The organism is Oleidesulfovibrio alaskensis DSM 16109, from assembly GCF_000482745.1.
Taxonomy (GTDB): Bacteria; Desulfobacterota; Desulfovibrionia; order Desulfovibrionales; family Desulfovibrionaceae; genus Oleidesulfovibrio; species Oleidesulfovibrio alaskensis.
In genome coordinates, this window is the sequence record NZ_AXWQ01000004.1 from 1 (window position 1) to 57,671 (window position 57,671).

The 57,671-nt window shown below is 54.3% G+C and carries 54 protein-coding genes and 1 pseudogene (1 of these 55 running past the window's edge); 29 read left to right on the forward strand and 26 right to left on the reverse strand.

Features of this window, described 5'->3' with window-relative positions; all coding sequences use genetic code 11:
- Positions 1-187: 187 nt before the first annotated feature.
- The gene (locus H586_RS0100010) at positions 188-406 is read right to left on the reverse strand and encodes a helix-turn-helix domain-containing protein (protein ID WP_027181071.1); all 219 of its coding nucleotides are present in this window, start codon (positions 404-406) and stop codon (positions 188-190) included.
- 28 nt (positions 407-434) lie between these two features.
- On the opposite strand from H586_RS0100010, the gene H586_RS19785 reads away from it, so the two are divergent.
- The 7 genes from H586_RS19785 (at position 435) to H586_RS0100060 (ending at position 6,336) form a co-directional block, all read left to right on the forward strand.
- The gene (locus tag H586_RS19785; protein WP_051363792.1) at positions 435-1,232 is read left to right on the forward strand and encodes a S24 family peptidase; all 798 of its coding nucleotides are present in this window, start codon (positions 435-437) and stop codon (positions 1,230-1,232) included.
- 31 nt (positions 1,233-1,263) lie between these two features.
- The gene (locus tag H586_RS0100020; protein WP_162147930.1) at positions 1,264-3,285 is read left to right on the forward strand and encodes an ATP-binding protein; all 2,022 of its coding nucleotides are present in this window, start codon (positions 1,264-1,266) and stop codon (positions 3,283-3,285) included.
- A gap of 569 nt (positions 3,286-3,854) precedes the next feature.
- Complete coding sequence (locus H586_RS17660) at positions 3,855-4,250, forward strand: hypothetical protein (RefSeq protein WP_051363793.1); 396 nt, start codon at positions 3,855-3,857, stop codon at positions 4,248-4,250.
- Between the two features lie 15 nt (positions 4,251-4,265).
- Positions 4,266-5,042, forward strand: coding sequence for a hypothetical protein (locus tag H586_RS17665; RefSeq protein ID WP_051363794.1), 777 nt, complete (start codon positions 4,266-4,268; stop codon positions 5,040-5,042).
- A gap of 263 nt (positions 5,043-5,305) precedes the next feature.
- Positions 5,306-5,503 carry a hypothetical protein gene (locus tag H586_RS0100045; RefSeq protein ID WP_027181074.1) on the forward strand — a complete coding sequence of 66 codons (198 nt, stop codon included), beginning with the start codon at positions 5,306-5,308 and terminating at the stop codon, positions 5,501-5,503.
- 126 nt (positions 5,504-5,629) lie between these two features.
- On the forward strand, positions 5,630-6,070 hold the full coding sequence (locus tag H586_RS0100055; protein ID WP_027181075.1) for an ASCH domain-containing protein: 441 nt from the start codon (positions 5,630-5,632) through the stop codon (positions 6,068-6,070).
- Between the two features lie 11 nt (positions 6,071-6,081).
- Positions 6,082-6,336, forward strand: coding sequence for a helix-turn-helix transcriptional regulator (locus H586_RS0100060; RefSeq protein WP_155891325.1), 255 nt, complete (start codon positions 6,082-6,084; stop codon positions 6,334-6,336).
- 52 nt (positions 6,337-6,388) lie between these two features.
- Here H586_RS0100060 and H586_RS0100065 read toward each other — a convergent pair whose 3' ends face one another.
- Positions 6,389-7,498 carry a tyrosine-type recombinase/integrase gene (locus tag H586_RS0100065; RefSeq protein ID WP_027181077.1) on the reverse strand — a complete coding sequence of 370 codons (1,110 nt, stop codon included), beginning with the start codon at positions 7,496-7,498 and terminating at the stop codon, positions 6,389-6,391.
- Positions 7,499-7,866: 368 nt separating this feature from the next.
- Here H586_RS0100065 and tnpA point away from each other — a divergent pair.
- Positions 7,867-8,166 (forward strand): annotated as a pseudogene (gene tnpA, locus H586_RS17670) (IS200/IS605 family transposase); the annotation flags it as partial.
- A 336-nt stretch (positions 8,167-8,502) separates the two neighbouring features.
- Complete coding sequence (locus H586_RS0100075) at positions 8,503-8,889, forward strand: hypothetical protein (protein WP_011367911.1); 387 nt, start codon at positions 8,503-8,505, stop codon at positions 8,887-8,889.
- A 47-nt stretch (positions 8,890-8,936) separates the two neighbouring features.
- On the opposite strand, the gene H586_RS17675 is transcribed toward H586_RS0100075, so the two are convergent.
- The 4 genes from H586_RS17675 to H586_RS0100095 form a co-directional block, all read right to left on the reverse strand.
- The gene (locus H586_RS17675; protein ID WP_027181078.1) at positions 8,937-9,281 is read right to left on the reverse strand and encodes a hypothetical protein; all 345 of its coding nucleotides are present in this window, start codon (positions 9,279-9,281) and stop codon (positions 8,937-8,939) included.
- 313 nt (positions 9,282-9,594) lie between these two features.
- Positions 9,595-12,084: a Lon protease family protein gene (locus H586_RS0100085; protein WP_027181079.1), complete on the reverse strand. Its 2,490-nt coding sequence runs from the start codon at positions 12,082-12,084 to the stop codon at positions 9,595-9,597.
- A gap of 11 nt (positions 12,085-12,095) precedes the next feature.
- Entirely contained in the window at positions 12,096-12,527 is a 432-nt protein-coding gene (locus H586_RS0100090; protein WP_011367914.1) for an Hsp20/alpha crystallin family protein, read from the reverse strand.
- 161 nt (positions 12,528-12,688) lie between these two features.
- Positions 12,689-12,970, reverse strand: a complete 282-nt coding sequence (locus tag H586_RS0100095; protein ID WP_011367915.1) for a peptidylprolyl isomerase — start codon at positions 12,968-12,970, stop codon at positions 12,689-12,691.
- A gap of 157 nt (positions 12,971-13,127) precedes the next feature.
- On the opposite strand from H586_RS0100095, the gene H586_RS0100100 reads away from it, so the two are divergent.
- Positions 13,128-14,576, forward strand: a complete 1,449-nt coding sequence (locus tag H586_RS0100100; protein WP_027181080.1) for a 30S ribosomal protein S1 — start codon at positions 13,128-13,130, stop codon at positions 14,574-14,576.
- A 50-nt stretch (positions 14,577-14,626) separates the two neighbouring features.
- Here H586_RS0100100 and H586_RS17680 read toward each other — a convergent pair whose 3' ends face one another.
- Entirely contained in the window at positions 14,627-15,604 is a 978-nt protein-coding gene (locus H586_RS17680) for an alpha/beta hydrolase (protein WP_051363795.1), read from the reverse strand.
- Positions 15,605-15,749: 145 nt separating this feature from the next.
- On the opposite strand from H586_RS17680, the gene H586_RS0100110 reads away from it, so the two are divergent.
- The 3 genes from H586_RS0100110 (at position 15,750) to argB (ending at position 19,654) form a co-directional block, all read left to right on the forward strand.
- Positions 15,750-17,192, forward strand: a complete 1,443-nt coding sequence (locus tag H586_RS0100110) for a DegQ family serine endoprotease (protein ID WP_011367918.1) — start codon at positions 15,750-15,752, stop codon at positions 17,190-17,192.
- A gap of 204 nt (positions 17,193-17,396) precedes the next feature.
- Complete coding sequence (gene hslU, locus H586_RS0100115) at positions 17,397-18,746, forward strand: ATP-dependent protease ATPase subunit HslU (protein WP_011367919.1); 1,350 nt, start codon at positions 17,397-17,399, stop codon at positions 18,744-18,746.
- Between the two features lie 20 nt (positions 18,747-18,766).
- Positions 18,767-19,654: an acetylglutamate kinase gene (argB, locus tag H586_RS0100120; RefSeq protein ID WP_027181081.1), complete on the forward strand. Its 888-nt coding sequence runs from the start codon at positions 18,767-18,769 to the stop codon at positions 19,652-19,654.
- A gap of 67 nt (positions 19,655-19,721) precedes the next feature.
- Here the strand turns inward: argB and pyrR are convergent, their stop codons facing one another.
- Positions 19,722-20,255, reverse strand: coding sequence for a bifunctional pyr operon transcriptional regulator/uracil phosphoribosyltransferase PyrR (pyrR, locus tag H586_RS0100125; protein ID WP_011367921.1), 534 nt, complete (start codon positions 20,253-20,255; stop codon positions 19,722-19,724).
- A 196-nt stretch (positions 20,256-20,451) separates the two neighbouring features.
- On the opposite strand from pyrR, the gene H586_RS0100130 reads away from it, so the two are divergent.
- Together H586_RS0100130 and H586_RS20985 are read left to right on the forward strand one after the other, a co-directional pair.
- Positions 20,452-20,772 (forward strand): IscA/HesB family protein, encoded by a 321-nt coding sequence (locus H586_RS0100130; protein WP_011367922.1) that lies wholly within the window; start codon positions 20,452-20,454, stop codon positions 20,770-20,772.
- Between the two features lie 186 nt (positions 20,773-20,958).
- The gene (locus tag H586_RS20985; protein ID WP_011367923.1) at positions 20,959-21,270 is read left to right on the forward strand and encodes an IscA/HesB family protein; all 312 of its coding nucleotides are present in this window, start codon (positions 20,959-20,961) and stop codon (positions 21,268-21,270) included.
- A gap of 95 nt (positions 21,271-21,365) precedes the next feature.
- Here H586_RS20985 and H586_RS0100145 read toward each other — a convergent pair whose 3' ends face one another.
- Complete coding sequence (locus H586_RS0100145) at positions 21,366-22,670, reverse strand: CgeB family protein (RefSeq protein WP_034618386.1); 1,305 nt, start codon at positions 22,668-22,670, stop codon at positions 21,366-21,368.
- A 17-nt stretch (positions 22,671-22,687) separates the two neighbouring features.
- Positions 22,688-23,986 (reverse strand): glycosyltransferase family 9 protein, encoded by a 1,299-nt coding sequence (locus H586_RS0100150; protein WP_027181085.1) that lies wholly within the window; start codon positions 23,984-23,986, stop codon positions 22,688-22,690.
- A gap of 131 nt (positions 23,987-24,117) precedes the next feature.
- On the opposite strand from H586_RS0100150, the gene H586_RS0100155 reads away from it, so the two are divergent.
- The 6 genes from H586_RS0100155 to H586_RS0100180 all read left to right on the forward strand — a co-directional run bounded on the left by H586_RS0100155 (position 24,118) and on the right by H586_RS0100180 (position 29,157).
- Positions 24,118-24,780, forward strand: coding sequence for a precorrin-2 dehydrogenase/sirohydrochlorin ferrochelatase family protein (locus H586_RS0100155; RefSeq protein WP_234702919.1), 663 nt, complete (start codon positions 24,118-24,120; stop codon positions 24,778-24,780).
- A complete protein-coding gene (locus H586_RS0100160) occupies positions 24,767-25,591 on the forward strand; it encodes a cytochrome C assembly family protein (protein ID WP_011367927.1) in 825 nt (274 codons plus the stop codon). The genes H586_RS0100155 and H586_RS0100160 overlap by 14 nt, the downstream gene beginning before the upstream one ends.
- A 3-nt stretch (positions 25,592-25,594) precedes the next feature.
- The gene (gene hemA / locus H586_RS0100165) at positions 25,595-26,947 is read left to right on the forward strand and encodes a glutamyl-tRNA reductase (protein ID WP_011367928.1); all 1,353 of its coding nucleotides are present in this window, start codon (positions 25,595-25,597) and stop codon (positions 26,945-26,947) included.
- Positions 26,944-27,279, forward strand: a complete 336-nt coding sequence (locus H586_RS0100170; protein ID WP_027181087.1) for a hypothetical protein — start codon at positions 26,944-26,946, stop codon at positions 27,277-27,279. The genes hemA and H586_RS0100170 overlap by 4 nt, the downstream gene beginning before the upstream one ends.
- Before the next feature lie 57 nt (positions 27,280-27,336).
- Positions 27,337-28,410 (forward strand): tRNA lysidine(34) synthetase TilS, encoded by a 1,074-nt coding sequence (gene tilS / locus H586_RS0100175; protein WP_034618388.1) that lies wholly within the window; start codon positions 27,337-27,339, stop codon positions 28,408-28,410.
- Positions 28,411-28,485: 75 nt separating this feature from the next.
- Positions 28,486-29,157, forward strand: coding sequence for an adenylate kinase (locus H586_RS0100180; protein ID WP_011367931.1), 672 nt, complete (start codon positions 28,486-28,488; stop codon positions 29,155-29,157).
- A 136-nt stretch (positions 29,158-29,293) separates the two neighbouring features.
- Here the strand turns inward: H586_RS0100180 and H586_RS0100185 are convergent, their stop codons facing one another.
- From H586_RS0100185 to H586_RS0100235, 11 genes are all read right to left on the reverse strand, one after another.
- The gene (locus tag H586_RS0100185) at positions 29,294-30,739 is read right to left on the reverse strand and encodes a TrkH family potassium uptake protein (protein WP_011367932.1); all 1,446 of its coding nucleotides are present in this window, start codon (positions 30,737-30,739) and stop codon (positions 29,294-29,296) included.
- A 10-nt stretch (positions 30,740-30,749) separates the two neighbouring features.
- Entirely contained in the window at positions 30,750-32,147 is a 1,398-nt protein-coding gene (trkA, locus tag H586_RS0100190; RefSeq protein ID WP_011367933.1) for a Trk system potassium transporter TrkA, read from the reverse strand.
- 206 nt (positions 32,148-32,353) lie between these two features.
- The gene (gene rpsT / locus H586_RS0100195; protein ID WP_011367934.1) at positions 32,354-32,617 is read right to left on the reverse strand and encodes a 30S ribosomal protein S20; all 264 of its coding nucleotides are present in this window, start codon (positions 32,615-32,617) and stop codon (positions 32,354-32,356) included.
- Positions 32,618-32,773: 156 nt separating this feature from the next.
- Positions 32,774-34,864, reverse strand: coding sequence for a glycine--tRNA ligase subunit beta (gene glyS, locus H586_RS0100200; protein ID WP_027181090.1), 2,091 nt, complete (start codon positions 34,862-34,864; stop codon positions 32,774-32,776).
- Positions 34,865-34,875: 11 nt separating this feature from the next.
- Complete coding sequence (gene glyQ, locus H586_RS0100205; protein WP_011367936.1) at positions 34,876-35,760, reverse strand: glycine--tRNA ligase subunit alpha; 885 nt, start codon at positions 35,758-35,760, stop codon at positions 34,876-34,878.
- Between the two features lie 56 nt (positions 35,761-35,816).
- Positions 35,817-36,563, reverse strand: a complete 747-nt coding sequence (gene recO / locus H586_RS0100210) for a DNA repair protein RecO (RefSeq protein WP_011367937.1) — start codon at positions 36,561-36,563, stop codon at positions 35,817-35,819.
- A gap of 20 nt (positions 36,564-36,583) precedes the next feature.
- Complete coding sequence (locus tag H586_RS0100215) at positions 36,584-37,570, reverse strand: helix-turn-helix domain-containing protein (protein WP_027181091.1); 987 nt, start codon at positions 37,568-37,570, stop codon at positions 36,584-36,586.
- A 14-nt stretch (positions 37,571-37,584) separates the two neighbouring features.
- Positions 37,585-38,526 carry a peptidyl-prolyl cis-trans isomerase gene (locus tag H586_RS0100220; RefSeq protein WP_011367939.1) on the reverse strand — a complete coding sequence of 314 codons (942 nt, stop codon included), beginning with the start codon at positions 38,524-38,526 and terminating at the stop codon, positions 37,585-37,587.
- 124 nt (positions 38,527-38,650) lie between these two features.
- Entirely contained in the window at positions 38,651-39,658 is a 1,008-nt protein-coding gene (locus H586_RS0100225) for a SurA N-terminal domain-containing protein (protein WP_027181093.1), read from the reverse strand.
- A 21-nt stretch (positions 39,659-39,679) separates the two neighbouring features.
- Positions 39,680-43,138, reverse strand: coding sequence for a transcription-repair coupling factor (mfd, locus tag H586_RS0100230; RefSeq protein WP_051363796.1), 3,459 nt, complete (start codon positions 43,136-43,138; stop codon positions 39,680-39,682).
- Between the two features lie 91 nt (positions 43,139-43,229).
- Positions 43,230-43,706: a chemotaxis protein CheW gene (locus H586_RS0100235; RefSeq protein WP_011367942.1), complete on the reverse strand. Its 477-nt coding sequence runs from the start codon at positions 43,704-43,706 to the stop codon at positions 43,230-43,232.
- Positions 43,707-43,947: 241 nt separating this feature from the next.
- Between H586_RS0100235 and H586_RS0100240 the strand changes: the two genes are divergently transcribed.
- On the forward strand, positions 43,948-44,175 hold the full coding sequence (locus H586_RS0100240) for a hypothetical protein (protein WP_011367943.1): 228 nt from the start codon (positions 43,948-43,950) through the stop codon (positions 44,173-44,175).
- A gap of 103 nt (positions 44,176-44,278) precedes the next feature.
- On the opposite strand, the gene H586_RS0100245 is transcribed toward H586_RS0100240, so the two are convergent.
- Complete coding sequence (locus H586_RS0100245; protein WP_011367944.1) at positions 44,279-45,616, reverse strand: UDP-glucose dehydrogenase family protein; 1,338 nt, start codon at positions 45,614-45,616, stop codon at positions 44,279-44,281.
- A 175-nt stretch (positions 45,617-45,791) separates the two neighbouring features.
- On the opposite strand from H586_RS0100245, the gene H586_RS0100250 reads away from it, so the two are divergent.
- Genes H586_RS0100250 through cimA form a run of 7 tightly spaced genes read left to right on the forward strand, consistent with a single transcriptional unit; the run spans position 45,792 to position 52,453 of the window.
- Positions 45,792-46,517, forward strand: a complete 726-nt coding sequence (locus H586_RS0100250; RefSeq protein ID WP_011367945.1) for a pyridoxine 5'-phosphate synthase — start codon at positions 45,792-45,794, stop codon at positions 46,515-46,517.
- Between the two features lie 21 nt (positions 46,518-46,538).
- Entirely contained in the window at positions 46,539-46,910 is a 372-nt protein-coding gene (locus tag H586_RS0100255) for a holo-[acyl-carrier-protein] synthase (protein WP_011367946.1), read from the forward strand.
- A gap of 38 nt (positions 46,911-46,948) precedes the next feature.
- Positions 46,949-48,595 (forward strand): bifunctional ADP-dependent NAD(P)H-hydrate dehydratase/NAD(P)H-hydrate epimerase, encoded by a 1,647-nt coding sequence (locus tag H586_RS0100260; protein WP_027181095.1) that lies wholly within the window; start codon positions 46,949-46,951, stop codon positions 48,593-48,595.
- Complete coding sequence (locus H586_RS0100265) at positions 48,588-49,040, forward strand: CBS domain-containing protein (protein WP_011367948.1); 453 nt, start codon at positions 48,588-48,590, stop codon at positions 49,038-49,040. The genes H586_RS0100260 and H586_RS0100265 overlap by 8 nt, the downstream gene beginning before the upstream one ends.
- Before the next feature lie 14 nt (positions 49,041-49,054).
- Positions 49,055-49,546 carry a tRNA (adenosine(37)-N6)-threonylcarbamoyltransferase complex ATPase subunit type 1 TsaE gene (gene tsaE / locus H586_RS0100270; protein ID WP_011367949.1) on the forward strand — a complete coding sequence of 164 codons (492 nt, stop codon included), beginning with the start codon at positions 49,055-49,057 and terminating at the stop codon, positions 49,544-49,546.
- A 49-nt stretch (positions 49,547-49,595) separates the two neighbouring features.
- A complete protein-coding gene (locus H586_RS0100275) occupies positions 49,596-50,825 on the forward strand; it encodes an aspartate kinase (RefSeq protein ID WP_027181096.1) in 1,230 nt (409 codons plus the stop codon).
- An 11-nt stretch (positions 50,826-50,836) separates the two neighbouring features.
- Positions 50,837-52,453, forward strand: coding sequence for a citramalate synthase (gene cimA, locus H586_RS0100280; protein ID WP_011367951.1), 1,617 nt, complete (start codon positions 50,837-50,839; stop codon positions 52,451-52,453).
- An 84-nt stretch (positions 52,454-52,537) separates the two neighbouring features.
- Here the strand turns inward: cimA and H586_RS0100285 are convergent, their stop codons facing one another.
- The 4 genes in view from H586_RS0100285 to dnaG are tightly spaced (at most 42 nt apart) and all read right to left on the reverse strand, a layout consistent with a single transcriptional unit that may run on beyond the window.
- Positions 52,538-53,650, reverse strand: coding sequence for a GGDEF domain-containing protein (locus H586_RS0100285; RefSeq protein ID WP_027181097.1), 1,113 nt, complete (start codon positions 53,648-53,650; stop codon positions 52,538-52,540).
- Positions 53,651-53,689: 39 nt separating this feature from the next.
- Positions 53,690-54,376 carry a thermonuclease family protein gene (locus H586_RS0100290; RefSeq protein ID WP_051363797.1) on the reverse strand — a complete coding sequence of 229 codons (687 nt, stop codon included), beginning with the start codon at positions 54,374-54,376 and terminating at the stop codon, positions 53,690-53,692.
- 42 nt (positions 54,377-54,418) lie between these two features.
- Positions 54,419-56,188: an RNA polymerase sigma factor RpoD gene (rpoD, locus tag H586_RS0100295; RefSeq protein WP_011367954.1), complete on the reverse strand. Its 1,770-nt coding sequence runs from the start codon at positions 56,186-56,188 to the stop codon at positions 54,419-54,421.
- Positions 56,175-57,671: the 3' portion of a DNA primase gene (dnaG, locus tag H586_RS0100300; protein WP_011367955.1), read on the reverse strand. The gene runs 234 nt beyond the window's last position; 1,497 of the gene's 1,731 nt are visible here — the last part of the coding sequence; the start codon falls outside the window, past its right edge; the stop codon is at positions 56,175-56,177. Before dnaG ends, rpoD begins: the two co-directional genes overlap by 14 nt.

Consider the following 57,671-nt stretch of genomic DNA (forward strand, 5'->3'; position numbering starts at 1 on the left):
AACGAGGGTTGCGGCAAAACTGATAAATCCGACTGTGGCCGACTTTAAAAATCAGTTCCAAGCCGGTTATGCCGATTAGCTTCTTCGCCGTGTTCATCAATTCCCACGGCTCAAGCGCATGGAATTTCGTACTCATTTTACTCTCGCTCGTGGCGCACTGGTGGCGCATACTAACTACAGGTCAAAATCAGGCCGCTTTGTCGGAATCCGCCGCAAACAAGTCAGGACGCAGGTCTTTCAAAGGAATGCCAAGGCGCAGGTGGTAGCGAAGGGCCGCTTCGCCGGAAATGGCAAGCTCTCCCCGGCAATGCTTGAGGACCGTTGCGCGATTAAACCCCACTCTTCGTCCAATCTCAGCATAAGTGACCTTCATTTCGCGCCTGCATTGTTCAAGTATGTTTTTCATGCATCAATGTTGTCACAAGAAAACAAAAATGACAAGCGCCACGACGCACCGCGACAACGACGCACAAGATAAGGGCAATGCCATGGATACCTTCAAGATCAACGATAAAGCTTGGACTTTGGTCATTACCAAAGTCAATGAACTGCGCAAACAAGGCGAAACCCTTGAATCTATAGGCAACCTTTTGCGAGTCAACCGCTCAACGATCAAGGTGTGGTTAGACAACAGCAAGGGAGGTGAAAGAACTTCTTTCCGTGACATGTTGCGCTACATTGATAAGCTGGGCATCCAACTTAATGAAGTATTTGGGGAGAGCTTAACCACTTCTGCCAGCATCAAAAAAGAACCTGCAGCCCAAATCCGCAACTTACGGCCACTGGCCCAAGCTGAGCCTGCTTTTGTGCTGCCTGAATCCGCTCTCCCCGCCAGCATTGGAGTCATCGTCCCTGTATACGCAGCAGCAGGAGCAGGTGCAGCCCTAGAACGAATTGAAGACGAGCCACTAGCACAAATCTCAATTCCAATGAAATATGCTCGAGCGGCTCTTTTTGTAGTTCTCGTGGAAGGAGACTCCATGGAGCCTACAATCCGCAAAGGAGCTTATGTAGGCTTGGACCGCGAATCTCAGAAAATTGTTCAGGGAGAAGTTTACGGCGTAAACCTCCCATACGAGGGAGTAGTGTTAAAGCGCGTCTACCTTGACCACAGCAATAATGCATTGATCCTAAAATCCGACAACCCTAGCCACGATCCGATAACCCTTCCTATCGATGGACGAGAGGGGCTTATAGTCGGACGGGCCGTGTGGGTTATGCAGGATGTTTGACGCAACCTAATAACGTATGAAGCGGGGAGCCATGTCAGAACAACACGTTGAGGTCACATCAGATGGAATTAAGCGGGTCTTAAAGAAATTCTCGGTAGAGCAAGCTATTGCGGAATACATTTGGAATGGTTTTGACGCCAATGCAACTCAAGTCAAAATTGATTTCCAAATCACTGAGCTTGGCGGGATTTCAAAAATTACTATTTTAGATAACGGTGATGGAATCCCATATGCAGAACTAGGTAGTAAATTCGTTCCTTTTTTGCACTCGCAAAAAGCAATCATTCCGCGAGCAGGGGACGACTCACAACTGACCAAAGGAAAAAACGGCGTTGGTCGACTAACATTTTTCCACTTTGCTGAAATTGCAATATGGGAAACAACCTATACAAAAAAGAATTCTAAAAGCCACTACTCAATAAAAATTGCAAGTGATGTTCTGGAAAAATACGTCTCAACAATCGAAAAAAAAACCACACAATCAAAAGGCACAAAAGTAAGCTTTGAAAGGGTAACAAGCCTCACTCAAGAGCATATAATTGGAATTAAAGAATATATCACCAAAGAGTTTTCTTGGTTCCTTAAGTTAAATGAAGACAAACACTATGAAATAACAATAAATGACACACCAATAAACTATAGAAAACATATCCACAGCAGCAAATCTATAGTTCACAACATAGATAAACATAACTTTGAAATTGAACTAATCATTTGGGATTCAAAGCTCAATAAAGAATCTTCTAAAGCCTACTATTTTACTCCAGAAAAAAAACTGACAAAAAAAGAAACAACTTCGTTCAATAACAAGTCAGATGGATTCTACCATAGCGTCTATGTTGAAAGTCCATTCTTCAGCACAGCACCTTCTCAAAAAAACAACGACAACAACAGACTATTTGACGAAGAAAACGAAGCTACAACAGTATATCGAAAACTGAAAACTAAAATTGATGATATCCTTATAGATGCTAGAAGAGATTTTATTAACCAAAAAACAGAAGCTATTTTGAACAGATTTGAAGATGAAGGGGTTTTTCCACATTTTAACGCTGATAATGACTTAGACTCCTTTCGCCACGACAAGTTAAAAAGGATAATTGGAGGCCTCTATCAGGTTGAGCCCAAACTCTTTAACAGCATAAGTACTGTTCATAAAAAGACCCTAGTTCGCCTTATAGATCATGTGTCCGCAGGACAAGGACTAGATACCTTGTTTACTATCCTTGAAGAAGTTCTTAATCTCAACGAAGAACAACGACGAGATCTTGTGGAGCTGCTAAAGGTGACAAGTCTATCCTCAATTATCAAGACAATAAAAATGGTTAAGGATCGATTCGCGGCATTAGAACATCTTGATACGCTACTGTTCACGGACGAACCTAATGCAAATGAAGTTCAACACATTCAGAGTTTTGTAGAAAATCACTATTGGATTTTTGGCGAACAATACATGCTTGTCACTGCCGCAGAACCAAGCTTTGAAGAAGGCTTGAGGCGCCATCTATATCTATTACGAGGGGAAAAAAAGAAAAAAGGTCATGTCAGAATAGATCATGAAAGCAGAAAACGCGCTCCTGATATTTTCATGATGCGCAATCAGTTTCATCAAGGCAAAAGAAAGTGCATCATTGTAGAGTTGAAGCATAGGAAAATCAAGCTTGGAAATAAGGAACTACGGCAAGTTCTTGATTACATGGACGTAATATGCAGTGAGCCCAGATATAATGGAGATGATATCATTTGGGAATTTCACCTTGTTGGAAATCAAATGCACCCAAACCAAAGAGACATTATCGATGGTCAAAAGTCTTGTGAGTTGAGCGGCGAAAAATTCCTTACAAGGGTGAGCGCTCAATTTAATTACAAAGTGTATGCCTATGAGTGGAGTAACCTACGCGTAGCCCTGGAAGAAAAGCTCAAGTTTTTACAAGATCAACTAGAACTCCAACGCAAGCTACTTGCCCCTTGTCCCTCAGCATCGGCCGATGAAATCGTAGCCAGCGCCCAAAATAGCGCGAAGTGCCCGCCTCAAGTCTCTATTCCTTCCTAGTTTTCTAATACAAATTGTCCAAAGACAATTTGTATTGACTTCTGCGTTGTCCTGAAACAACATAAAGCCCAACACGAACGACAAACCAGCCGAACACGGCCCACGGGCCAGAGTAAGCAGAAGGGGTGGCGTTTAGTGTGCCTCGCACCAAGTACCGAGCACGGAAAGCCAGCCCCGGAGGCGGCGTACGACGGCAGGGAATGCGAAGGGAATCTTGGTATGGCCCAACCACTTTGTTGAGCTCAACAGAATGGTTACGACAACATCCCGCCATGCGGGGCGGCAGCGAGTTGTAGGGCGCTGTCGCTGGCAACCCACGGCAAAGGCGGCTGCGGATCAGCACCGGACACCCCGCAAACCCGGGTTTTCTGATGATTAAAGTGCCTCACAAGGGACTGTCCGGATACCGCAGGGCGGGATGCAACAGCAGGAGTCAGGCAATGCGACACTATTTTTACAAAGGATTGGCGGCAATCTGCATAGTCGCGCTGTATACCCTCGCCGTCAGCATAGGGCTGTACCTGACCACACCCATGCCGTGATCTATCACCTTAACCGGAGAAACAGCAGTGAATTACACCACACTGGAAAACCTGAAAGGCGGTGCGGCTATTGAAATGGTCAACAATGCACTGCTTGAGGTCTGGAACAACACGCTGGACCCCAATACTGACCCCGAAGCCAAGCGCTCGGTCATATTAAAGCTTGAGTTCAAGCCCTCAAAAGACCGCACGTCATCGCCTGTCACCATCAAGGTTGAAAAGAAGCTGGCCCCGCAGTCAGCAGTAGCCGCACACGTCAACATCGGCACAGATGAACACGGCATTGCCGCAGCATCCGAATACGGCAATCCCAATCAGGTTGAATTGCCGATGGGACATACGGAGCAGGAAGCCCCCAAGGCCAAGCTTGGCGATACCGGCAACACCAGTAACGTAACGCCCTTCCGGGCCGCAAACGGATAAGAAGGAAGAACCGTCATGTCCTCAACCAACATTGAAAAGTCTATCGAAATCCTGTTGCAGGCGGGCAAAGACATTGCGGCAGCAGATGTGGAACGCAAAACTGCGTTCATCAGCCATACGCACGAAGGCCGTCCCTACTACAAAGGCGACTGGAAAGCGCTGATGGAGCCGGAAGCAAAGCCCTTGTTTGTAAACACGCTCAGCGGCATTGCCCGTTACCTGACTGACAACCCCGACGGACTCGACCTGAATGCCCTGCTGGTACATGTGGATGATTACCAAACCGTCACCGTGCGCTCCGTCCCCACCGGACCGCACAAGCAGCGCCCGACATTTATGCAGGCAAAAGCACTCATACCGGAACACCTGTTTTCCGATCCTGTGCGCCCTCGCTACTACCCGCCGCAGGTCTTCATTCCTTACCTGCAGTCCTGCTTTGTAGAAAGCGAAGACCTGAAAGCCGCAATCGACGTGTGCAGCAACATGGATGTGGAGGGCGGCGTTTCACAGGCTGATGACGGCCTTTCGCAAAAAGTCGCCGTCAGAAAGGGTGTAGTCACCAGAAGCGAGGTCAAAGTACCCAACCCTGTCGTGCTTTACCCCTTCTCTACCTTCATCGAAATTGACCAGCCGGCACGCAAAATGGTGCTGCGCCTTGCCGGCAACCTCGACGAAGGTTCCGGTTGCGCCCTTATCGAAGCAGACGGCGGCGCATGGAAAATCAGCGCCCTGTCCGCCATTGAAGCATGGCTTAAAAACAACCTGCCCGAAACTGTAAAAGTTATCGCGTAGTCTACATAACCACACAGGGCGGCTAGCCCCCGCCGCCCTGTGCAACACGATAAGGTACATCATGAAGCACCGCACATACACAGTAGAAGTCTGCATACACGCCAGCATCACAGTTCATGCAGCAGACGCCAATGCCGCAGGGGCCATTGCGAAGGCTCGCGCATGGACCGCAGCAGACCACCCTGTCGTTACCGTTCACGGTGTGGAAGTCGGGAATATGGAAGTAGAAGGCCAACAGGCAGCCACAGACGAGGGGTAAAAGCATGACCGAAACACAAAAAGGATTCTATCGCGGCTGGGGCGAACTGGCAGCATACATTGCCGATGTCCACGACAATCACGGTGTCATCGTAGAGGCCGCCGCAGAATTCGGCATTGAACCCGAATATCTGGAAGAATCAGGCTTGAACGAAAATGACGTTGCGGTCCTGAAAGACGTCCTTGGAGACAGCCAGCCATGAAAGCAGTGTTCATCATCACCATAGCCCTTTGCATCACATCACTGCTCAAAGGATCCGGCACAGCAGGCCGCCCGGCATACCCTGTCAAACGTGCCCTGCACGCCGGCAGACAAAGGAAACGCTAAAATGATTTATCCGGTTATCAGCATCAAACAGCCGTGGGCATGGCTCATTCTGCAGAGCCACTTCCCCCATGCCAGAAAGGATTACGAAAACCGGAACTGGCCCCTGCCGGAAAAATTCACCGGCAGGACGGTACTCATCCACGCCAGTGCCAGCCCTGCCGCCAAAGCAAGCGTGATAGGCGAACAGCTTCGCATCAGAGACTTTAACTGCACACCGCCCGTAGGCTTCTCGCGGCAAGGCATCGCGCTAACAGGCCACATCGTCGGCGCGGCTGTGTTCTCCGGCTGCATACCGGCAACCGGCGCCCCGCCCTCTGCATGGTGCGAACCGGATGCAAAATGGTGGTGGAAAATTGAAAAGGCAGTGCCCGTCCAGCCGGTACCGGCAAAGGGATGGATGCAATTCTGGAAGTTTAACTACCCGCACAGGGTAAATGCATAGGTGGTAACAATATGAACAAGTTGCTGGAAGCCGCCCCGCCCCACTCGGTCCATATGCCTATTCAGATTCTGGAATCTGAAAAACTGCTGTTCAACACAAAAGAAGTCGCCGAACTGACTGGGATACCTAAAGCCACCCTTGAAGTCTGGCGGTGCAGAGGCCAAGGGCCAAAATATGTTAAGCTGTCAAATGGTGTGTACTACCGCAAGCATACGCTTTTACAATACTTCGAAGCGCACGAAGTTAAAACAGCTGACCAGCAGTAGCTCCCAAAAAGCAAAAACGCCCCGGTTAAAAATCAATCGGGGCGTTTGCATTTTACTTAAACACCTTCAACACAGCCTGTCGCCGTGTATCAGGAATCAACTTGGCATATTTCTCTGTCATTGCCAGTGACTTATGCCCCATTAGTGATTTGATGGTCAGAATCGGGGTTCCTTCAATCGCCAGCCAAGAGGCAAAGGTATGACGCAGTGTATGAAAAGTTACCCGCTGCCGCCGGTCGGTCTCGCCGTCATTAAAGCCTAGCCGGGCAACCACACGTTTAAACGTGGTAGGTATGTCCCTATGCGGCTCACCATGCTGGTTCAAAAATACGTACTGCTGCGCTGGGCGTTCATACTTCGCTAAAGCCGCCTTTACCGCTTCCGTCATGTTTGCAATGCGCGATTCATAGTTTTTCGTGTCTAAGCTGTCGCCGGACGCTGCAACGTGGATTATCTCGTTTGTCATATCCACCATGCCCCAGCGTAGCGCCCTGATCTCTCCGGAGCGCATTCCTGTGTGCAAAGAAAGCAAGGCCATATCATGCAGCTCAATATTAGTGTCATGCAGTGCGCCTAAAAGCTCGCTGGCCTCCTCGCGTGAAAGAAAGCGAATACGCCCGGAGTCAAAGCGCGGTTTCTTCACCTTACTAACTGGATTTTGACCGGTCCACAGCCCCCACTCAGACGCTTTATTAAATATGCGCTGCACCAAGTTCAAAGCATGAGTGACTGTCTGCGGAGAAAGCCCCTTGTTAAGCAAATCGGCCTTCAGCTTCTCCAAATCAAGAGGGCTGATAGCCGCTAATGGCAAATGAGACCACCTTTCACGCAGGTAACATTCATAGCGGCTGATATCGTCCTGCGGGCGCTTCGAGTTGGCTTCAATCCATTCGCGGAACCGCTCCCACGCTTGCGCTAACGTGGTATCTTTCTGATCGACAAAATCCGAATGGCGCTTTTGCTTCAAACGCTCCCCGCGTATCTCCGATGCTAAAGCCGCGCTGTAGCCTTCACTGGCCCAACCTACCTTTTCCCATACTAACTTGCCGAAGGGATCACGGTAGGCTATATCAAAACAACGGTCAGGCTTACCCCGATGCTTTCGTGTTTGCGACTCACGGTAGTAAACTCCTAAAAAATTCTTCACTCTTTTGCGTGCCATGCCTGCACCTTCCGACGTTCATTTTTGCTAACCTATAGCTAACAACAAGCGCAAAAACATGCAATCAGTCGCAAATAGCAAAAGCAGTAACATACTAAATTTTAAACAAATGAAGCATTACACAAAGTAATGAAAACCCTATAAAATGGCCTCCTAAGCCGTAGGCCACAGGTTCGATTCCTGTCGAGCGCACCACGATCAAAAGAAAAGGCTGCCATCTTTGAAAAGAGGCAGCCTTTTTTGTATGCAGCCCCCCCCGCTAGGCGGGGGGTTCCGTAAAGCTTAAAGCTATAGAGATATTAGTAAAACTCCTTTTGATTTGCTAATTAATCCCTGCGGTCTGGCAACTGCAGGTGGCAAATCAAAAGGAGGTCACAAGCTGCTCCGATCATGTACATATGCTTCTTGAAATACCGCCAAAGATGAGTGTTTCAAGTTTTATGGGATACTTGAAAGGAAAAAGCAGTTTAATGTTGTATGATCAATTTGGCGATCTGAAGTTTAAATACCGGAATCGCGAGTTTTGGTGCCGTGGATATTATGTAGATACAGTTGGAAAAAACAAGGCAAAGATACAAGATTACATCAAGCATCAACTTGAGCATGATAAGCTCGGTGATCAATTATCCCTTCCATATTCTGGAAACCCGTTTACGGGTCGCAAGTAACAGAAATGCAGATGCCAGACGAACGTGCGCCTGCTAGGGCGCTGCTAGTAAGAAAGCCTTATAGGCGCATATGAAGAACCCCCAGCTATGCTGGGGGGGGGGGTACCTTTTTTTGTTATAAAAATAAAGTGTTGTTGAAAGCCAGCTAAACGAAATCAGTCGGCCCGTTTATGCACAGCCTCATGTATTTTTAAATATGCCTGCACAGCAATTGCCTGTGTTGTGCACATACGGTATCAACTCATTTCTGCCCCGGCACAGGTGCGGATAGCGGCAGGCTTTGACAGCCGGGCATCCGCCTTTACAGCACGAAACACTCAGAATCCGGACTTCACAATGAGTTACAACGAATTATTTCATCTTTTTGATGGTTTTTTTCTTCTGCTGGGCATCACCGTCATGCTGCTGCACATTTTCATTCTGCGCTTCCGCCGCAACAGAGACTTGCTCGCTGTAACCGGCGTCATCGGCACTCCGCTGTTAATCCTTATGATCTTATGGATTGTATGGGGCCGCTACTCCCTCAGCCATGCCACACTGCAGGCGGTCCTGCAGAAAGACCCCGCAGTACGCATTGTCTCATTTGACAAACGGGTCCTGAAAAAGCCGGCAATCTACAAAACAAGAAACATCCGCTATATTATTGATCAGGAAGCGACCACCAATGAGTTTTATCTGCCCTGGAGACTCGTGCCGGTACGTACAGACAATGAGCAGAAGTAGACCCAAAAACAAAAGGCCCTCAAAGGGCCTTACCATTTTCCACACACTCACCGCGTCTTTTTCTTTACACATGGCGCACACCTATTGCCGAAAACAGTCACATGGTGTGTAACCGCCTCAATAAGCTCCCCCGCCAAAAGCTGCTGTTCCTGTGGCAGCTCTTCCCAGTGTACGGCAAAGTGCTCCGTACACCGGCTTTCTTCTTCAACATCAACATACAGGCGCCCCCCCACCGCGGCTTCAACCTCAATCCGTTTTCCGTCCGGGGTATAAACAACTACGGCTAGCCGTATTTTTTCAGGGGCCGTCTCAAACATGGTTGTCCTCCAGCAAAGGGATGCAAAATGCACCCGCACCTTATCAAATGAGATAAAAGGTGCAACGTTGATCATTTACTCAATCGGCTGTTTGTGAACAGAAGGACATACCAGCACAACGCCCTGTTAGCAGGGCACAACAGCAAACAGGCCTAACCCGCATCTCTATTGCAAAGGAGATATTCCGATATTGTGAAATTTATAATTATCTGATCAGCCTTATACTCAGCCTTCTCCCACTGACAGCCAACAAAAACCCCGCCTTCTCAGACGGGGTTCGCATACGCACATTGACAGGTAAAAGCCATGCCGCCGGCATGCAGTTTCAGTCCCGCAGCATGGCGCGACACCTCACAGTCGCCCCGCACAAGACCGCCGTGGCAGAAAATTATTCATCCTTCTGGTCTGCGGATGAACTTTTACGTTTCTGCCTGCGTGTTTCACTTTTCTTGTCTCCAAAAGCACGCAGCCCCTCGGCAAGCGCCGTCAGTTTCTTTTCTACCAGATGATACACCGTGCCGGCCGGGAACTTTCCGGACTTGCTCCGCTTACCAGCAGGCATACCGGTAAGAACCTCAATGCCATGATCAACATGGTCAACGGCCCATATGGAAAATTTCCCCTCCGCCACGGCCCGCACAACATGCTCGCGCAGCATAAGGTCCTTCAGGTTGGCTTTGGGTATGAGCACCCCCTGCGTTCCCGTCAGACCTTTCTTTTCACAACAGGCGAAAAAACCTTCGATTTTTTCATTTACACCACCAATGGGCTGCACTTCGCCACGTTGATTGACCGAACCTGTCACAGCTATTCCCTGCCGGATGGGCACACCACTGAGGCTTGAAAACAGAGCATACAATTCAGTGGACGAGGCGGAGTCCCCGTCCACACCGCCGTAGGACTGCTCAAAAGCGATGGAAGCCGCCAGACTGAGGGGCTTGTCCTGCGCAAAGTTCTGCCGCAGATAACCTGCCAGAATAAGCATGCCTTTATTGTGAATGGCACCCGAAAGATCCGCCTCGCGCTCGATATTGATAATACCTTCACGCCCCATCGAGGTGTTGGCAGTAATGCGCGAAGGCTTACCAAACATGTAGTCACCCAGCGAATACACAGCCAAACCGTTCACCTGCCCCACAACTTCGCCATCCGTATCAATAAACACACTGCCGCGGTCTATCATTTCCTGCAGTTTTTCTTCCATCAGGCTCGCGCGGTCTATCCTGGCCTTGATGGCTTCATCCACATGCCGGGCTTCCACCCGGGCATACTCCGCAAGTCTGGCAATATGGCTCGATTCTTCCATAACATCGCGCAACACAGGAAACGAGGTTGAAATCTTTTCCTGCCTGCCTGCATAGCGCACGCCTTCCTCCATCAGCCGGGCCACGGCAGAACGGTCGAACGGAAGCAGGTTCTGCGCCCGCCCGAATGTTTTCATAAGGCGGGCGATTTCATTCACCGCCTCGCTGCTGCGCTCCATGGTGGAATCAAAATCAGCTCTGATTTTAAAAACCTTTACCATGTCAGGGTCGTAATTCCGGAGCATGTGGTATAGTTGCGGTGTGGCCAGCACCACGACTTTCACTTCCATTTTTATAGGCTCAGGCTTAAGCCCCGAAGTCGTAACAAAATACCATGGGTCAAACGTCTGGATTTCTGTCTCTGCATTTTTCAGTGCCCGTTTGAGGGTCTGCCAGACTCCGGGCTCCATGATCGCGTCCATCAGGTTGAGAACAAGATATCCTCCGTTGGCTTTGATGAACGAACCGGAAGCGATTTTAGTAAAATCGGTACGCCAGACTCCGCTACGGTCCATCACCCGGTCTATGCCCCCGAAAAGGTTGCGATATGTGGGGTACGACTCCACAATAACCGGACGCCCTTTTTTCTCTGCATTATCCACTATCAGATTCGCCTGATAGGGGTGAAGGATAGACTCTGCTGACACCGGCATCATAGGCATGCCCGGCATTCCCTGCGGAGTCTGACCTATCATTCGTATGGTATCCAGATTCTCAGCCATATCAGCCAGCATGGCGTCAAGATGACGGATCACCTTTTCATCTTTAAACGATTCATACAGGGGCTGGGCAAGTTCAGCGGCTGCATTGCCGAACATAAGCTTGTCTACTTCTTCACTTTTCTTCTTAACTTCTTTCTGCAGGTGCCGCACTTCAAGAAAGATGGCATCTATCTCTTCTTTCAGTTCTTTGTATTTTTTCTGCAGGCTTTCCAACTCTTCCTGAGGAAAACGTCCCTTATCCGCCATTTCCTCAAGTTTCATCAGGTGAACCGGCTCTCCGTCCACCAGCGGAACGATATCGGGGCGCTGCACCTGCCCCATCTGCATATTGACCAGCACAAATCCCGCATCACGCACACGTGCTTCAAGGTTTTTAAAAAAATCACGTGTCTTTCTGTCATGCGCCTCAATTATTTCATTCTTGCTGTTGATATATTCCTGACTTTCAAACAGCTGAGGTACTTCACGTTTGATATCTTCCAAAAACTGCTGCACGGCTTCTTTAAAACGCCGTCCTTCTCCCGCGGCAAAGCGCAGCAGCGCCGGCTCATCCGGATTGCTGAAATTATTCACATAACACAAGTCATCAGGTGTACGATCTTCCGCTGTATGATTCTTCAACAGCCGCTTGACCATTGCCAGCTTGCCGATACCGGCAGCACCGGTCACAAAAATATTGTACCCTTTCGCCTCGATACCCATTCCCATACGGAAAGCATCAACCCCCCGGCGCTGACCGATAATATGCTGCTGCTCATCCAGCTCCTCGGTGGAATCAAAAGGCAGGGACTCCGGGTCAAGAGTCCAGCGCAACTGCTCGACGGGGACAACGGGAATCTGTTTTCTGGTCATTGCACTCTCCATTACGCGCCGGTTTTCTTTATCTTTACAGGAATTCGCCGCGGCTCTGGTCTTCTGCATTTCGGCATACGGATACGCACCACGTCGTTATCCAGCTCCGCTTCCACTTCATCAGTCCTGACCTTGCACGGAAGCCGGAACCGCGTTTCGTAAACGCTGCGCTGACTGGTACACGCGCAGGAACTGCGCTGGTCACAGCGCATACTCAACATGTCACCGGTGACGCTTATTTCGATATCTTCCGGCTTCATACCCGGCAGATGCGCTTCCACCAGCACTTCTTCACTGTTTTCCGTCATCTGAACCGCAGGTTCCAGCAGCGGTCTGCACACAGACGGCAGGCCAAGCCCGGAACATAACCTGTCAAACATACTGTCACTTTCAGATTTAATTCTCTGCAGCTCCTCATTTTTCCATATCTTCAAATCAGCCACGACCCTCACCTCCGTAAGCGCGTGAATACAGGTTCATAGTCTGTAGCATTACTATAAAACCCCAATGAGGTGAACATGTTTGCCAAAAAAAGACATAACAGGAAAAAGATATAAAAAAAGGCGCCCGCAGGCGCCCTTAATCAACAGAAGTTTCAAAAATTTTATTCTGAACGCTCTGTGATTTCAAGAAGATGAAAACCGAACTGGGTACGCACAGGACCGTGCACCACGTTCAGATCGCCGCTGAACACGACTTCATCAAACTCCGGTACCATCTGGCCCTTGCGGAATTTACCGAGATCTCCGCCCCTGCGGCCGGACGGGCAGCGGGAATGTTCGCGGGCGATATCAGCAAAAGCCTCACCGGCTTCGATGCGTTTTTTCAGCTCAAGGCAGGCTTCTTCAGTATTCACAAGAATGTGTCTTGCACTTGCAGTTTGCATTTTGTCCTCCTGGGATTGGTCGTCACAAGTGATATCATGCCTTTTGCCACGACAGACGGCACGATGCAACATGATTCGCCTTGCGTAGCGCCGTCGTGCGGAGTATACCCCGAAAGCGCAGCCGGATGGCGCGTATTTTTCTAGGAGGCTCTAACCTATGACTGACGATCAGAACCAGACAGGCAGTGACAGCTTCGCTGACCTTCTTGACCAGTACTCCCCTGAAGCCGGATCCCCCCTTAGGGTAGGAGAAAAAGTAAAAGGCTCCGTTGTGGCCATGGATGAAAGCAGTGTGTTCATCGCCACCGGATCCAAGGTTGACGGCGTGATAGATGCGGAGGAACTGAAAGACAAAGAAGGCAATGTCACCTGCGCGGTGGGAGATGAACTCGACCTGTATGTAGTGGCAATCACACAGGGCGAAGTACGCCTTTCCCGCTCTGCGGGCAGTGCAGGCAGCGCCATGGCACTTACAGAGGCATTTGAAAACGGCGTGCCTGTGGAAGGCAAAGTCACCGCCCAGTGCAAAGGCGGATTCAATGTCGAGGTGATGCAGCGCAGGGCCTTCTGTCCGGTTAGCCAGATCGACAGCCGCTTTGTGGAAAATCCTGAAGAATACCTCGGTCAGACTTTCCAGTTCATGATCACCCGCTGCGAAAACAACGGCCGCAACGTTGTTGTCTCGCGTCGCGTACTGCTTGAGGCTCAGCAGGAAGAAAGCCGTAAAGAGTACATGAAGACACTGAATGAAGGGGATGTCGTCGATGTATGCATCACCCGTCTGACCAACTTCGGTGCATTTGCCGAACTGGCTCCCGGAGTCGAAGGACTCATTCATATTTCCGAACTCGGCTGGGCCCGTGTCCAGAGTGCGGACGAAGCCGTCACCCAAGGTGATACACTGCGCGCCAAGGTGCTTAAAATCGAAAGCACCGCCAAAGGACTGCGCATTGCTCTTTCTGCAAAGCAGGTGATGGAAGACCCGTGGAACACCGTAGCAAACAGACTTGCCGCAGGAACCGTGGTGGAAGGCAAAGTTGTGCGCTGCACCCCCTTCGGGGCTTTTGTCGAGGTGCTTCCCGGTATTGAGGGTCTCGTGCACATCAGCGAAATGTCGTGGACCAGGCGCATTCTCAAAGCCGAGGACGTGGTCACTCCCGGAGACACAGTTTCCGTAAAAATCAAAGATATCGACAGCGCCAAACGGCGGATAAGCCTGAGCCTGAGAGAAGCCGAAGGTGACCCGTGGGACGGCGCCGCCGAAAAGTTCGCCCCCGGAACCGAAGTAACCGGTACGGTTGAAAAATGCGCTAAATTCGGGATGTTTGTTAACATCGCTCCGGGAATAACCGGACTGTTGCCTCAGTCCCGCATCAGTGCAGCTCCCAAGTCCGGTCTGGCAGGGTGCAAACCCGGTGACACCGTCACTCTGGCGGTCATGGAAATCAATCCTGCGGAACGCAAAGTGACCCTGACCACCAAGGACGCTGCCCGCCAGGAAGATGCAGAAATACCTGCAAGCTACCGCGTGCAGCCCAAGTCGTCGCAGGGCGGCGGATTCGGCACACTGGGGCAGGCGCTTAAAGACGCACTTAACAAAAAGTAGCCGTCACGGATAATGACAAAGGGGGCCGCAAGCCCCCTTTTTTGTACACATCACCCTGCTGTCACCTCCGCGGCGAATGCTCCCGCTGCAGCCAGCGCCCTGCGGCCTGCATGGAACCGCGTGTATGTACTGACAAAGCCATGCACCGTGGGATACAGAGCCAGCCTTGCGGAAACGCCGGCCGCGCGCAGCCGCTGCACAAACAGTTCGCCGTCTGACCGCACCGGATCATAAACAGCATTAAACACTGCCGCCGGTGCCACGCCCTGCAGATTCTCTGTATAAAGAGGAGACACGGCAGGATCATCACAGGCCATTCCCTGCGGCAGGTAGGCGTTATAATACCAGCGGACAGACTCTTCCGTAAGGCCGAATCCGGTAGCACACTGACTGTGTGACGCACCGCTGCTTGCCATATCGACGCACGGATAAAAAAGAATCTGCCCCCGCAACGCCTCCAGCCCCGCATCCCGGGCATACACAGCCAGCGCGGCAGCCAGCTGGCCTCCTGCACTATCGCCCGCGACCACCATTCTGCCACCGTTGACCCCGGCTTCTGCCGCATGGGCGCCCAGCCAGTGCAAAGCGCAGATACAGTCGTCCTGAGCCACCGGATAGCGATGCTCCGGTGCAAGGCGATACCCCGCAGCGGCGACGGCCAGCCCGCTGCGCAAGGCAAGCTCGCGGCACATGGCTTCATGCGAGTCAATGCTTCCCTTAACAAACCCACCACCGTGCAGAAACAAAATCACCGGCAGGCAGCTATCAGCAACCGGACGGTATATCCTCAGCGGAATCGAGCCGCGGAAGACAGGCACGGCATGCTCTTCCACCGCGGCCATGGCCGGAGCCTGCTCAATACCTGTCCTCAGCCTCTGTTCATAATCATTTCGTATGTCTGCAATATCCTGCCGGGCAAGCGGCACGCCGCTGCCCGCGGCTGCGGCCAGAAACGCGCCGGTTTCCTCGTCCATAGTGTCATACCCTTCAATGCAGGTGACGGGTATCGTTGCCGATTCGTTCGCCATGACGGCCTCCTGTACAGATATGTCGTATCAGACAGCGTCTGATATGCAGCACGGTGGTTTACAACACAAAAATAAGCTCTATTATCGTTACGTATTGCCACGGCCTCCAGTTTTGAACCAAGGCAGGTTACAAGGAGTAACTTATATGAACCGATACACCAAACGCCTTCAGCTCACGTTGCTGACAACCGTATTCGCGCTGGCCGCCACCATGGCCCACGCGGCCGGAGTTCCTGATTTCACCGCACTGTCCGCAAAAGCCGGACCGGCAGTTGTCAACATCAACACCGAAAAAAGCGTGGAAAACAAAATTCCCGAACAATGGAGAGAATTCTTCCAGAACAGACCCCACGGTCTGCCTTTTGATGATTTCTTCAACCAGTTCGAGCGTTTTTTCAACCAGCCCCAGCGCCCGCGCAAACAGCGCTCGCTCGGTTCGGGCTTCATCATCTCTCCGGACGGATACATTGTCACCAACAACCATGTGATCGCCGGCGCCGATGTAGTTTCGGTAAACGTGGAAAGTGCCAAAGGCGAACCGGACACGTTTGAGGCCACTGTTGTCGGCACCGACAGCGAAACAGACCTCGCTCTGCTTAAAATCGATGCAGGCCGGCCGCTTGCCACCCTGCCGTTCGGTGATTCCGACGCACTTCAGGTCGGCGAATGGGTTATGGCCATCGGCAACCCCTTCGGTCTTGACCACTCGGTGACTGCAGGCATCATCAGCGCGCTGGGCCGCGATATCCGCTCCGGTCCATTCGACGATTTCATTCAGACTGATGCGTCCATCAACCCAGGCAACAGCGGCGGCCCCCTCATCAACAGTGACGGCAAAGTGATAGGCATCAACACAGCCATCATAGCCAGCGGTCAGGGCATTGGATTTGCGGTACCCAGCAACCTTGCAAGAAGGGTCATAGAAGAACTGAAGACAAACAAGCGGGTGGCCCGCGGCTGGATAGGCGTCACCATTCAGGACATTGACGAAAATACCGCCAAGGCGCTGGGACTTAAAAACACCAGAGGCGCGCTCATCGGCAATGTCCTCAGCGGGGAACCCGCAGACAAAGCCGGAATACGCGCGGGCGATATCATCATCAAAGTGAACCGTAATGAGATTTCCGGTGCCTCTGACCTGTTGCGCACCATCGCCGACCTGTCCCCCGGAGACAAGGCCACAGTGGTCGCCGTGCGCAACGGTGCGCAAAAGACCTTCACTCTCACGCTGGGCGAGAGAGGAACAGAAATGGCAGCCCGCGATGAAACCCCGCAGCAGAAGCAGAATGCCGCCACAGGTCAGCTGGGGCTCAAGCTGCGCCAGATGACAGAACAGGAAGCCGGACAGCTTGGTCTCGAATCAACCAATGGACTGCTTGTGGTGGGTATCCAGCAAAATTCACCCGCCGCCATGGCAGATCTGCGGCCCGGCGATGTGATCCTGATGGCGAATCTGAAGCCTGTGAACACCGTCGGCCAGCTGCAGAAAATTGTTGAAGGCGACGCCGCAAAGCGCGGAGCCATCATGTTCCAGATATACCGCAGGGGTGAGACGTTTTTCCGCACGCTCTCCCTGAGTGCCGAATAAAGCCTGTTCACCGCCTCATCAAGGGGATGCGCCATGCGCATCCCCTTTTCTTTTCCCCTTTTGCCCTTGTCTGTGCTGTGACAGATGCTTACAGTTGGCATCAGCCACGCATGCTGCTGCTGTCTCTGCCCGCCGTCCGCTTTTTTCACGGCCCGGACAGCCACACACTGCGCGCTGATATCATATGTCTTTCAAGGAGCAACCATGAGCGTACTCACGCCCAGAGAAATCGTTTCAGAACTGGACAAGTATATAATAGGTCAGGAACAGGCAAAACGAATGGTGGCGGTGGCACTGCGCAACCGCTGGCGCCGGCAACAGCTGGAACCTGCCATCAGAGATGAAGTGGCTCCCAAAAACATCATCATGATGGGCCCGACCGGTGTGGGCAAGACGGAAATCGCCAGACGGCTCGCCAGGCTTTCTTCCTCCCCCTTTCTGAAAGTCGAAGCCACCAAATTCACCGAAGTGGGTTATGTGGGGCGTGATGTGGAGTCCATGATCCGCGACCTGATGGAGATCAGTGTCAATCTGGTACGGGAAGAGGAACGGGACAGTGTCAAAACCCGCGCGGAAGCCGCAGCAGAAGAACGGCTTCTTGACCTGCTGCTCCCCTCTTCCCCTGCTGTAAACACAAGCTTCGACACCCCGCAGACACCTGCAGGCGGCGCAGAAAATACCCGCAACAAGTTGAGAACGCTCTGGCGTGAAGGCAGGCTTGATCACAGGGAAGTGGAAATGGAAGTGGAAATGCAGTCCGGTCCGCAGATGGATGTCATGACCATGCCGGGCATGGAGGACATCGGTTCGCAGTTCAAGGATATGTTCAGCAAGGCATTTCCGCCTAAACGCAAACGGCGCCGCATGAAGGTGGGTGACGCCTATGCCATTCTGCTGCAGGAAGAATCGGAACGGCTCATCGACCATGAAAAGGTCATAGAACTGGCAAGAGAACGCGCAGAACAGACAGGCATTATCTTTCTGGATGAAATAGACAAAATAGCCAGCAGTCAGCAAGGCGGCAAAACCGCCGACATATCGAGAGAAGGTGTCCAGCGTGACCTGCTGCCCATTGTCGAAGGCTCTGCGGTCAATACCAAATACGGCATCATACACACTGACCATATCCTCTTCATCGGAGCGGGAGCATTCCACTACAGCAAACCTTCCGACCTTATTCCCGAACTGCAGGGGCGTTTTCCGTTGCGGGTGGAGCTGACGGCGCTTGGCAGCAAGGAATTTCTCCGCATTCTTACAGAGCCGAAAAACGCCCTGACCGTACAGTACAAAGCTCTGCTGGCCACCGAAGGTGTGCAGATAGAATATACCGAAGATGCGCTGGAGGCTGTGGCCGACTTTGCACAGGAAGCAAATCAGGAAACAGAAAACATCGGCGCACGTCGCCTGTATACCATAATGGAAAAAATTCTTGCAGATCTTTCTTTTGAAGCTCCTGACAAAAGCGGAGAGCGTATAGTCATAGACAGGGAATATGTCCGGCAGCATCTTGCAGATATCACTGCAAACAGGGATCTTACCCGTTACATACTCTAAACCGTGATACGGAGCATACCGTGCAGAACGATGCGTTCAAATCCAAGGTTCTCATTGAATCCCTGCCCTACTTCCGCCAGTTCAGCGGTGAAACAGTTGTCATAAAATACGGTGGCAACGCCATGATAGACGAAAGTCTGAAGCAGGCTTTTGCTCTGAACATCGTGCTGCTCAAGTATGTCGGGGTCAATCCTGTTGTTGTACACGGCGGAGGCCCCCAGATAGGCCGCATGCTGCAGCAGCTGAACATTCCCACAAACTTCCGCGAAGGCCTGCGTGTGACGGATGACGCCACCATGGACGTTGTGGAAATGGTGCTGGTCGGCAAGGTGAACAAGCAGATCGTCAACCTGCTGAATCTGAGCGGCGCCAAGGCTGTGGGGCTTTCGGGCAAAGACGGCCAGCTGATCAGGGCCCGCCAGATGGAAATGGTGATCAGCAAAGAGGCTCAGGCACCAGAAATCATTGATCTGGGCAAAGTGGGAGAAGTGACAGGAGTGGAAACAAAACTGCTGCACAGCCTGCAGCGGGACGGCTTCGTTCCCGTCATTGCCCCTGTGGGCGTGGACGAAAACGGAGAGACTTACAATATCAACGCCGACCTTGTGGCCGGTGCGGTAGCCGGTGCACTGGGAGCAAAAAGGCTTCTGCTGCTCACTGATGTTCCGGGCATTCTGGATAAGGACGGCAGACTCATATCTTCGCTCGATACAGCCCGCACCATGCAGCTGTTTGAAGACGGTACACTGAAAGGCGGCATGCTGCCCAAGGTCAAGTGCTGTCTGGAAGCTCTTGAGGACGGGGTTGAAAAGGCCATGATCATTGACGGACGCATCGAAAACTGCGTGCTGCTTGAGCTCTTTACCGATCACGGCATCGGTACGGAGATCACCAGGGCCTGTTCCTGATTACAACCGGCAGGCGGAACCGCCGGGTTCCGCCTGCCGGACAACATGCATGCCGGACAATCTCTTGCTAGCGGCGCAACAGCATCACAGCATCGTCGCCGTCACGCTCCGACACAAGGACATTGACCTGCTCGTCCCTGCCTGTTGTGAGTGACTTGCCCACATAATCAGCATGTATAGGCAGCTCTCTATGCCCTCTGTCCACCAGAACCAGCAGCTCGACCCTCTCCGGCCGACCGTAATCAAGAATAGCTTCAAGTGCGGAACGGATGGTTCTGCCTGTATAGAGCACATCGTCCACCAGCACTATCCGGGCGTCATCCACGGCAAAAGGCAGCTCCGTGCGGTTGATCATGGGCTGGGTGTCAAGACTGGTCCAGTCATCCCGGTAAAGATTGATATCCAGACTGCCCAGAGCAACCTCTCTGCCCAGCCGGGCGGACAAAAGACCACGCAGTCTGCCCGCTATGTCCACCCCGCGGCGCTGGATGCCCACCAGAGCAAGATTGTCCGCGTCTCCGTGGCGTTCAAGTACCTCACAGGCCAGCCGCTCAAGCGTTCTGGCTATGTCCTGTGCCGAAAGAATGCACTTTTTCTGCATAAAAAACCCTTTCCGGTCTTGCGTTAGCTTTTTGCGTCCCCATATGTATAGCGTTATGCGGGGCAAGGCAAATGGACAGCCACAAACCGCATTTGACTTTTCCTGTTAAATTCTGTATATTTATCAGGTCGATACATAAAACGAAACACATTGGAAAAATCTATGATACCATTGGTTTTTCCATGGAGGATTCACAATGATCACACTGCAGGAAAGCGCCGGCAAAGAGCTGGACGCCTATTTCACCGACAAAGAAAAATCTCCCATCCGCATTTACCTCGCCCCCGGCGGCTGCAGCGGTCCCCGTCTGGCGCTGGCGCTGGATGAACCCGGTGAAGCCGACACGACGGAAGACGCAGGTGGATATACCTTTATCATGAACACCGGACTGTTTGAGCAGGTAGGTAACGTAACCATCGACCTGACATGCAGCGGGTTCACCCTGACTCCCGAAATTCCCCTGCCGGGCGGCGGCGGGTGCAGCGGCTGCGGTAGTTCCAGCAGTTGCTGCAGCTAATATAGCGCGCACACCAACGGCCCTTCGGGGCCGTTTTTTTTATTGCGGCTTCCCATGCCAACCTTCCACGGAAACGGGCAATTTTCAACCATGCTAGAGTTTTCATCTATGGGTTTTGCCGTTTGCATTGACAAAGCTTGCTGCGGCCCTTACTTGTTGCCCATACCAGAACCGTGGAGGAACGGAATGTTCGAACTTACCGATACCGCTCACAAGGAGCTGGAATCCTACTTTGCGGACAAGGAGCGCACTCCTATCCGTGTGTATCTTGCGCCCGGTGGCTGAAGCGGCCCCAGGCTGGCATTGGCTCTGGATGAGCCAAACGAATCTGACAACGTATACGAAGTGAAAGGTTTCACCTTTGCCGTAAACAAAGAACTGATGGAACGGGCGGAGTCCATCAGGATTGATCTCTCATACATGGGATTTCAAGTTGAATCCGGTCAGCCTCTCGGCAGCGGCGGCGGCTCTTGCAGCAGCTGCTCCTCCTGCGGCTAGACAAACACCCGCACCACCGGCCTTCCCGCAGGGAAGGCCTTTTTCATGCACACACAAAAAGCGGGGCCGCCATATGGCGGCCCCGCTTTACCTGTTCAGGCATACTGTTTTTTCCACTCCTGCAAAAAAAGCAGTGCTGTTTCCAGCTCCGTCAGAGTGCCTTTACGCTGCCGCACCGCCCAGCACAGATCATCAAATGACGCATCTGCCGGCAGGCCCAGGCGTTCGAGCAACTGCCCGAGCTCCGCTGTGAGCTCCGATGGCAGTTGCGCGCCGTGCAGGGCACTTTCCAGCGTACGGCGCACTGCCGGCCATGAGGGACGCTTTGCACGCACAAAATCAAGCAAGGCCTGCATCCGGTGCTCATAAGTATGCTCACGCAGCACCCTTTCTCTGGCACGAAGAGCATACGCCTGCCGCGCCTCTTCATCCTCCAGATAGTCCCGGATCAACCCGTGCATCTCCTCCACAGAGCTGAAGGTGACAAGTTCATCACAGGCAAAAAGTTCGGGCAGCAACGACCGTTGGTCCACAAGCTGAAACGCGCCGCACGCCGCCAGTTCAAATGTCCGGGGATTAACAAAATCTCCGCGGCCGACCAGTTCACTGGCGTGCACACTTGAATGCAGGTTAAGGTTGATACGGGTGGCATTATAAATTCTAACCGCATCTTCGGGTGAAACGCGCGCCCCGCCAAGCTGTACATGGCGCTGAAGCAAAGGCTCGCCTTCCCACTCCGTACCCCATATTTTAAAATCATATCCGGTAAACTGCCTGAACGCCAACCGTCTGTTGGGATAACCGGCCCCCATAAACGAGACATCGGCACCAAACCGGCGCTTTTCCACGGGGCTGAGGTCCACAGGCTTATGGAACGAGGCAAGAGCCGCCAGAGGCAGATACAGAGCGCCTTCCACACCCAGTTCTTCCAGCTTGTCCAGAAAATCATCCTTCTGGATAACTGCAAAAAAGTCATAGTACGGTGCAAAAGCACGCCAGTATGTGAACAGCCGATGGTCTTCCACAAACCACATGGCCGTTGCCACCCCGTCTCTGCGCAGCCTTTTGAGCGCCTGTCTGCTCAGAGGGGCCTGAGCAAGCGCCAGCACCAGATCAGGCTCAAAGGTCTCCACCTTGGCCAGCACCGCCTGCGAGACCACCTGCAGAAAACTGTTTTCCAGATACTCCAGACGATCGGTGGTGACACGCAACCCCTTCAACGCCGAAAAGGCCGAATGAAAATCCGGAGCCTCGAAAACCTCGACGGTATGCCCCAGATTACGTAACGCATCAACGCAGTACCGTCCCACGGGCAACGATCCGCCATACATGGGAAGCACCACCAGCACCCGCGCCTTTTCACCGCGCGACGCAGCATCATCACAAAGGGAACTGTTCATCATCACCTCGAAATAAATCAGCAGAAACCCGGCACGTCCGCGACATCCGGAAAGTCCCGCCCCGCCGCGTCCAGCATCCAGTCGCTCTCGCTGAAAAGAAAACGGCCCAGACTGTCCTGCAGTGCCATATCCTGCATGGCGCTCAGGCCTATGAGCCCGGCCCCTGCATTGGCCGTTTCCGGGCACACATGCTCCGCAACCAGCCGCCTCAGCTCCCGCCGCTCCGGCGCGGCCATATCCTCTCCGAACACGGGCAGATACGTCACACCCACGGCATCAAACATGCTGACAAGACCGGACAGATGCTCCGGATACGCTTCTGCGGCCTTACCGGCCAGCACCTGAAGAAACCGTTTGTCGGCAAAGGGAGCGAGGCAGGCCACGGACACAGGACACGGCCGGTTTTCCTCGCACGGGGAGCACTGAACCAGTCCTTGCCAGACTCTGTGCCCCATACCGTAAGGGCCCGTCTCGAAGCACCAGGCGGAAGAAAGAAAAAAAGCCTGCACGGGCGTACCCAGATGAGCAGCAAGATGCATGGTGCCGGTATCGGGAGTTATCAGCGTATCCAGCGTACCCACAACTTCGGCAAGGTCCGTGTACCCTGTTTTGCCCGCCAGCGTTACGGTACGCTCCACCATGGGGCCGGAAAAGTGGCGCATCAGCTGTCTGGCCAGCGTTTTTTCCGCAGCGGTGCCCAGCAGTGTTATTGCCGGACCTCCGGTTCCCTCAAAAACCGCCTGCACACAGGCGGCAAGCACTGCAGGCGGCAACGAGCGGCGTGAATCACGTCCGGCCAACACCACGCCTATACCGCCTCCCCCGCGTGCCGCCACGGGATTAACTTCTCCTGCACACACAGGGTTGCGCGCAAAATATGCCCAGAAGTCAACAAGATTGAGCGGTGCTATGCGGCGTTTTCTTGTCCAGCGAAAGGCCAGTCTTGCCCACAGCGGCACCTCAGGCTGCCCGCTGCGCATGGCATAACCGCGCACACTGTCAGCATCAAACAAAGCGGACAGCGAAAAATTAAGACGCGAAAAATTAAGATTATATACAGCGTCAAAACGCTCTGAAGCCAGCCTGCCGAACAGCATTCTGCTTGCGGCAAACACTTCCGCCGGAGAACCCGCTCCTCTGTGTGCCGCAAGGCCGTGCACGCAGAGCTGAGGATATACCAGACGGGCAAGCGGAACCAGCGAACTGTCCACAGCCAGATGCACCTCGTCATAGCGGCCGAGCAGCGTCAGAATGAGCCGCTTGGTCTGTATAATGTCCCCGAATCGGGCAAGCTGAATCACCAGTGCTTTTTTCATGTATTCTCTCTATGCGTAATACCTTTTTTTACTAGCCTATTCCGTCATCAGCGGCAAGAAGACCACACCGGCACTTTCCCCTTTTCCTTTACAGCGCACAATTGTATAACGCGGCAATGCGATATTACCCCATGTTGCTCAATCTTCAGGGAGCCGCCTGCCTCATCGTCGGCGGCGGGGAAGTAGGCAGGCGCAAGCTGCAGGCACTGCTGCCCTGCGAGCCCGCCTCCGTTATTGTGGTCGACCCGCGCACCGCCTCTTCGGACTGGCAGGACTTGCTATCCGGCGGTACGGTAGTGTACGAATGTCGTCCATTTGATGAAAATGATGTGACCGGTAAGGCGGTTGTATTTGCCGCTACGGGCAACGCCGCAGTAAACGCCGCAGTCGCCCGCGCCTGCAGGCACAACGGCATCCCCTGCAACGTGGCCGATGCCCCGCAGTCCGGCAGCTTCATTGTTCCCGCGCACTTCACCAGCGGAGACATTCTGGTCGCCCTTTCCACGGGGGGGCACAGTCCCGCTCTGGCACGGCGCATAAGGTCCGATCTTCAGGAATGGTTCGGAGACAGATATACCGCTCTGGCTGCCTTTATGGGCAGGGTGCGGCCTCTCATTCTGGATATCGGGCTTGAAACACACCGTAACACGGAAATTTTCAGAAATCTGGTCAATTCAGACCTCGCAGAAATGCTCCGGCATAACCGCAACACAGAAGCAGAAGCTCTTTTACGGAATCTGCTTCCCGAACAATTGCACAACAGAATCGGAGAGTTGCTGAATGAGCTTGCTTAAGCTGCTTACCCTGACCATTATCGTGCTCTACTTTCTGGGCACCTGTGTCGAGCTGTTCGGGCTGGTTACACGCCGCCAGCGAGTGACAAAGGCGGCATCGTGGCTTACCGTTGCCGGTTTCGGCGTGCATACCCTGCTGCTGGTCTTCAACATTCTCGACTCTTCATGGGCCGAAATGACCAAAGGGTATTACATGCAGATGCTCTCATGGAGCATGCTGCTCATCTATTTCATCATATGGTGGAGAATGCGTCTGGCCTTTCTGGCCATCACGGCCGCACCGCTGGCTCTGTTGCTGTTCATTTCCTCGTTGCGCATCACGGTGGTCCAGTCGGCTTTTCCGGCTTCCATGTCCGGCCTGTTTTTCAGTCTGCACATCGGGTCGCTTTTTCTCAGCCTCGGCTTGATGACCATGGCCTTCGGGGCGGGGCTCATATTCCTTTACCTTGACAAAAAAATTAAAAACAAGGACAGGTTAAGCGGTTTTGCAAAAGACCTTCCTTCGCTCAACGCCTTTGACAGAGTAAACCATGTAGCCGTCATGTCCGGCTTTCCGCTGTACACACTGGGCATGGCCAGCGGTTTCATTTGGGGGCACATCCAATGGGGACGTGCCATCACATGGGACCCCAAGGAAATGGTTTCTCTTGTGGTCTGGTTTCTGTTCGCCCTGCTTTTCCATCATCGGCTGGCACTGGGCTGGAGAGGCCGAAAGGCGGCAGTATTGGCCGTCTGGCTCTTTGCCCTAACCGTGTTTTCGCTTGTCGGCGTTAACTATTTCATGCCCACACACCACAGCTTTCAGCAGTAAATCATGGATCAGGAAATATTCATCATCGGTTTGAACCACCGTACCGCCGACGTGGAAGTACGCGAAAAGTTTGCGCTTACAGGCTGTACTTCTCTGGAACCCGCGGTGATACCGCTGGGCAACGGCATAAGTGAAGTCATCATTCTTTCCACATGCAACCGTGTGGAAATAATGGTCGCCGGACGCGGCGATGACGTGCCGGACACTGTGCTTTCACTGTGGGCCAATGCCAGAGGCCAGCATCCGGAAGAACTGCGCCCCTACGTCTACATCCACAGGGGGCTTGCAGCCGTTGAGCACCTGTTCACCGTGGCTTCAAGCCTCGATTCCATGGTGCTCGGAGAACCGCAGATTCTGGGACAGCTGAAAGATGCCTACCGCGATGCCGTGGCACGCAACACCACACGCGTCATTCTGAACAGAATGATGCACAAGGCTTTTTCCGTAGCCAAACGTGTGCGCACAGAAACAGCCGTGGCTTCCAGCGCGGTTTCCATCAGCTATGCTGCCGTGGAACTGGCCAAACGCATATTCGGCGAAATGAACGAATACAAAGCCATGCTCATCGGTGCGGGCGAAATGGCGGAACTGGCCGCAACACACCTGCTGAACTGTGGTGTGAATAAAATCTATGTAGCCAACAGAACCTTTGAACGCGGGCTTGAGCTGGCAAAACAGTTCGACGGCGAAGCCATTCTTTTTGAAGAGCTGTTCACCCGTCTGCCCGAAGTTGACATTGTCATCAGTTCCACAGGAGCGCAGCAGGCCGTCATAAGGGCAAAAGACATCCGTGACGTACTCAAACGCCGTAAAAACAGGCCCATGTTCTTCATTGACATCGCCGTGCCCCGTGACATTGATCCGGATGTGAACAACCTCGATAACGTCTACCTGTACGACATCGACGACTTAAAAGAAGTTGTTGAAGAAAACCTGTCGCACCGGCGCGAAGAGGCCGCCAAGGCTAAAGCCATTGTCAGATCCGAAACAGAAGTCTTCGGCCGTTGGCTGCGCTCGCTGGATCTGCAGCCAACCATTGTGGACATGTATTCCCGGTCCACTGAAATCGCGCAGGAAGAACTGCTGAAGACACTGCGCCGCATAGGGCCTGTGGATGAAAGCACTCAGAAAGCCCTTGAGGCAATGCTCAACGCCGTTGTGAAAAAAATTCACCACGAACCCATCTGCTTTCTGAAAAGACGATACGAAGAAGAGGATTCCGGCCAGCGCTACATAGACTTTGCGCGGCGCATGTTTAATCTGGATAACGAGCCTGAACAGCCGGAAGCACATAAAAACCGCAAACGGCCGCAGCCCGACCTGCCTGCGGGCTGTCCGGGGAAAACCATTCTATGAAACTTTACGTCATTGAAGACCTGCAACCGGAAGACATCTCGGTCATAACCGGCCGCCTGAAAGCCATGGAGCTTGAAGCCGGTCTTGAAGACCTTTACTGGCTTCCGGTTCCGCCGGAGCACCTGACCCCCGTGCAGAAAGAGCATCTGCCCCGGTGCGGCCCCTATGCCATGGCACTGGAAATTTGCGGCGATGCCCTTAGAATGGAACTGCTGGTCCGTGCACGCAATATGCTGCGCTGCGAATGCATCGCTTACGCATCTCCGGCTCTGCAATCCCATATGACCGGCTATCTTGACTCTTTGCTGTCAGAAAACGGCATCGCCATCTGAACGGGACAGCCCTTTTCCGCCGTTATACCGCGTTAAAGGGCTGCCGCCCACCCTGCCATGCCGTACCCGCCACTGCCTAACCAGCTTCCTGCAAGGCTGCAGGATATCCCCGCGCCGCAGGCACGTCTGTGTCTGGATGTCGGGCGTTTTATGACGGAACAGCTTGCCCGTACCGGCTGTATTTCCCGTGAGCAAGCCCTGAGCAGTGCCCCCCTGAACGGGTATACGATGCTGGCGGCTTGTTCCGGGGGCGCCGACTCCACAGCACTGCTGCTCATCCTGCATTATCTGGCTCCGCGCATGGGACATACCGTAGTTGCCGTTCACCTTGATCATGCGCTGCGACAGGAAAGCGCAGACGACGCGCGCTTTGTCGGTCAGCTCTGCTCCGCCGCCGGCATCAGGCTTTTTTCAGTCCGTACAGACGTTGCGGATTTGGCGGCCGCCGGACGCTGCGGTCTGGAGGAAGCAGGCCGCAAAGCACGTTATGCCTTTTACGCGAGAACAGCCGCCCTTTTTTCCCGCCCTGTCATATGTACCGGCCACCATGCGGATGATCTTAAGGAAGACGTGCTCATGCGCCTTATCCGCGGTGCAGGCTGGCCGGCACTCGGCGGAATGCAGGCCGTCATTCCCGAACGGAGCCTGCTGCGCCCCCTGCTTGTGACAGAAAAGAACAAGCTGACAACTTTTCTGGAAGCATGCCGGTGCCCATGGCGCGAAGATGCTTCAAATTCTGACCCGTCGTTCACCCGCAACCGCATCCGCAACACCATCATTCCCCTGTTGCAGCAAGAAAATCCTTCTTTCGGAACCACAATCACAGAACTATGGGAAGCCGCAGCCGCTGACAGAAACTACTGGGCAGACGTGCTGCCCGAACTGGCACCGGACAAAAACGGCCAGATTTTCATTGCCCGCAGCACACTGCAGGGTCTGCACAAAGCAGGCCGGCTGCGGCTGTACAAAAAAGCTCTGGAAGCTCTGGGCGCCGGACAGCCGCTGCATGCCTCCATCATGGCGCTGGAACATGCCTGGCACAGAAATCAGGGGGGCAAGTGCATTCAGTTCCCCGGCGGAAAAACAGCCAGGATACGCCATGGCGGCATATGCTTCTGCCTAACCGCCTGATTCTTTTTTATCCGATTGACAGGGTGCGATTCTTCGCAGTATGACTTCGTGAAATAAATGACAAGGAGGAATGACGTGAATATACTCATCTTCGGCCCCAACGGTAGCGGTAAGGGAACACAGGGTTCTCTGGTTAAGCAGAAATACAATCTGGCCCACATCGAATCCGGTGCCATCTTCCGCGAACACATCGGCGGTGGTACGGAGCTTGGTAAAAAAGCCAAGGAATACATCGATCGCGGCGATCTGGTCCCCGACGAAATCACCATTCCCATGGTTCTTGAAACGCTCAAGAGCAAGGGTGCCAACGGCTGGCTGCTGGACGGCTTTCCCCGTAACATGGTGCAGGCTGAAAAGCTGTGGGACGCGCTGCAGGCCGAAAACATGAAACTTGACTACGTCATCGAAATCCTGCTGCCCCGCGAAGTGGCCAAAAACCGCATCATGGGCCGCCGTCTGTGTGTCAACGACAACAACCACCCCAACAATATTTTCATCGACGCCATCAAGCCCGAAGGCGACAAGTGCCGCGTATGTGGCGGCGCGCTGAGCAGCCGTGCTGATGATCAGGACGAAGGTGCCATTAACAAGCGTCATGACATCTACTACAACACCGAAGACGGCACTCTGGCCGCTGCCTACTTCTACAAAGACCTCGCAGCCAAAGGCGCCACCAAATACATTGAACTGAACGGCGAAGGCGACATCAACTCCATCAAGGAAACCTTGCTGGCCCAGCTCGCCTAGTCTGATCTCTTCCGCCACAAAAAGGCCCCCGCTGAAAGCGGGGGCCTTTTCTTATGCATAACGCACCGACAGCAAGCAGGCGGTACATGTTCTGCGCGCGTGTACCTTCCGCACCACTGCCAGCGCCAACGGCCGGTTACTTGCGCCAGAACTCAGGCACAAAAAGGATGAAAACAGTATAGATTTCCAGTCTGCCCAGCAGCATGCACAGTGTCAGCACCCACTTGGCAGCCTGAGGCAGGTGGGCAAAATTCTCGGCGGGACCTACGGACCCCAGTCCCGGGCCGATATTGCCTATGCAGGCCGCCGTGGCGGAAAAGGCCGTCAGCACATCAACCCCCATAGCTGCTATGAGCGTGGATGACAGTACAAACAACCCGATATACAGAACAAAAAATCCCAGCACACCGGAAAGTACCTCTGCCCGCACAATGCGGTTGCCCAGCTTGACATAAGATACCGAGTGCGGATGGATCAGTCTGAAAATTTCATGATATGCCTGCTTGAGCAACAACAGCACTCTCATACATTTAATGCCGCCGCCGGTGGACCCTGCACACCCGCCAAGAAACGTCAGAAACAGCAATACTGCCATGGTTACGGGCGCCCACTGTTCATAATCCGCCGTGGCAAACCCGGTTGTTGTACAGATGGAAACAACCTGAAAAGCCGCATGACGCAATGCTTCAAGAAAACTGTCGTACTCTGTGCCATATACGGCCAGTGCAACCACAGCCGTACTGACAAGCACCACGACCGTATAAAAACGAAATTCCGCATCCTTGAGAAAAGCCCCGGGCTCTCCCAGCAGCAGACGGAAATGCAGAGAAAAATTAACACCCGCAATGAACATGAATATAATGATGACGGTCTGCAGGTATCCGCTGTCGTAGTGCCCCACAGAAGCATTCTTGGTTGAAAAACCGCCCGTGGCCATGGTGCCGAATGTATGGCAGATGGAGTCGAACACATCCATTCCCCCGAAATACAGCAACACAGCCTGCAGCACGGAAAAAAGCAGATAGACCTTCCACAGAGCCATGGCTGTATCTTTGATGCGGGGCTTGAGCTTGTCAGGCACAGGGCCGGGCACTTCGGCTTTGTACAGCTGCATGCCCCCCACGCCGAGAAAAGGCAGAATGGCAAGTGAAAGCACAATAATACCCATGCCCCCAAGCCAATGGGTGAGGCTACGCCACATAAGCAGACCGCGGGGGACTATTTCGATATCAGTCAGCACCGTGGAGCCGGTGGTGGTAAAGCCAGAAACGGATTCGAAAAGCGCGTCGGTAAATCCCAGCATGCCGCCGAACCAGAAAGGAAGCGCTCCGGCAATACCCGCCCCTATCCACCCCAGAGCCACAATAGCCATGCCTTCTCTGTGGTTCAGCAGGGTTTTGGTCCGCTCACGGAAAACGGCAATCAGGCAGCCGCCCGCAATCACTGTTATCCCCATGGAGTACAAAAGCGGCAATATACTTTCATCCTGATAGTATACGCCGAACATCAGCGGAAAAATCATGGTAAGTCCAACGGAGCAAAGCAACGCCCCGATGACATACAATGTATAGCCGATACGCATTACAAGCCGCCTAGTACGCCTTGAGCTTGACCATAAGAGCCTGCTCAACATCGGAAACCGCCTGACGTGTGGAAAGAATCAGGATGCGGTCCTGCGGCTCGATAACAGTGTCGCCGCTGGGGATGACGACCTCGGTGCCGCGCACCAGAGCCAGCACCAGCGCTCCCTTGGGAAAGCTCAGCTTATGGATGGGTCTGCCCACAATATCTGACTGCGCTTCCGCCAGCGCCTCCATCACTTCAGCCTCTTCCCCGCGGATGGCTACTGAAGAAAGCACCTTTCCTTTGCGGATATAATGCAGAATGCTGTTCACGGCTGACAGACGCGGGCTGACCGAATGCTCGATGCCGATGGCGCGGACAAGCGGCTGGTAAGCCACCTTGTTGATGCGCGCAACGGTTTTGCGCACGCCCATATTCTTTGCCAGCAGTGAGCAGAGAATATTGGTCTCTTCATCAGAAGTCAGACACACAACGGCATCCATGGTTCCGGCGTTTTCTTCACGCAGCAGATCCTGATCGGTGCCGTCACCGTGCAGAACAATGGTCGAGTTCAGCTTTTCTGCCAGCACAGCACAGCGTTCCTCATCGCGGTCGACAAGTTTGGTATGATAACCTTTACGCTCGAAAAGCGTGGCAAGACGCATACCTATGTTTCCACCACCCACAATAAGAGCACTCCGGATAGGGTCTTCCAGAGCGGCAACCACATTGCGGACCGATTCCAGGCTGGATTCGGTGCAGACAAAGTAGACCACGTCGTCTGCTCTGATTTCATCCATACCGGTAGGAATTATCAGCTCATCATTGCGCACTATGGCCGCAATGATCACATCGCCGTCGGAAATCACCGTCCGGAAATTCATCAGCCGCACACCGACAAGAGGTCCGGAACATATACGCATGCCCACCATGCGGATGCGTCCGTCGGCAAACTCGCTGTAATCAACGGCTCCCGGCAACGAAAGCAGCCGGTCGATGTTTTTTACCACTTCCACTTCAGGATTGATGATCATGCTTATATTAAGAATATCCTGAGCCAGAGCATCGCGGTACAGCGTATATTCTTCATTGCGTATGCGGGCCAGCTTGGTAGAAGCAGGCGAAATAATATTGGCGAACAGACATGCTATGATATTGATCTCGTCACTGTCTGTCACCGCCAGAATAATATCGGCATCTTCTGCACCGGCGTCGTGCAGCACCACGGGGCTGGACCCCGACCCCCTGATGGTCTGTACATCAAGCGCCTCGGCCACCCTGCGCAGGGCTTCGGGCTGCTGGTCCACCACCACAACCTGTTTATTCTCACGGGTCAGCCTGTGGGCTATGTGGTAGCCCACCTCACCCGCGCCGATAATAATAACCTTGAGCTGTTCAGCTTTCGGTTCTTTACGAAACAAACGCATTGTGCAATCCGTTCTCAAAAGATGAAACCAGAGGGACGCATCTGCCGGTCAACCATGGTCACTAGCAAAAGGACGGGGCCTGTTCAACCGCTATAACATGCCGTCAGCATTTACCAACATGCACAGTGGTGCGCGGGGCGCCCGGCAGAACAAAAAAGCCCGCCACCGAAGTGACGGGCAATACTAACTAGAGCAACAATACGATATTACTCGATTCCGTCCACAGCCTTGCTGAGACGGGAAATCTTACGGGCGGCGTTCTTCCAGTGAATAACGCCCTTGCTGGAAGCCTTATCCAGCACGGACATAGCGTCGGTCAGTTTTGCCTGAGCCTGCTCTTTATCCTTTTCCGTAACAGCTGTGCGAACGGCTTTGATAGCGTTCTTGATACGGGTTTTGACAGCGCGGTTACGTGCGGCTCTTTTGACACTCTGCTTATGCCGCTTAATGGCAGACTTATGGTTAGCCAAGGGACTCCCTCCAAAAAAAAGGCTTCTATGTGAAAAATTATATTTGACCTACTGGAACACTGGGGAACGAGTCATTTACAGTCAAGGCCGGACTCTTGTCAACCCTGACAGACTATTTTTTCCCGGCTGTTCCGGCAATTTTTTGCCTTGCCACCGTTACATCTGCAATGCACCGAAATCAGCAAGACGCCCAAGACGCTGCACAAGAGACTGCAGCAGATTCAACCTGTTACGTCTGATATGCGGATCTTCGCACATGACCATGACGCTGTCAAAAAAAGCATCCACGGCCGGACGAAGCACACCCAGCAGACCAAACAGCGCATGGTAATCATCCGCGGCCCACCGTGCTTCAAAATCAGGGGCGATGTCTTCCAGCGCACCGGCCAGCGCCTTTTCAGCTTCGTCCTCAAACAACGAAGCATCGTAGCAACCATCCAGTCCGCCGTCTTCCTCCTGCCCCTGCTTGCGGATAATATTCGCCGCACGCTTGAATGTAAGCACCGCCTGACCGAATTCTGCAGATTTGCTGAAACGGTCCAGAGCCTCCAGCCGGGCACCTGCGGCCCACACATCGTCGGCACCGGCATGCAGCGCGGCTTCCACAAGAAGCGTTTCATGCCCTTGTGACACAAACAGGTTTTTCAGACGCAACACAAAGAATTCATGCAGCTTTTCGGCTGCCTGCTCAGGTTCCAGCTTCCATTGACGTTCACCGTAGCCTTCCTGCGCGTATCTGAAAAGCTCGCGTACATCGAAACGAAGACCTTTTTCCAGCATAATACGCGCAATACCCAGCGCACAACGCCGCAATGCATACGGATCGGCCGCACCTGTAGGAATCATGGACAGTCCGAAACAGCCAGCCAGCGTATCAGCCTTGTCAGCTATGGAAAGCAGCGCACCGCACAAAGAATCAGGAACAGGGCTTTCGGGACCGGCCGGCAGGTACTGCTCGCTGACAGCCTGGGCGACAATCTCGTCCTCTCCTTTCCGGCGTGCGTAAATGCCGCCCATGATCCCCTGCAGCGAATCAAACTCGTACACCATTTCCGAGACAAGATCAGCCTTGGACAACCGGCCTGCACGGGCGGCCTGTTCCTGAATATCAGGAGCCACGGCGGCAGCCAGCCAGCGGCACAGCCTTTCCAGACGGCGCGTTTTGTCACCCATGCTGCCCAGCGGAGCAAGAAAGATGACGTTGTCCAGCTTGGCAAGCCAGCTGTCAAAATCGGAAGCAAGGTCCGCCTTCCAGAAGAAACGGGCATCTTCAAGACGTGCACGCAACACCCGCTCCCAGCCTTTTTTAACCAGCGCGGAATTCTGCGGCGTCATGTTGAGCACAGTCAGAAAGTGCGGCATCAGGCTGCCATCGGCAGCGGCAACGCCAAAGCTCTTCTGATGGCTTTCCATACTGGTCAGCAGAACCTCTGCCGGCAGTTCCAGAAAAGATGGATCAAAATCTCCCAGACAGGGAACAGGATGCTCGCAAAGGCCCTGTACTTCGTCCAGCAGGGAGTCTTTCCAGAGGATACGGCCACCGGCCTGTGCGGCAAGGGCGTCTCCACCTTCTACGGTCACGCGGCGCCGGTCGGCAGCGCACAAGGTGACATGGCACTTATCGCGCACGGTACCGGCATAGGCGTCTGCTCCGGAAACCTCAAAAGGCCCCGGACCATGAACCCTGTGCCCACAGGTTTCGTTGCCGGAAACAATCCCCGCCACTGTGAACGGTACTACTTCACTGTCAAAGAGGGCCAGCACCCAGCGCAGAGGACGGCCGAACGTAAAATCGCCGCTCCCCCACTTCATTTTTTTAGGGAAAGGTAAAGCTGCAATGATCTCAGGGGCCACCTCTGACAGAATTTCCTGTACGGGACGGCCGCCGGTTTTCTTGCGCACCGCAAGGTATTCACCTTTATCGGTGGTCAGCGTGAAAAGCTCGTCCAGCTCAGCGCCCTGCGTTCTGGCAAATCCTTCGGCCGCCTTGGTAGGCCGGCCTTGTGCGTCAAAAGCTATACGCACGGGCGGACCGGAAACTACTTCTTCAGCTTCGCGCTGCACGGCATCAATATTTTCAATGGTCAGAGCCAGCCTGCGCGGGGTTGACTGCACATTCAGAGTACCGAATTCCACATTGGCTGCTGCAAGCGCAGCCTCAAACCGCGAAGCAATCTCCTGCTCCAGTCCGGAAAGGAAACGGGCAGGCAGTTCTTCTGTTCCAATCTCCATCACGAAAACAGACATATATGACTCCCCTATCCTTTCCTGATTCCGGTATTGAGCATGGGATAGCCCATTTCCTCACGCTGTGCGGCATACAGCCGCGCCACGGAAGAAGCAAGCACACGCACTCTGCCGATATACCCCGTTCGTTCCGTAATGGAAATCGCTCCGCGAGCATCCAGCAGGTTGAACGTATGCGAGCACTTGAGGCAATAGTCATACGCAGGCCAGAGAAGCTGCTTTTCACACAGGCGGGTGCATTCGCGCTCGTACGCATTGAAAAGTTCCAGCAGCATGCCCGCATCACTTTCTTCGAAATTGTAACGGGACATTTCTACTTCGTTCCGATGGTAGATATGCCCGTATGTCACAGTGTCATTCCACATCAGGTCATAGACCGACTCTTTTTCCTGCAGATACATGCACAGCCGCTCAAGACCGTAGGTAATCTCGACACTTGTCGGGCTTAGATCAATGCCGCCGACCTGCTGAAAATACGTGAACTGAGTGACTTCCATACCATTGAGCCAGACTTCCCAGCCGAGCCCCCATGCCCCGAGCGTCGGCGATTCCCAGTCATCTTCCACAAACCGGATGTCGTGTTCTGCGGGGTTGATGCCAAGAGCGCGCAGGCTGTCGATATAAATCTCCTGCACATTGTCGGGAGAAGGTTTGAGAATGACCTGAAACTGAAAATAATGCTGCAGGCGGTTGGGATTTTCTCCGTAGCGGCCGTCCGTGGGACGTCTGGATGGTTCCACATACGCCACATTCCACGGTTCGGGGCCGATCACGCGAAGAAAGGTGGCAGGGTTGAACGTCCCCGCACCACATTCGCTGTCAAAAGGCTGCTGTATGGCACAGCCTCTGCGGGCCCAGAAATTCTGCAGCGTAAGAATAACGTCTTGAAAGTTCATATTTTCCCCTAAATCACTATAAATAGTACACCATCCGGCCGGAACGGTCCGTCCCGTCATATTCTGCGGAACCGGCCCTTATCCCAGACAAGGCCTACATGGTATTGAATAAACGCATCAACAGCGCGGCCCCACTGCTTCCACCCTTCGGGTGACAGCGGAATATCAGTCCACATGAGCGGGGGATTCTCCTGCACAAATCGAACGGCGTCAAGGGTTTCAGCGGACATCATAAAACCGCCGCCGGACGCGCCCCCGTGTGCCGAACACTCAAACACACCTTCACGGGGCAAAAAGCGGACACCGGCAACATCTTTCAGCCGCATGCCGCAGCGCGCACAACGGACAGGATCAATGCGATAGCCCTGATCAAAAGCCAGCCGCCCCCGAAAAAGCACCGGAAAAATTTCCGGCACCACATCGGCCGTTTCCAGCAATTCCAGCATGCCGCACGTCAGATCATACGCATCGGCAGCACCCTCAGGCCCTACTCCCATGGCTTCCACAAACTTGATGCAGTTGGCAGCCACACCGGTACGGCCCCAGTCGGAGCGCAAACGGACAGGGCCGTTGAGCAGAGTCCCTTCGTCCAGACACAGATATGTACGCCGCTTGTCACTGGAAACCTTTACCAGCACATGGTTGAGCGCATCAAGACACCCGCAGAAACGTCTGCGGCTGCGGCACCCGCCAAAAGCAAACGCAGTAATCACGCCTCTTGAGGGAGACAAAAAGCGGACCCATAAGTCCGCTTCCCGAAATCTGCCGGTGCGGAGCACCAGCGCTTTTTCCGTAAAATCCATATCCCTCTTGCCGGTAACGGCTATGGAAACTGCAACGTAACCACATCTCCGGGTGCGGCTTCCACCGGAACGGCACGCCCGTTCAGCTTCACGTCCACTCCGCCGCCATTGCCCAGCTTGACAGAAAGCGACTTGTCAAACCGGAACACCACCGCCTGACCGGCCCGCAAAAAAAGCTCTTGATCTCTCACATCATCCATGCGGGCCTCTATCCAGCAGTCGAGGCGGGCCTCGACCCGCAGTTGCTGCTCACCTGCGGCTGCGGCTTTTTTCTGACCGGCCACAGGGGCCTGTTCTGCCTGCGGAACAGGAACTGCCGGAACAGGCGGGGCAACGGGGGCTTTTTGCGGCACAGGCTGCTGTGCTGTCTGTGCACCGGTGCCGGCGGTGTCTGCCGCAACGGCCATTTCTGCAGGCGCCGGAGCAACGATACGGGATGCCGCACCGGAAGAGGCCTTGCCGGTTTCGTTCACAGGCTCGGCTGATTCCGCGGCATTGCCCTGCACAGAGGTGGCGTTGCCTTCAGCCGCGGACGGCGTGGAAACCGCAGGCACCGCAGCAGCCGGCACAGACGACCCGTTGCTCTGCACGGTATCGCTCCGCTGCTGTTTTTCGGCAACCACAGGAGCCACCAGATAACGGTACGCCAGGTAACCGCCTGCGGCAAGCAACACCACAACAAGCAATCCGGCCACCAGCGGAGCGGTTCTGCGCCGCGGTTTTACCACCAGCTTGGGCGGCGGCAGCACGGGATCATCGTCACTGTCGTCCACAAATTCCTGTTCAACGACTGAACGCACCAGTTCGGCATCAAACTCCAGCAAACGGGCATAGGTTTTGACAAACCCCTTGGCATACACGGGGTGAGGAAAACTGTCGTTGCGGCCCTCCTCAATGGAGGAAATGATTCTTGCGGCGATCTTGGTGCGTTTTTCCGCATCCTTCAAAGACATGCCGCGGGCTTCACGCGCCTGCCGCAGCGCCTGTCCCAATTCTTTCAAGGTCATCAGCGTCTCCTTGACTAGAGGCGGATATCAACCACCGCACGTTCACGCAGCTTTCGTGTATATTCTTCGAAACGCTCTTTAAGCATGGGTTCACGCAGCTTAGCTTCAATTTCATCGGCCACTTCGTCCACGGGGCGGACAGTGCCTTCAATCACTTCGTCCACATGCAGATAGGCCGCACGGCCGTCATACTCAATCGGGCGACTGAGGCCCCCTGCGGCCACACCTTCAAGAGCCTGCTTCCACTGGCTCACCAGCGAACTCCAGTCCAGCTTGCCTATGGCACCGCCGCTGCTGGCTGCAGGGCCCACAGAATATTTCTTCACCGCATCGGCAAAGCTGATATTCCCCTCGCGGATATCGCGCAGCACAGGTTCCGGATCTGCCGTGGGGGCAAATACAAGCAGGCTAAGACTGATGGATTTATCCTGCATATATTCGTTTTTATGCTCTTCGTAATACGCTTCAATATCCTGACGGGTCACAACGACCTTTCTGCTGACCATAAAGGAAAGCAGCTTCTGACGCATGATATTGTTGCGGATAAGCCCCCGGTAAAAATCAAGATCCTGACCTTCGGACTTCAGCTGAGCCACCAGCTGATCTTCGGTTATCTGCATGCGGGCCAGCAGCGAACGCAGTTCATTATCCACGGCGGCATCGTCTGCCCCCAGATTATAGCGTTCAGCTTCCTGCACCATCAACCTGTCCACGATCATGTCTTCAAGAGTCTCGGACTCAATCTTTTTTATGGCGGCCGCATCCGCAGGATCAAGGGCACTGAGGCCGGCACGGTGCAGCTTGGAAGCGGCACGGGCCTGCAGGTCGTATTGTGTGATTATCTCACCGTTCACAACGGCAACAATTTTATTGATTACCGTTTCCGCCCCGGCACCGGCGACAAACACCGCAAGGGCAGAAACAGTCAAAACGCCGAGCTTGAGTAGACGCAGCAAGAAACCCTCCTGAACAGCCCGCACAACGGGCCAGTTGGTAAGATGCATATAATCTGTGGGATGTAATATCTTTTAATCAGCATTGCAACGAGCGCCGGAAAACACCTGCCCGTCAAGGGCCGCGTCAGCTTGCCCCCGTGGCATTGAACGCTTCCGGAGCGGCAGGCTCCTCCGGCTCCGGCGCCAGTTCCGGAACAGGAGTCTCATCTTCGCCGGGGCGAAGCAACAGGTCAGAAACTTTCACCTCCGCGCTCTCCAGACGTTTTTCCAGCCATTGAGCATAGACCTGCTGCATTTTCTCCTCGATAAGCAGACGCTCGATGATGGGATAGGCCTGAGACGGACCGAGAACTTTTTCCGGCAGCAGCCCCAGCATGATAAAAGCCTCATAGCCAGCTTCGCCGTTAAGCACAGGTGAAGCCTGCCCGTCTTCAAGCTTGGCCAGCAGCTGCTTCCATGTGCCGTGAACCCGGTCTTCTCGCATTTTCAGCTCCCGGACCGAAAGCTGGCTGAAGCTGCCGAGCACCTCTGCCCGGTCCTTACCTTCTGTCAACAAATCGCGGGCCTTTTCCACAGTGCCTCTGTCCGGTCCGGAAATGTACAGAAAATTAATTCTTTCCGGCAGGTAAAAATCGCTCAGATGCGCTTTGTAATAATCTTCAGCTTCTTCAAAACTCAAAGAAATCGCAGGCCGCAGAATTTCGGAACGGAACTTTTCGCGCTGCAGATGCTGCCGCAGCATATACCGCCATGTGGCAAGGTCTATGTAATCTTCGACAAGCACTTTTTCAAACTCACCGGGGGGGTAGTCGGCCCGCACCTCTTCCTCGGCTTTCAGCACCTCTTCATCTGTCACGTCCAGTCCGGATTTTTCCAGATCCTGCTCCACAAGGCGCTGTACAATAAGTCCGGCAAGCGCACTGCCGTAGTCCTTGCGCAACTGATCGACGGAAGGGACCATGGCGCCGCTCCAGCTCAGATGATCCAGATCATAGCGGGCTTCCAGCTCCTGAAGATACACAGGGCTGCCGTTAACCGTGGCCACCACGCCCTGCTGTTCCACATCGTCTTTGCAGCCGGCTGCTGCCATAATCACACATGCAGCCACCACGGCCGCAATCTGTCTGCGCATATCCATCCCGATTGGTTTTAGCTACTGTGCCCGCAGCAATTCAAGTTCCGACTGCAGGGCAGAAAGCCGGTCTTCAAAAGCGGAACCTTCCGGCAGCTGGATTTCCATGATGGCAGGCGGCACCAGACGTGCCCTGCCTGCCCTTTCTGCAACCCAGCCCACCAGTGTGGCAGGAGAAACCGCTCCGGCGTTTTCCGCCCAGGTCAGCCTCACCTTATCCGCAAAAATATCAGCCTTCTGCACATCAAGAGTACCCAGATAACGCTTGAGGCGCAGTATTCCCAGAAAAGCCTGAAGCTCCTGCGGAAAATGACCGAACCTGTCCCGCATTTCCAGCTCGATGCTTTCCTGCGCAGCACCGTCCGCTGCCGAAGAAAGAGCCTTGTAATATTTCAGACGCTCTCTTCCATCGTCCATATAGCCTTCGGGAATATGAGCCGTAATGCCTATGTTAAGCTCGGTCTGCACATCATCGCGCACCGGCTCACCCTTCAGGCGGGCCACTTCTTCTTCAAGCATTTCAAGATACATGTCCAGACCGATCTTGACCATGTGTCCGGACTGCACCTCGCCAAGAATATTACCGGCCCCACGCAGACGCAGGTCTTCCATGGCGACCTGAAAACCGGCCCCCAGATAATCCATTTCAAGTATTATTTTCAGGCGCTTGCGTGCAAGTTCCGGCACACCGTCCACATCCGGCACAACAAAGACAGCATGAGCCTGCCGGTCGGAGCGGCCCACCCTGCCGCGCAACTGATACAGCTGTCCCAGACCGAACATCTGCGCCTGATCCACCACAAGCGTGTTGGCACGGGGAAAATCCAGCCCCGATTCCACAATGGCGGTACAGACAAGAACGTCCAGTTCCGCATGCCAGAACTTGTGCATGGTTTCTTCCAGCGCCTTTTCCGACATCTGGCCGTGGGCCATACCCACGCGGGCGTCAGGAACAAGCGACCGGACATACTCGGCCACACGCTCAAGTCCCTGCACCCTGTTGTGCACCCAGAAAACCTGCCCCTCGCGCTGCAGTTCGCGCAGCAGAACCTCGCGCAGAATATCAGGGTCCCGGTCTATGAGAGCGGTCTTTACGGGCTTGCGCTCCGGCGGAGCCGTTTCAATGACGCTCAGCTCACGGATGCCCGACATGGACAGCTGCAGAGTCCGCGGAATAGGAGTTGCAGTCAGGGTAAGCACATCCACGTTCCTGCGCATTTTCTTCAGGCGTTCCTTATGCCGCACGCCGAACCGCTGTTCTTCATCCAGAATAAGCAGGCTCAGATTCGGCAGGATGACATCATCAGACAAAATCCTGTGCGTACCGATCAGAATGTCAATCTGCCCGCGTTCACACGCGGCCAGCACTTCCTTCTGACGCTGACGTGAAACAAACCGGCTGAGCATACCCACATTGACGGGAAACTGCCCGAGGCGGCTCCGGAATGTCTGGAAATGCTGTTCCGCCAGCACGGTGGTGGGGCACAGCAGAGCCACCTGTTTTCCGTCCATGGCGGCGCGGAATGCCGCCCGCAGTGCGACCTCCGTCTTGCCGAAGCCCACATCGCCGCATACAAGTCTGTCCATGGGTTCAGCACGTTCCATATCATCAAGAACGTCCTCGATGGCCCGCGCCTGATCAGGAGTCTCCTCAAACCCGAACGATGCCTCGAACTCGCGGTACATGTCGTTTACGGGAGAATAACGGTATCCTTTTGCAACCTTGCGCCACGCATACATCTCCACCAGATCATGCGCGATCCTCTCGATGGCTTTACGGGCTTTGGACTTGCTGGCGCTCCAGCCGGCACCGCCCAGCTTGTCCAGCGAAGGTGCCGTACCGTCAGGCCCCTTGAACCGCTGAACCAGAGAAAGTCTGTCCACAGGCAGGTACAGCTTGTCATCACCGGCATAACGGAGCAGAAGGTAATCGTTTGAGACGCCCCCCAGATCCATTCGCAGCAAGCCCTCGAAACGGGCGACGCCGTAATCGCGGTGAACCAGCATGGCCCCCGCCTCAAGGTCGTCGTAGGATTTCAACCCCGCAAAAGCGCCGGACCGCACCCTCTGCTGCCGTGTACGCGGCTGCAGCACATCTTCGCCCAGCACAACCGAGTTATCCCACTGCAGTTCAGCCCCCTTGCGGAAAGCCGACACAAGAGCAAAAACACCAGCGGTGCTTTTGTCATACCGCAGATACGGACTGATGCCGTCCTGCTGGGCCAGTGAAAGAAATTTGGCCCTGCTGCGCGCCGAACCGAAACTCAGAACAGTCTGGCGTCTGGTGCGGCTCCATTCCTTGAGAGCTTCAATAAGTGTCTGCCACGGCCGGTCGCTCTGCTCTTTTTCGTAAAAAAGATCCTGAAAGACCTCATACCCGCGTTCCGGCAGGTTTTCTCCCTTCTGCTCCACTCCCATGACCAGTTCTTCAAAGTACACACGCACTGTCTGCCCGAACAAAGCGGTGACGTCTTCCGCCTCACGGATGGTCATGGCCGCAGGCTGATGAATGCCGTACTCCCGCTCCTGCTGGTCGGAAAAATCATCCCATGTTCTGGCAGACTGCTTGAGTGCTTCGGCCACATCCCTTTCAGCAGGCAGAATATAGACCGCATCGGGCGGCAGCCAGCGCTCCAGAAAAACGGCATCCTGATAGTATACCCCCGGCAGTAGCGTTGCACGGGCCTCTCCTGCGGCCACATCAAGCGCTGCAGGCGCACCGTCCGGCAGCAGGCCGGACTCGGCAGCCCGCTGCCAGAAGCTGCGGGCCTCGGCACGGGGTGCGCCTTCCAGCACCACCGGCGCAGTGGGAATAAGAGTCACCTCCGCAAGATTGCCTTTTGACCTCTGGCTTGAAGGATCAAAAAGACGGATTTCTTCCAGAGTGTCGCCGAAAAAGTCCAGCCGTACCGGTTTGGCATAGCCCGGCGGAAAAATATCCAGAATATCCCCGCGCAACGCTATTTCTCCGGGCTGGGTGACATATGCGGTGCGCGTGTATCCCCACTCCACAGCCTGTTCCATGACCAGCCCGGGGGACATGTCCTCGCCGGTCGAAAGAACCAGCTGATGCTTATCAAAAAGGGAAGGAGGAGGAAGCTTGGGAATGAAATTATCAAGCGATACTATGACCGCCTGCGGCATGTGCCGCCTGTTGAGCGCATACAGGCTGGCCATGCGTGCTGCCCACGCAGTACGTCCGGGGCTGCCCGCCGGATGCTGGGGAATAATAATCCAGCGACGCTCCCACGCGGGTACCGTCAGACTCACGTCCTCCGACGATTCGTCCGGCGAAAAGAGCGTTGCCAGCGCCCTGAGCTCTGCCAGCTCATCAGCATTGCGGGCAACCAGCACAACACTCCGGCCCTGATCAATCAGTTCCTTTGCCAGTCTGGCACGGGTCGCAGGGCCGCTGCGGGCCACATGCAGGCTGTGCGCCGCACCGCCGCCCAGCCTTTTCGCTATTTCTTCAAACTGCACAGTGAATCCGTAAAAAAAAGTACGTCAACAAGCAAAAGCCGCCACCCCGCTGACGGGTTGATGGCGGCTTCAGCAAACGCGACAAGGCAGGCTACAGCGTGCCAAGTGCGCTCATATCTTCGTGTGATAGCAACCGGTCGAGATCGAGCAGAATCAGAAGCCTGTCCTGCAGCTTGCCCACACCGCTTATGTAATCCGATTCCATACCTGCAACCACCGGTGGCGGCGGTTCGACCGTTCCGGCCGGAATACGCAGGACTTCGGAAACCGAATCCACAATAAAGCCCACGATCATGTTATTTATCTCAATAACAATAATACGCGTATGCTTGTCATGCTTTTTGGAATCAAGTCCGAATCTGCGACGCAGGTCAATAATGGGAATGACCTTGCCGCGCAGATTGATGACACCTTCGACAAACTCGGGAGCCCGGGGTACTTTAGTGATCTCCATGGTACGGATAATTTCCTGTACCTTGAGGATCTCGACGCCGAACTCTTCTTCGCCGATACTGAATGTCACCAGCTGCAACAGCTCGTCATCCTGCTTTCTCTGAGTCTCATTCATGCTGACAACTCCTTTGTCAAATCCGTGACCGGATCTGCTCCTGCCGCAGGGCAAGAATCACTTGCATAATTGTGAACCAAAACAAGAGCGTTGGCAACCCATGCCGGTTATAAGACAGTCGGGGAAGCACACCCCGCAGTCTCCTACAAAATGGTTGTAAAACGATTCGCGGTCGCGTAAAAGGATTTTTACCTGTTTATAACCGGCAGCCGCCTAACACCGCGCCACGGAGCACTTCTCAATGGCTCACATTTTTCCGTATCCCGATGATGTCCCGCTGAACGTTCAGATCAAGTCCTTGGGAGACGAAGAATTACTGGATTTCTGGGAAGAGACGCAGTTCCTTGAAAAAGTATTTCAGGAAGAAATAATACCCGTTCCGCAGCACTCATTTGAATACGAAAAGCTTATTCTGCAGGAACTGCAGCTGCGTTCATGCAGGCGCTGTCTTGCCGAACGCCGGTTTTAGAACATTTTTTGTCCGGCACCGCAAATTGTGCTGCTCTGACCAAAAGAGAAAAGCCCCGCGCAAGCGGGGCTTTTTTTTTACAATACTGCTTTGCAAATGAAGATCATTTGCCGGAGGGCCGCCCCACGCAGAAGTAGGCGAAGCCTTCCTTCGCCATAAATTCAGGCGAATACAGGTTTCTGCCGTCAAACAATATGGGCGCGGTAAGTGACTTGCGTACGCGGCCGAAATCAGGATTACGGAACTGATTCCACTCGGTGACCACCAGCAGAGCCTGCGCGCCTTCCACAGCTTCGTACTGTTCATCCACAATGGTAACCAGAGGATTATCGGCCAGCAGTGCACGTGCATTGTCGGCAGCCACGGGGTCGTATGCCTGAACCTTCATGCCCTGCGCGGTAAGTTCCTGTATTATAGTCAGGGCTGCCGCTTCGCGCATGTCATCAGTATTGGCCTTGAATGCCAGCCCCCACAAGGCGATGGTCTTGCCCTGCACTCCGCCCTGCGGGGCAAAGTATTCCAGAATCCGCTCAGCCATGTGTTTTTTCTGCCGGTAGTTCACATCCTCCACAGCTTCCAGCAACTGGGGTCTGAATCCGTACTCCCGTGCGGTATGGATGAGTGCCTTGACGTCTTTGGGGAAGCAGGAACCGCCGTAGCCCACTCCCGGATAAATAAAATGGTAGCCGATACGGTGGTCTGAACCTATCCCCGTACGCACGTCGCGCACATCTGCCCCCACACGCTCGCACAGCGTGGCGATCTCGTTAATGAACGAAATTTTGGTGGCAAGCATGCAGTTGGCCGCATATTTGGTCATTTCAGCACTGCGCACGCCCATAACAATAAGCTTTTCACGACTGCGGGCAAACGGCGCATACAGCTGCTTAAGGTATTCTGCCGTTTCGGCGCTGTCGGTTCCCACCACCACCCGGTCAGGCTTCATGAAATCGTTGACCGCATCGCCTTCCTTGAGGAACTCGGGGTTGGAAACCACGTCGAACGGAATGTCCACCCCGCGCTTTTCCAGTTCCGCGGCGATAATGGCGCGAACCTTGTCAGCGGTACCCACGGGTACTGTGGATTTATCAACCACTATTTTTCTGTCAGTCATGCCGGCGCCCACCTGACGGGCCACCTGTTCCACAAATCCAAGGTCGCAGGAGCCGTCATCGCGGGAGGGGGTACCCACAGTGATGAACACGAAAAGCGAGTCCTTCAACCCGTCTTCAAGACTGGTGGTAAACTGCAGGCGCCCCTCTGCGTAGTTGCGGCGTACAAGTTCTTCCAGTCCCGGCTCGTAAATATGCACCTTGCCGGCTTTCAGCGTTTCGACCACCTCGGGATTCACGTCCACGCAACGGACGGTATTACCCATTTCAGCAAAGCAGGCGGCGCTGACAAGTCCTACATAGCCAGTACCGACAATACAAACGTTCATTATGATATCCTTATAGCGTTGAGTATGCTTCCTTGATCAGTTTTCTGCACGATTCAGTTACTCACAACCCCCAAAAACGTCAATGCCTGGCGGGCGGCCCCGTTTTTTTGAAGACGGATGCTTGACTTTCCGGCAGGCTCTTCTGAGAGTGCAAAAAAATATTCAGGAGACTGACATGCCTGTGCTTGTTGTTAATGTTGATCATGTTGCCACCCTGCGCCAGCAGCGCATGGGAAAAGAACCGGAACCGGTCACCGCAGCCCATCTGGCTGAACTGGCCGGAGCCCGCGGAATAATAGTACATCTGCGTGAAGACAGACGGCACATTCAGGACAGGGATGTGGAGATGATAGCGGCCACCCTGAACACGCGCATGCATCTGGAAATGGCCGGCACCCCCGAAATGCGCGAAATTGCCCTGCGTATCAACCCCCATATTGTCTGTCTGGTTCCGGAAAAAAGAGAAGAACTGACAACCGAAGGCGGACTGGTTGTGGCCGGACGCGAAAAAGAGCTTGCAGCCTACCTTGCCCCCATACATGCCAGAGGCATACGCTCCAGCCTGTTCATAGAGGCAGACCCCGCGCAGATACGTGCCGCGCGTAATGTCGGTTCGGAGTATGTGGAACTGCACACCGGACACTTTGCCGACGCAGCCACTCAGGACGAGATGCGCCGGGAGCGTGATAAAATCGTACGCGGCGTTGAACTGGCCCGCACGCTCGGGCTCAAGGTTAATCTGGGTCATGGACTAAACTACACCAACATCTACGAATTCAAGAACGTTTCCGGAATCAGCGAATACTCCATCGGGCATTCCATTGTTTCCAGAGCTGTGCTGACAGGCATGGAAAAAGCCGTGGCACAGATGGCGGCCATCATAGCCACGTTCAGCGAATAGCCCTTCACCGCGGAAACAGGCATGATTTTAGGAACAGGACTGGACCTGACCGAACTCGGACGCATACGCGCCGCCCTTGAAAGGCAGCCTGAAAGGTTTCCGCGCCGCATTCTGCATGATTCTGAACTTGCGGCCATGCCACGTCTGTCCGTCGCGTGGCTGGCCGCACGTTTTGCCGCCAAAGAAGCCGCGGCAAAGGCACTGGGAACAGGATTCACCGGCGGTGTGGCGTTCAGGGACATCGAAGTGTATAAGGAACTGTCGGGAAAGCCATGCCTGCGCTTTCACGGCGCCGCGTTTGAGCATGCACAAAAAATGGGTGTGAAAAAAATCCACCTTTCACTGACCCACGGCAGAGACACCGCTGCCGCCGTTGTCATACTCGAAGGCTGACAAAGGGGCCCCGCGGATCTGCAACAAGAGGTGTGTTTATGTTTCTCCCCCTGCCCACACCACAGGAAATGAACCGGTGGGATCAGGCTGCCGTTGACGAAGCGGGCATGCCTGCCGAGATGCTGATGGAAAACGCCGCCCGCGAAGCTTTCAGAGTGCTGTGCGGCTGCTTTGAAAAATCCTCGGCAACGGGCGCGCATACGGCGGAAGACCCTGCATGGTGCCTTGCTGAAAAGCGCATCCTCTGTTTCATGGGTGGAGGAAACAACGGCGGCGATACCGCCGCACTGGCCAGACTTCTTTGCGGTGCCGGTGCCACCGTGCTTGTGGTGCACACGCGCCCGCTTGAAGATTTCCGGCAGGAGGCGGCATGGCACATAGAGCGTGCACTTCAGGCGGGAGTGCTTTTTGTACAGTATGACGCATCTTGTCCCGCAGTTATCCCCGCTGTCCTTTCCACCAAGGAATTATCAAACTGGAACGACGACGCCTGTCCGGTGCCCGTCATGCCGGACATCGTGGTTGACGGTCTGCTGGGAACGGGACTGCGGGGCGAAGTGTCAGATTCGCTGCTGGCACTTATCCGGCATATCAATGCGCTGGCACGGACCGCATTTGTCTTTTCACTGGATATTCCCAGCGGTATGGACGGACTGACGGGGCTGCCCTCTCCGGAGTGCGTCTGTGCCCGCTGCACCGTCACATTTCAGGCTCCGAAGACAGGACTGCTTCACCCCGAGGCAAAGGAATATACCGGCAGGCTGCACATACGGGACATCGGCATTCCTCCCGCTATCCAGAACAGGTATCCCACGCGACTTCGCAGGGCCACATGTGCTGTTGCCGCACTGCCCCCCCCGCCCTCGGCGGCCATGCACAAGGGCACGGCAGGCCGTGTGCTGGTCATCGGCGGGTCCGCAGGGCTTTGCGGTGCTCCGCTGCTGGCGGCTGCCGGAGCCTTGCGCGCCGGTGCCGGACTCGTCACGGTGGCCGTTCCTGCCCGCCTTGAAGCCTGTGTCAGACATGGCAATCCGGACATCATGACATTGCCGCTTGCGTGCGGCGACGACTGGGCCGCTTTTGACGCACGCATGCTGGAAGGGCTGGATGAGCGCTACGACGCAGTCATTGTGGGCAACGGCATGGGGCGCTCGGCTCACGCCGGCGAGGCGCTTGCCGAAATTTTGAAAACCCCCAGGCCTGCCTCCGTCATCGATGCGGACGCACTTTTCCATTTACGCCACCCTACGCAGATGCTTGCATTGATGCGTGAAACAGATATTCTTACACCTCATCCGGGCGAAATGGCTTTTCTGACGGGTCTGACCATAGAGCAGGTACAGGCAGACAGGCTTGCCGCGCTGGAAATGCTGACGCGGCGCACAGCAGCAACCTGTATTCTGAAGGGCGCAGGCACTCTGGTGGGCAGCACACAGTCATTTACAGCGTTTATCGACGCCGGAGGGCCGTCACTGGCGGTGGGCGGCTCCGGCGATGTGCTTGCCGGTATATGCGCCGCATTTGCGGCACAGGGCCTTGGGGCATTCAATGCCGCCGCCGCTGCGGCATTCATCCACGGAAAAGCCGGAGAACTCCTGTTGCAGGAATTTCCGTTGCGCGGTACTACCGCATCTGAAATAGCTGATACCATTCCCCGTACCAGAAAGGAGCTTTATCATGCTTAGCGCAAAAGACATCATGTCCGCAGACCCTGTGACCGTAGCTCCTGACATGGATATCATCGAAGCCACCAAACTGATGCTGGAATACAAGTTCAACGGCCTGCCCGTTGTGGACGACGCCGGCAAGCTGGTGGGAGTGCTGTGTCAGAGCGACCTTGTCGCTCAGCAGAAAAAGGTCAATCTGCCCTCTCTTTTCACCATTCTTGACGGCTTCATTCCGCTGAAATCGCTATCTGACATGGATTCGGAAATGCGCAAGGTCGCTGCCACCCGTGTCAGCGATGCCATGACCGACAATCCGGCCACTGTCACGCCGGATACCCCGCTGGATGAAGTCGCCACCCTGATGGTGGATTCCAAGTATTATACGCTGCCCGTTGTCAAGGACGGCATTCTTGTCGGCGTTGTCGGCAAAGAAGATGTTCTGCGCACGCTGGTCGGCGTTTAGCCCGTATTCAAGCCATGCAGCTTTCACTCAGGCTTCATGATGCAGAAGCCACGCTGAAACTGGGAGCGATACTTGCGGACTGCATACGGCAGTCCGGCAGTGGTATTGCGCTTCTTCTCTGCGGCAGTCTGGGTGCCGGTAAAACAACACTTGTCCGCGGACTGGTGTCGGCCCTGCCCGGCGGCTTTGCCGCTGAAGTGAGCAGCCCCAGCTTCAATATATGCAACATATACCCCACCGGACCGGAAACGGTGCACTACGACCTGTACAGGCTGCAGGGTGCTCCGGTGGATGACAGTCTTTACGATCATGTGGAAGACGGTTCTTCCGTCGTGATTATCGAGTGGGCCGAATACCTGCCTGCCGATGCAAAGCCTGACAACGCTCTGGTGCTCACATGGCTCGAACAGCCCCAAGGCAGACTGGTAACCATCCAGGCTTCCGGCACCGGAGCAGAAAATGTACTTGCCTGTCTGACCCCGCAGACGGCCGGGTTCACTGCATAAGCACAACACGGCGCCCTTTGAAACTACGCTAAACGATTAGGATTACGGTATGCGTATTCTGGTTCAGAAGTTCGGTGGAACTTCAGTCGCAAATCTGGAATGCATGCAGCAGGTCAAGCAGAAAGTGCTGCACGCCCGAGAAAACGGTTACAAAGTAATAGCCGTTCTTTCCGCCATGTCCGGAGAAACCAACCGGCTGCTCAACATGGCCGGCCAGTGGTCGCAATGCCCCGACGAGGCGGAAGTGGATGCGCTCATCTCCACGGGCGAGCAGGTCTCGGTATCGCTTTTTGCCATGCTGCTGCAGAACGAAGGCATCAAGGCCCGCTCGGTGCTTGGTTTTCAGATTCCGCTGAAAACCAATACGGCGTACAGCCGTGCCCGCATTCTTGATATCCGCAAAGACACCCTGGTCGAACTGCTTGAAGCGCACGATGTGCTGGCCGTTGCCGGCTTTCAGGGCATAAACGATGATAACCGCATAACCACGCTCGGTCGCGGCGGCTCCGATACTTCTGCCGTGGCGCTGGCGGCGGCTCTGGGCTGTGAATGCGAAATTTATACTGATGTGGACGGCGTATACACGACAGACCCCAATATGTGTTCCTCAGCCCGTAAACTGGACCGCATTTCCTATGACGAAATGCTTGAGATGGCCAGCATGGGAGCAAAGGTTCTGCAGATACGTTCTGTGGAATTTGCAAAAAAATACAAGGTGCCTGTCCGCGTTCGCTCAACTTTTACCAATGATTCAGGAACATTGCTTACTCAGGAGGACTCTCAGATGGAAGCCGTCATGGTATCCGGCATTGCATATGACAAGGATCAGGCACGAATTACCCTACGCGGTGTGCCGGACACGCCCGGCGTGGCCGCGTCGCTGTTCTGTCCCCTTGCCGATGCCGGCATAGTGGTGGACATGATAGTCCAGAACCCGAGTCTGGACGGCGTCACAGACATGACGTTCACCGTTCCCCGCAAAGACCTGACGAGAGCGCTTGAACTGGTGGAAAAAACCAGAGCAGAAGTGGGCGCCAAGGAAGTGCTGCACGACCTCAATGTTTGCAAAGTTTCGGCAATCGGCGTCGGCATGCGCAATCATTCGGGCGTTGCCAGCAAAACTTTTGCCACGCTGCGCAGAGAAAACATCAATATTCTGATGATCAGCACTTCTGAAATCAAAATAACCTGTCTGATAGAAGAAAAATACACAGAACTGGCCGTCCGCACACTGCATGATGCCTTCGGCCTCGACAAAGATCAGTCACAGGCGGGCTGACACACAATGCCATGAAGCACATAGAAATATACGACACCACGCTGCGTGACGGCACTCAGGCCGAGGATATAAACCTCAGCACCGAAGATAAAATCAAGATAGCTCTCAAGCTGGATGAGCTGGGAGTCCGGTATATTGAAGGCGGCTGGCCGGGGTCCAACCCTGTGGACAGATCGTTTTTCAGCGATATTGAAAACTATGCCCTGAAAACAGCGCGCATTGCCGCTTTCGGCAGTACGCACCATCCTAACTTTCAGGCACAGGAAGACCCCAACCTGCGGGCCATTATCGAATCGGGCGTCAGTACAGCCACCATTTTCGGCAAAAGCTGGGATGTGCATGTCAAGGAAGCGCTACGTGTCACAGAGCAACGCAATCTGGAAATCGTTCACGATTCCGTTGCCTATCTGCGTCAAAAGCTCTCGGAAGTGCTTTTTGACGCCGAACATTTCTTCGACGGCTTCAAGGCAAATCCCGACTATGCTCTTGCGGTGCTCCGGCAGGCTTATGCAGCCGGAGCCCGCGTGCTGGTGCTGTGCGATACAAACGGCGGCAGCCTGCCCAGTGAAGTGGCAACCATAACCGCCTCTGTGCGCAAAGCCCTGCCCGATGCCGCGCTGGGCATACACGCACACAACGACTGCGAGCTTGCGGTGGCTAATTCCATCGCCGCGGTACAAAGCGGGGCAACCCATATTCAGGGCACAATGAACGGAGTCGGTGAACGCTGCGGCAACGCCAACCTCTGCTCCATCATCCCCACGCTGGAACAGAAATTTGCCCGGACGTATCAGTGTCTGCCCGAGGGCAGGCTTCCGCAGCTGACACGTATTTCCCACTTTGTCTCCGAAGTGGCCAATGTGCAGCCGTTCAGCCGCCAGCCCTTTGTGGGCAGGTCGGCCTTTGCGCACAAGGGGGGCATTCATGCCAGTGCCGTTAACCGTATGGCCAGCCTGTATGAACATATGGACCCCGAAGAAGTGGGCAACAGACAGCGGGTACTGCTTACCGAACTTGCAGGCAGGAGCAACATTGTTTCCATAGCCCGCAGATTCGGTTTTCATCTCGACAAGGATGAACCAGTTGTCAAAGGTCTTCTCAAGGAACTGAAAGACAACGCAAGTCTTGGGTACGACTATGCGGCTGCAGAGGCATCTGTGGAGCTGCTGCTTTTTAAAAAGCTGGCCCGCAGGGGTGTCCGGCAGTTTTTCCGGCTTATCAATTTCCGCGTCATAGAGTCAAAACAGGGACGCGACGCCGAACCCATGTCGGAAGCCACAGTCATGGTAGAAGTGGAAGGAGTGGAAGAGCACACGGCAGCTTCCGGCCGGGGTCCTGTCAACGCGCTGGACAACGCCCTGCGCAAAGCGCTTTCGGGTTTTTACCCCCGCCTCAACGAAATGCGGCTGCTCGATTTCAAGGTGCGGGTGCTGAACGGAAGCAAACGCAGCGACGGCGGTACGGCCTCCGTCGTACGGGTGCTCATTGAGTCCGGTGACCAGCATAGCCGCTGGGTAACCGTAGGGGTATCATTCAACATCATCGAAGCCAGCTGGCAGGCGCTGGTGGATTCCATTACCTACAAACTGTATAAAGACGAAGGTGAACAGCGGGCCAAACTGGGCTAGCAGAACACAATTCCCGCCACGGCGGGGCCCGATAAAAATCAAGGCCGGTCACCCGGCCTTTTTTATTCAATTCGCTGTCTGCGTTCAGCTGTCCACAAGCTCATACCGGCTGTTGCCGTCCTGATCATCACGGTACCTGAACACCAGATTACGTCCGCCGCGTTTGGCCTCATAAAGAGCCCGATCTGCGGAATCGATAAGATTATCCTCATAAGCGCCGCGCCACAAACTGCTGGCAAAAGCCACTCCGGCACTCAGGGTGATGCTGATGCCGCTTCGCACCACCTCCCCGCTGTTATTGCGGATGACAAAGTTAAAATTCTCCATGCTGCTGCGGGCGCTCTCTGCAATTTTTTCCGCCAGAGAAGCAAGTGCCCCTCTGAGCACCACGGAAAACTCCTCGCCCCCGTAACGGGCAACAAGAAAATCTTTTTCGTGTTCGGCAGCATGCCCGCGGACAGCCTCCTGTAAAATTCTGGCCACGGTCTGAATGGCCTGATCCCCTATGCGGTGGCCGTATTCGTCGTTGAAATTTTTAAAATTATCAATGTCCAGCATGATGAGAGAAAGCGGGGTTCCCTCTCTGCGCCAGCTTTGAACCGCGCCGGAAAGAAAGGCATCAAATGCGCGCCTGTTATGCAGACCACTCAAAGGATCACGCTGGGTCAGTTCTGTCATGGCTGCGGCGTCACGTTCCATCTCAAGCAGAACTTCACGAAAGGTATCTTTCAACAAAGCCACGACTTCTTCGGGCTCTCTGCCCTCGGTCACCGCCTGAATGCTGCGGGATTCCAGATGCTCCACATCACCTTTTCTGCGCAGCAGGATACTGCGGAACTCGCCGGCAAGAGCCATGGTTTCCTGCATGGCCCTGTTAAGGCGCTGCTCATAGGGTGCCACAAGAATCTGTCTGTCACGCTCCAGAATTCTCTCGTAATTCCGGTCTGAAAAATCTTTGTTTTGCAACAGGTCAACAAGCAGTTGCTGAACCTGCATTTTCTGTTCATCTGTCAGATAGGAATATTCCTGCATGCCTCGCATGTACAAAACAAGAGTCCGCCACTTTGCATCACGGGGCACTCCTGCGTTGTCAAGAGCTTCGCACATACGGCCGTCAGCAGAAAAATCGCAGTGCAGGCGGTCGTCGCAGACAGCATGCACCGAACCGGCAACATCTTTAAGCGGGCTAATCTTCATAACACTATACCTGTCAGCAGAAGGATTATCACTACATGATCACTGTAACGGCCAGACATCGCATGACCTTGCCGGAGCCATGCCTGCCATGAAGCTTTCGGTCAGAGTATCAAAATGCACGACATTCCGATAGGAAATTTTATAATAGGCTTCGCATTTCTGTGTAAAAAACCGCATACTGCGCCTGTTTCCGCGGTACCCCCCCTGCGGGGTATCTAGGTCTGCCACATGCCTCCACATGCCTGTCTTTGCGGTTATTGCCCGCCGTTGCGCGGCCAGCAGGGTGTCGCGCAGGCCGACAGGCGTATCGGCGTGCTGATAAAGCCAGGCTGCCCCTGACGCGACAAGCACTTCGCTCAGCAGGCGTCTGTCCGGCAGATACACGTCTGCCAGTACCCTTCCGTACCTGTCACGGCTGCTTTTTTCCATATCGATCAGCACCTGCCGCTTCTTCAGCAACCCGACAAGCTGTTGATGCGCTCTGTGTGCATAAAAGCCGGAAGCATGGCCGTTACGGCCCACTTCGGGAGCATCAATTCCCCTGAGACGGACAACTGTTCCGCCGGCAAGGACTATCGTATCGCCGTCAGGTACCGAGGAGATATCATACCGCAGGAGTCCGGCTTCTGCAGTGCAGGCAAAACACGCCAGCAGAAACGTGCACAAACATAGTCGCATCACTGCATACGCGGCAGGTACGCTCACCGGCAGGGCTTTTTTATGCATGAAACACCAAAAAGGCGGCCCCGTGCGGAGCCGCCCTGAAGTCTAGCTTTCGTAGTACGAGCGCAGGGTCTGGCTCCTTACCGGATGCCTGAGCTTGCGCAGCGCCTTGGCTTCTATCTGCCTGATGCGCTCTCGTGTCACGTTAAACAGCTTTCCGACCTCCTCAAGAGTGTGATCGGACTTCTCGTTGATGCCGAAGCGCTTACGCAGCACCTGCTCTTCGCGGGGAGTCAGATCAGCCAGCACTGCGGCAATCTGCTCGCTCAGCTTGGTGTTGACCACTTCTTCGGCAGGAGCAACGGCTTTCTTGTCTTCAATAAAATCACCGAGGCTCGAATCTTCTTCATCGCCGATAGGCGTTTCAAGGGAGATGGGTTCCTTGGCAATTTTCAGAACCTTTTTCACCTTGTCGATGGGGTAATCCATACGTTCGGCGATTTCTTCAGGTGTGGGGTCACGCCCGAGTTCCTGAACAAGATAACGCGATGTACGGATCAGCTTGTTGATGGTTTCGATCATATGCACAGGAATACGGATTGTCCGCGCCTGATCTGCAATGGCGCGCGTGATGGCCTGACGGATCCACCACGTGGCGTAGGTCGAAAACTTGTACCCGCGCTGATACTCGAACTTGTCTACAGCTTTCATCAGGCCGATGTTCCCTTCCTGAATCAGGTCAAGAAACTGCAAACCGCGGTTGGTGTATTTTTTGGCGATGCTCACCACAAGGCGCAGGTTGGAACGGATAAGTTCCTGCTTGGCACGCATGGCATGACTGTTTCCGCGCTTGATACGCCAGAGCACTTCTTCAAGGTCAGTCACGTTGTGGCAGCATTTCTCCTGAAGCCTGTTCAGGATTTCCATTTTGCCCATGATCATTTCCTTGAATGAAAACAGCTCTTCAACCGTCAGATTAAGGCTGTCTGCCGCCACAACCGGATTGATTTCGCGGTCGTCCAGCTGACGGAACAGCTCGCGCATTTCCGTCTGGGTCTTGCCGGTGGACAATATATATGCCGAAAGGTCCCGCTGGCAGTTATGCATCTGACGCACATAGTCTTCAACCGTTTCTATAATACGGTCGATAAGCGTTTTTTCCAGCTTGATGTCGCGCAGTCGGGAGACTATCTCCTCTTTATAGGCGATAATTTCCTTCTGGATACCATATACGCGGCGCTCAAGCGTACAGCACTCGTCAAGACGCTGATAAACCTTGCGTTTTTTCTTGAATGTAGACTGGATTTCATCCAGCAGCAAAATAACCCGCTGCCGCTGGTTCATCTCGTCTTCGCTGGGGTCGTCTTCCTCGATGGTTTTAACCACATCCTTAAGTTTGATGCGGTTTTCCTTCAGGTCTTCGCCCACGGAAATAAGCTCTTCCACAGCGATGGGAACTTCCACCAGAGCGTACAGAACATCCTGCTCTCCGGTCTCTATCTTCTTGGCAATGTTCACTTCACCGTCACGGTCGAGCAACGGCACAGCGCCCATTTCCCGCAGGTACATCCTTACAGGGTCTGTACTGCGCGAAGAATAGTCGGCAGGATCGTCTTCATCGGTCAGCTCCAGCCCTCCGTCACCCCCTTCGTCATCTGCCTCGGCAGGGGAAACGCTTATTTTTTTGCCGTCTTTTTCAGAATCGACAATCGCAATATCAAGCTGATCGAAAATCCCGATGATTTCTTCAATCTGCTCAGGCGTGTTGACCTCTGCCGGCAAAGCTTTGTTAACTTCCTCAAACGTGAGAAAGCCCGCGACCTTGCCTTTGGCAATCAGGGTCTTGATTTGCTGGATTTCCTTAATGTTGCCCATCGGATCTCCCCAGATTATCTTTCATGGCCCGAAGAAGCTCAAAACCCGCTTCGGAATTTGCATCACTGCTCAGCTGTCTCAGTGCCGCCAGCATCATCCTGCTTTGTTCTTTCTGATTCAGTTCGGCCAACTTGGAGTATAAGTCCTCAAGTTCCTGCCGCTCGTTCTCAGCCGGAATAGGGCTGGCAACCCTGCATCTGATCCAAAGCGCTTTCTGTTCTTCAGAAAAATGGTTCGGCGCTTCATCGGCTCCGAACGCCAAAAGTTTATCCCACATATCTCTGGCCCAGCGCGAAACAAGCACTTCCTCCGCGCCGCGGGCCTGCAGGTTGGAAATATGGTGCGGAAAGCGGACGAGAAACTCCATAAGATGCATCTCAAGTTTCTTTTCCTTTCCCGTCTGCACACGATTGCCCGCTGCACGCTGCTGTCTGTTTCGCCCTGCAGGCGAAGAAAGCGAAGCCCGCAGGTCCGCTTCCTGCAGCCCCAGACCGCCGGCAAGACGCGTCACATAAAAGCTTGCCAGATCGGGCCGGTCGAGCTGGCGCAGAAAAGCCGCCGTCCAGTCCAGAATCTCCCGCGGCGAATAAGAATCCCGTAGCGTCCTGATGCAGTATTCAAGCCCGTCGGGAGCTGATTCCGTCAATTCACGAAAAGCCTGTGCCCCCTGCTGGTGCAGCAGGCTGTCGATATCTTCGCCCTCGGGCATCAGCACCACACGACAATCCATACCTTTCACCAGCATCATTTCGCAGCTGCGCAAAGCGGCCTTGCGCCCGGGACCGTCACCGTCAAAAAGCAGGTCAACATGCGAACAAAATCCGCCGAGACGCTTTACCTGCGCCTCCGTCAGGGCCGTACCCAGCACGCCGCAGGCATTGGTATGCCCGAACTGGTGCAAAGCCAGCACGTCCATATACCCTTCTGTCAAAAGAGCACGCTTATGCTGCGATATGGACCTTCTGGCCTGATACAGGCCGTACAGATGGTCGCCCTTTTTGTATATGGTACTGTCACTGCTGTTTATATATTTCGCCTGATCTTCTGAGCTAATTATTCTGCCGCCAAAAGCAATAACTTTTCCCGAAAGATTTTTGATGGGAAAAATAAGTCTGCCCCGGAACCTGTCATACATTCTGCCGGAGTCGTTGGATGAAAGCAGCCCGGCACGGGTGGCATCGCGGGGAGCATACCCGGCACGCTGTAATTCATCGGAAAGTGCAGCCCACTCTCTTTTGCTCCAGCCCAGCTCAAAAGAACTGACAATCTCGTCGGGTATTCCCCGGTCGGCAATGTAGCTGCGGCACTCAGCACCGGCCGCGGACTGCAGATTTCTGCGGAAATGCTTTGTCGCCAGCTCGTACATTTCATAACAGCGGGACCGGAACTTGCGCTCCTGCTCTTCTCTGGGATCGGCCTGCCGCTGGCCCAGAGTCACCCCCGCCTCTTCGGCAAGCTGCTCCAACGCCTCCCGGAATTCAAG

Coding starts and splice junctions, on each gene's coding strand:
- H586_RS0100010 (WP_027181071.1), bottom strand. CDS start 406: ATGAAAAACATACTTGAACAATGCAGGCGCGAAATGAAGGTCACTTAT.
- H586_RS19785 (WP_051363792.1), top strand. CDS start 435: ATGACAAGCGCCACGACGCACCGCGACAACGACGCACAAGATAAGGGC.
- H586_RS0100020 (WP_162147930.1), top strand. CDS start 1,264: ATGTCAGAACAACACGTTGAGGTCACATCAGATGGAATTAAGCGGGTC.
- H586_RS17665 (WP_051363794.1), top strand. CDS start 4,266: ATGTCCTCAACCAACATTGAAAAGTCTATCGAAATCCTGTTGCAGGCG.
- H586_RS0100045 (WP_027181074.1), top strand. CDS start 5,306: ATGACCGAAACACAAAAAGGATTCTATCGCGGCTGGGGCGAACTGGCA.
- H586_RS0100055 (WP_027181075.1), top strand. CDS start 5,630: ATGATTTATCCGGTTATCAGCATCAAACAGCCGTGGGCATGGCTCATT.
- H586_RS0100060 (WP_155891325.1), top strand. CDS start 6,082: ATGAACAAGTTGCTGGAAGCCGCCCCGCCCCACTCGGTCCATATGCCT.
- H586_RS0100065 (WP_027181077.1), bottom strand. CDS start 7,498: ATGGCACGCAAAAGAGTGAAGAATTTTTTAGGAGTTTACTACCGTGAG.
- H586_RS0100075 (WP_011367911.1), top strand. CDS start 8,503: ATGAGTTACAACGAATTATTTCATCTTTTTGATGGTTTTTTTCTTCTG.
- H586_RS17675 (WP_027181078.1), bottom strand. CDS start 9,281: ATGATCAACGTTGCACCTTTTATCTCATTTGATAAGGTGCGGGTGCAT.
- H586_RS0100085 (WP_027181079.1), bottom strand. CDS start 12,084: ATGACCAGAAAACAGATTCCCGTTGTCCCCGTCGAGCAGTTGCGCTGG.
- H586_RS0100095 (WP_011367915.1), bottom strand. CDS start 12,970: ATGCAAACTGCAAGTGCAAGACACATTCTTGTGAATACTGAAGAAGCC.
- H586_RS0100100 (WP_027181080.1), top strand. CDS start 13,128: ATGACTGACGATCAGAACCAGACAGGCAGTGACAGCTTCGCTGACCTT.
- H586_RS17680 (WP_051363795.1), bottom strand. CDS start 15,604: ATGGCGAACGAATCGGCAACGATACCCGTCACCTGCATTGAAGGGTAT.
- H586_RS0100110 (WP_011367918.1), top strand. CDS start 15,750: ATGAACCGATACACCAAACGCCTTCAGCTCACGTTGCTGACAACCGTA.
- hslU (WP_011367919.1), top strand. CDS start 17,397: ATGAGCGTACTCACGCCCAGAGAAATCGTTTCAGAACTGGACAAGTAT.
- pyrR (WP_011367921.1), bottom strand. CDS start 20,255: ATGCAGAAAAAGTGCATTCTTTCGGCACAGGACATAGCCAGAACGCTT.
- H586_RS0100130 (WP_011367922.1), top strand. CDS start 20,452: ATGATCACACTGCAGGAAAGCGCCGGCAAAGAGCTGGACGCCTATTTC.
- H586_RS0100145 (WP_034618386.1), bottom strand. CDS start 22,670: ATGAACAGTTCCCTTTGTGATGATGCTGCGTCGCGCGGTGAAAAGGCG.
- H586_RS0100150 (WP_027181085.1), bottom strand. CDS start 23,986: ATGAAAAAAGCACTGGTGATTCAGCTTGCCCGATTCGGGGACATTATA.
- H586_RS0100155 (WP_234702919.1), top strand. CDS start 24,118: ATGTTGCTCAATCTTCAGGGAGCCGCCTGCCTCATCGTCGGCGGCGGG.
- H586_RS0100160 (WP_011367927.1), top strand. CDS start 24,767: ATGAGCTTGCTTAAGCTGCTTACCCTGACCATTATCGTGCTCTACTTT.
- hemA (WP_011367928.1), top strand. CDS start 25,595: ATGGATCAGGAAATATTCATCATCGGTTTGAACCACCGTACCGCCGAC.
- H586_RS0100170 (WP_027181087.1), top strand. CDS start 26,944: ATGAAACTTTACGTCATTGAAGACCTGCAACCGGAAGACATCTCGGTC.
- tilS (WP_034618388.1), top strand. CDS start 27,337: ATGCCGTACCCGCCACTGCCTAACCAGCTTCCTGCAAGGCTGCAGGAT.
- H586_RS0100185 (WP_011367932.1), bottom strand. CDS start 30,739: ATGCGTATCGGCTATACATTGTATGTCATCGGGGCGTTGCTTTGCTCC.
- trkA (WP_011367933.1), bottom strand. CDS start 32,147: ATGCGTTTGTTTCGTAAAGAACCGAAAGCTGAACAGCTCAAGGTTATT.
- glyS (WP_027181090.1), bottom strand. CDS start 34,864: ATGTCTGTTTTCGTGATGGAGATTGGAACAGAAGAACTGCCTGCCCGT.
- glyQ (WP_011367936.1), bottom strand. CDS start 35,760: ATGAACTTTCAAGACGTTATTCTTACGCTGCAGAATTTCTGGGCCCGC.
- recO (WP_011367937.1), bottom strand. CDS start 36,563: ATGGATTTTACGGAAAAAGCGCTGGTGCTCCGCACCGGCAGATTTCGG.
- H586_RS0100215 (WP_027181091.1), bottom strand. CDS start 37,570: ATGACCTTGAAAGAATTGGGACAGGCGCTGCGGCAGGCGCGTGAAGCC.
- H586_RS0100225 (WP_027181093.1), bottom strand. CDS start 39,658: ATGCGCAGACAGATTGCGGCCGTGGTGGCTGCATGTGTGATTATGGCA.
- H586_RS0100235 (WP_011367942.1), bottom strand. CDS start 43,706: ATGAATGAGACTCAGAGAAAGCAGGATGACGAGCTGTTGCAGCTGGTG.
- H586_RS0100240 (WP_011367943.1), top strand. CDS start 43,948: ATGGCTCACATTTTTCCGTATCCCGATGATGTCCCGCTGAACGTTCAG.
- H586_RS0100245 (WP_011367944.1), bottom strand. CDS start 45,616: ATGAACGTTTGTATTGTCGGTACTGGCTATGTAGGACTTGTCAGCGCC.
- H586_RS0100250 (WP_011367945.1), top strand. CDS start 45,792: ATGCCTGTGCTTGTTGTTAATGTTGATCATGTTGCCACCCTGCGCCAG.
- H586_RS0100255 (WP_011367946.1), top strand. CDS start 46,539: ATGATTTTAGGAACAGGACTGGACCTGACCGAACTCGGACGCATACGC.
- H586_RS0100260 (WP_027181095.1), top strand. CDS start 46,949: ATGTTTCTCCCCCTGCCCACACCACAGGAAATGAACCGGTGGGATCAG.
- H586_RS0100265 (WP_011367948.1), top strand. CDS start 48,588: ATGCTTAGCGCAAAAGACATCATGTCCGCAGACCCTGTGACCGTAGCT.
- tsaE (WP_011367949.1), top strand. CDS start 49,055: ATGCAGCTTTCACTCAGGCTTCATGATGCAGAAGCCACGCTGAAACTG.
- H586_RS0100275 (WP_027181096.1), top strand. CDS start 49,596: ATGCGTATTCTGGTTCAGAAGTTCGGTGGAACTTCAGTCGCAAATCTG.
- cimA (WP_011367951.1), top strand. CDS start 50,837: ATGAAGCACATAGAAATATACGACACCACGCTGCGTGACGGCACTCAG.
- H586_RS0100285 (WP_027181097.1), bottom strand. CDS start 53,650: ATGAAGATTAGCCCGCTTAAAGATGTTGCCGGTTCGGTGCATGCTGTC.
- H586_RS0100290 (WP_051363797.1), bottom strand. CDS start 54,376: ATGCATAAAAAAGCCCTGCCGGTGAGCGTACCTGCCGCGTATGCAGTG.
- rpoD (WP_011367954.1), bottom strand. CDS start 56,188: ATGGGCAACATTAAGGAAATCCAGCAAATCAAGACCCTGATTGCCAAA.